This window comes from Streptomyces sp. 1114.5 (genome assembly GCF_003635085.1).
GTDB lineage: Bacteria > Actinomycetota > Actinomycetes > Streptomycetales > Streptomycetaceae > Kitasatospora.
The window spans coordinates 401,236-458,906 of sequence record NZ_RBXE01000001.1 but is presented as its reverse complement, the minus strand read 5'-3'; the positions used below and the strand labels follow the sequence as shown (position 1 = coordinate 458,906).

General features: G+C 74.3%; 47 protein-coding genes (2 of these 47 only partly in view). 28 read left to right on the top strand and 19 right to left on the bottom strand.

The window, feature by feature from the left end; genetic code table 11:
- On the bottom strand, positions 1-1,234 hold the 5' portion of the coding sequence (locus BX285_RS01910) for a magnesium transporter MgtE N-terminal domain-containing protein (protein ID WP_097236369.1). It extends 65 nt beyond the left edge of the window; 1,234 of the gene's 1,299 nt are visible here — the first part of the coding sequence; it begins with the start codon at positions 1,232-1,234; the stop codon falls past the left edge of the window.
- Between the two features lie 126 nt (positions 1,235-1,360).
- A complete protein-coding gene (locus BX285_RS01905) occupies positions 1,361-1,900 on the bottom strand; it encodes a hypothetical protein (RefSeq protein WP_121174295.1) in 540 nt (179 codons plus the stop codon).
- 132 nt (positions 1,901-2,032) lie between these two features.
- Here BX285_RS01905 and BX285_RS01900 point away from each other — a divergent pair, with 132 nt between their 5' ends.
- Positions 2,033-2,971, top strand: a complete 939-nt coding sequence (locus BX285_RS01900) for a DMT family transporter (RefSeq protein ID WP_373560483.1) — start codon at positions 2,033-2,035, stop codon at positions 2,969-2,971.
- A 13-nt stretch (positions 2,972-2,984) separates the two neighbouring features.
- On the opposite strand, the gene corA is transcribed toward BX285_RS01900, so the two are convergent.
- On the bottom strand, positions 2,985-4,106 hold the full coding sequence (gene corA / locus BX285_RS01895) for a magnesium/cobalt transporter CorA (RefSeq protein WP_097236366.1): 1,122 nt from the start codon (positions 4,104-4,106) through the stop codon (positions 2,985-2,987).
- Between the two features lie 434 nt (positions 4,107-4,540).
- On the opposite strand from corA, the gene BX285_RS01890 reads away from it, so the two are divergent.
- Positions 4,541-5,182, top strand: coding sequence for a suppressor of fused domain protein (locus BX285_RS01890; RefSeq protein ID WP_121174294.1), 642 nt, complete (start codon positions 4,541-4,543; stop codon positions 5,180-5,182).
- 7 nt (positions 5,183-5,189) lie between these two features.
- Here the strand turns inward: BX285_RS01890 and BX285_RS01885 are convergent, their stop codons facing one another.
- From BX285_RS01885 to BX285_RS01870, 5 genes are all read right to left on the bottom strand, one after another.
- The gene (locus BX285_RS01885) at positions 5,190-6,050 is read right to left on the bottom strand and encodes a PHP domain-containing protein (RefSeq protein WP_097236364.1); all 861 of its coding nucleotides are present in this window, start codon (positions 6,048-6,050) and stop codon (positions 5,190-5,192) included.
- Positions 6,051-6,151: 101 nt separating this feature from the next.
- The gene (locus tag BX285_RS01880; protein WP_097236363.1) at positions 6,152-6,790 is read right to left on the bottom strand and encodes a DUF6758 family protein; all 639 of its coding nucleotides are present in this window, start codon (positions 6,788-6,790) and stop codon (positions 6,152-6,154) included.
- 326 nt (positions 6,791-7,116) lie between these two features.
- On the bottom strand, positions 7,117-7,275 hold the full coding sequence (locus BX285_RS37050; RefSeq protein WP_179852622.1) for a hypothetical protein: 159 nt from the start codon (positions 7,273-7,275) through the stop codon (positions 7,117-7,119).
- A 378-nt stretch (positions 7,276-7,653) separates the two neighbouring features.
- A complete protein-coding gene (locus tag BX285_RS01875) occupies positions 7,654-8,529 on the bottom strand; it encodes an alpha/beta fold hydrolase (RefSeq protein ID WP_121174293.1) in 876 nt (291 codons plus the stop codon).
- Positions 8,530-8,679: 150 nt separating this feature from the next.
- A complete protein-coding gene (locus tag BX285_RS01870) occupies positions 8,680-10,926 on the bottom strand; it encodes a DEAD/DEAH box helicase (RefSeq protein ID WP_398899396.1) in 2,247 nt (748 codons plus the stop codon).
- A 477-nt stretch (positions 10,927-11,403) separates the two neighbouring features.
- On the opposite strand from BX285_RS01870, the gene BX285_RS01865 reads away from it, so the two are divergent.
- A complete protein-coding gene (locus tag BX285_RS01865) occupies positions 11,404-12,129 on the top strand; it encodes a ferritin-like fold-containing protein (protein ID WP_097236360.1) in 726 nt (241 codons plus the stop codon).
- A gap of 4 nt (positions 12,130-12,133) precedes the next feature.
- On the opposite strand, the gene BX285_RS01860 is transcribed toward BX285_RS01865, so the two are convergent.
- The 3 genes from BX285_RS01860 to BX285_RS01850 form a co-directional block, all read right to left on the bottom strand.
- Complete coding sequence (locus BX285_RS01860; protein ID WP_097236359.1) at positions 12,134-12,460, bottom strand: hypothetical protein; 327 nt, start codon at positions 12,458-12,460, stop codon at positions 12,134-12,136.
- 128 nt (positions 12,461-12,588) lie between these two features.
- Positions 12,589-12,816, bottom strand: coding sequence for a DUF3107 domain-containing protein (locus BX285_RS01855; RefSeq protein ID WP_097236358.1), 228 nt, complete (start codon positions 12,814-12,816; stop codon positions 12,589-12,591).
- A gap of 131 nt (positions 12,817-12,947) precedes the next feature.
- Positions 12,948-13,607 (bottom strand): TetR/AcrR family transcriptional regulator, encoded by a 660-nt coding sequence (locus BX285_RS01850; protein ID WP_097236357.1) that lies wholly within the window; start codon positions 13,605-13,607, stop codon positions 12,948-12,950.
- Positions 13,608-13,827: 220 nt separating this feature from the next.
- Here BX285_RS01850 and BX285_RS01845 point away from each other — a divergent pair, with 220 nt between their 5' ends.
- The 5 genes from BX285_RS01845 (at position 13,828) to moeZ (ending at position 20,357) form a co-directional block, all read left to right on the top strand.
- The gene (locus BX285_RS01845) at positions 13,828-14,730 is read left to right on the top strand and encodes an alpha/beta fold hydrolase (RefSeq protein WP_121174291.1); all 903 of its coding nucleotides are present in this window, start codon (positions 13,828-13,830) and stop codon (positions 14,728-14,730) included.
- Between the two features lie 440 nt (positions 14,731-15,170).
- Entirely contained in the window at positions 15,171-16,766 is a 1,596-nt protein-coding gene (locus BX285_RS01840; protein WP_183106979.1) for a glycosyltransferase, read from the top strand.
- Positions 16,766-17,797, top strand: a complete 1,032-nt coding sequence (locus BX285_RS01835; RefSeq protein ID WP_121174289.1) for a hypothetical protein — start codon at positions 16,766-16,768, stop codon at positions 17,795-17,797. Before BX285_RS01840 ends, BX285_RS01835 begins: the two co-directional genes overlap by 1 nt.
- Positions 17,798-17,909: 112 nt before the next feature.
- Entirely contained in the window at positions 17,910-18,947 is a 1,038-nt protein-coding gene (locus BX285_RS01830) for an NAD(P)-dependent oxidoreductase (protein WP_121174288.1), read from the top strand.
- Positions 18,948-19,178: 231 nt separating this feature from the next.
- Positions 19,179-20,357, top strand: a complete 1,179-nt coding sequence (gene moeZ / locus BX285_RS01825; protein WP_097236352.1) for an adenylyltransferase/sulfurtransferase MoeZ — start codon at positions 19,179-19,181, stop codon at positions 20,355-20,357.
- 73 nt (positions 20,358-20,430) lie between these two features.
- Here moeZ and BX285_RS01820 read toward each other — a convergent pair whose 3' ends face one another.
- A complete protein-coding gene (locus BX285_RS01820) occupies positions 20,431-23,181 on the bottom strand; it encodes a lysylphosphatidylglycerol synthase transmembrane domain-containing protein (protein WP_097236351.1) in 2,751 nt (916 codons plus the stop codon).
- Between the two features lie 134 nt (positions 23,182-23,315).
- Here BX285_RS01820 and BX285_RS01815 point away from each other — a divergent pair, with 134 nt between their 5' ends.
- The 4 genes from BX285_RS01815 (at position 23,316) to BX285_RS01800 (ending at position 31,923) form a co-directional block, all read left to right on the top strand.
- Positions 23,316-23,684 carry an MGMT family protein gene (locus BX285_RS01815; protein ID WP_121174287.1) on the top strand — a complete coding sequence of 123 codons (369 nt, stop codon included), beginning with the start codon at positions 23,316-23,318 and terminating at the stop codon, positions 23,682-23,684.
- A gap of 164 nt (positions 23,685-23,848) precedes the next feature.
- The gene (locus tag BX285_RS01810) at positions 23,849-27,211 is read left to right on the top strand and encodes an ATP-dependent DNA helicase (RefSeq protein ID WP_121174286.1); all 3,363 of its coding nucleotides are present in this window, start codon (positions 23,849-23,851) and stop codon (positions 27,209-27,211) included.
- Positions 27,212-27,319: 108 nt separating this feature from the next.
- Positions 27,320-30,544: an ATP-dependent DNA helicase gene (locus tag BX285_RS01805; protein ID WP_121174285.1), complete on the top strand. Its 3,225-nt coding sequence runs from the start codon at positions 27,320-27,322 to the stop codon at positions 30,542-30,544.
- 194 nt (positions 30,545-30,738) lie between these two features.
- Positions 30,739-31,923, top strand: a complete 1,185-nt coding sequence (locus tag BX285_RS01800) for a PP2C family protein-serine/threonine phosphatase (protein ID WP_121174284.1) — start codon at positions 30,739-30,741, stop codon at positions 31,921-31,923.
- 4 nt (positions 31,924-31,927) lie between these two features.
- Here BX285_RS01800 and BX285_RS01795 read toward each other — a convergent pair whose 3' ends face one another.
- Positions 31,928-32,899 (bottom strand): endonuclease/exonuclease/phosphatase family protein, encoded by a 972-nt coding sequence (locus BX285_RS01795; RefSeq protein WP_121174283.1) that lies wholly within the window; start codon positions 32,897-32,899, stop codon positions 31,928-31,930.
- A 152-nt stretch (positions 32,900-33,051) separates the two neighbouring features.
- Between BX285_RS01795 and BX285_RS01790 the strand changes: the two genes are divergently transcribed.
- From BX285_RS01790 to BX285_RS01765, 6 genes are all read left to right on the top strand, one after another.
- Entirely contained in the window at positions 33,052-33,693 is a 642-nt protein-coding gene (locus tag BX285_RS01790; protein ID WP_121174282.1) for a PadR family transcriptional regulator, read from the top strand.
- 128 nt (positions 33,694-33,821) lie between these two features.
- Positions 33,822-34,589, top strand: a complete 768-nt coding sequence (locus BX285_RS01785; RefSeq protein WP_398900892.1) for an ABC transporter ATP-binding protein — start codon at positions 33,822-33,824, stop codon at positions 34,587-34,589.
- A complete protein-coding gene (locus tag BX285_RS01780) occupies positions 34,586-37,453 on the top strand; it encodes an ABC transporter permease (protein WP_121174280.1) in 2,868 nt (955 codons plus the stop codon). The genes BX285_RS01785 and BX285_RS01780 overlap by 4 nt, the downstream gene beginning before the upstream one ends.
- A gap of 134 nt (positions 37,454-37,587) precedes the next feature.
- The gene (locus tag BX285_RS01775) at positions 37,588-38,991 is read left to right on the top strand and encodes a dipeptidase (protein ID WP_097236342.1); all 1,404 of its coding nucleotides are present in this window, start codon (positions 37,588-37,590) and stop codon (positions 38,989-38,991) included.
- Between the two features lie 60 nt (positions 38,992-39,051).
- Positions 39,052-40,002, top strand: a complete 951-nt coding sequence (nudC, locus tag BX285_RS01770) for an NAD(+) diphosphatase (protein ID WP_097236341.1) — start codon at positions 39,052-39,054, stop codon at positions 40,000-40,002.
- A 222-nt stretch (positions 40,003-40,224) separates the two neighbouring features.
- Positions 40,225-41,064 carry a GntR family transcriptional regulator gene (locus BX285_RS01765; RefSeq protein WP_097236340.1) on the top strand — a complete coding sequence of 280 codons (840 nt, stop codon included), beginning with the start codon at positions 40,225-40,227 and terminating at the stop codon, positions 41,062-41,064.
- Between the two features lie 30 nt (positions 41,065-41,094).
- On the opposite strand, the gene BX285_RS01760 is transcribed toward BX285_RS01765, so the two are convergent.
- Complete coding sequence (locus BX285_RS01760) at positions 41,095-41,352, bottom strand: mycoredoxin (protein ID WP_097236339.1); 258 nt, start codon at positions 41,350-41,352, stop codon at positions 41,095-41,097.
- 164 nt (positions 41,353-41,516) lie between these two features.
- On the opposite strand from BX285_RS01760, the gene BX285_RS01755 reads away from it, so the two are divergent.
- From BX285_RS01755 to BX285_RS01740, 4 genes are all read left to right on the top strand, one after another.
- Positions 41,517-43,784, top strand: a complete 2,268-nt coding sequence (locus BX285_RS01755; protein WP_121174279.1) for an ATP-dependent DNA helicase UvrD2 — start codon at positions 41,517-41,519, stop codon at positions 43,782-43,784.
- 288 nt (positions 43,785-44,072) lie between these two features.
- Positions 44,073-44,531: a hypothetical protein gene (locus tag BX285_RS01750; RefSeq protein ID WP_121174278.1), complete on the top strand. Its 459-nt coding sequence runs from the start codon at positions 44,073-44,075 to the stop codon at positions 44,529-44,531.
- 167 nt (positions 44,532-44,698) lie between these two features.
- The gene (locus tag BX285_RS01745) at positions 44,699-45,067 is read left to right on the top strand and encodes a WhiB family transcriptional regulator (RefSeq protein ID WP_373560481.1); all 369 of its coding nucleotides are present in this window, start codon (positions 44,699-44,701) and stop codon (positions 45,065-45,067) included.
- Positions 45,064-45,462 (top strand): hypothetical protein, encoded by a 399-nt coding sequence (locus BX285_RS01740; RefSeq protein WP_097236336.1) that lies wholly within the window; start codon positions 45,064-45,066, stop codon positions 45,460-45,462. The genes BX285_RS01745 and BX285_RS01740 overlap by 4 nt, the downstream gene beginning before the upstream one ends.
- Positions 45,463-45,567: 105 nt before the next feature.
- Here BX285_RS01740 and BX285_RS01735 read toward each other — a convergent pair whose 3' ends face one another.
- Positions 45,568-46,950 carry an AarF/ABC1/UbiB kinase family protein gene (locus BX285_RS01735; protein ID WP_121174277.1) on the bottom strand — a complete coding sequence of 461 codons (1,383 nt, stop codon included), beginning with the start codon at positions 46,948-46,950 and terminating at the stop codon, positions 45,568-45,570.
- A 223-nt stretch (positions 46,951-47,173) separates the two neighbouring features.
- Positions 47,174-47,893 carry a TetR/AcrR family transcriptional regulator gene (locus BX285_RS01730; RefSeq protein ID WP_097236334.1) on the bottom strand — a complete coding sequence of 240 codons (720 nt, stop codon included), beginning with the start codon at positions 47,891-47,893 and terminating at the stop codon, positions 47,174-47,176.
- Positions 47,894-48,047: 154 nt separating this feature from the next.
- Here BX285_RS01730 and BX285_RS01725 point away from each other — a divergent pair, with 154 nt between their 5' ends.
- On the top strand, positions 48,048-49,601 hold the full coding sequence (locus tag BX285_RS01725; RefSeq protein ID WP_121174276.1) for an MFS transporter: 1,554 nt from the start codon (positions 48,048-48,050) through the stop codon (positions 49,599-49,601).
- Between the two features lie 587 nt (positions 49,602-50,188).
- Here the strand turns inward: BX285_RS01725 and BX285_RS01720 are convergent.
- Positions 50,189-51,277 (bottom strand): ThiF family adenylyltransferase, encoded by a 1,089-nt coding sequence (locus BX285_RS01720; protein ID WP_183106976.1) that lies wholly within the window; start codon positions 51,275-51,277, stop codon positions 50,189-50,191.
- A gap of 324 nt (positions 51,278-51,601) precedes the next feature.
- Here BX285_RS01720 and BX285_RS01715 point away from each other — a divergent pair, with 324 nt between their 5' ends.
- A complete protein-coding gene (locus tag BX285_RS01715; protein WP_121174274.1) occupies positions 51,602-52,261 on the top strand; it encodes a M48 family metallopeptidase in 660 nt (219 codons plus the stop codon).
- 74 nt (positions 52,262-52,335) lie between these two features.
- Here BX285_RS01715 and BX285_RS01710 read toward each other — a convergent pair whose 3' ends face one another.
- Together BX285_RS01710 and BX285_RS01705 are read right to left on the bottom strand one after the other, a co-directional pair.
- Positions 52,336-52,923, bottom strand: coding sequence for an NUDIX hydrolase (locus tag BX285_RS01710; RefSeq protein WP_097236330.1), 588 nt, complete (start codon positions 52,921-52,923; stop codon positions 52,336-52,338).
- The gene (locus BX285_RS01705; RefSeq protein ID WP_121177169.1) at positions 52,920-54,446 is read right to left on the bottom strand and encodes a zinc-dependent metalloprotease; all 1,527 of its coding nucleotides are present in this window, start codon (positions 54,444-54,446) and stop codon (positions 52,920-52,922) included. Before BX285_RS01705 ends, BX285_RS01710 begins: the two co-directional genes overlap by 4 nt.
- A 198-nt stretch (positions 54,447-54,644) precedes the next feature.
- Between BX285_RS01705 and BX285_RS01700 the strand changes: the two genes are divergently transcribed.
- The 4 genes from BX285_RS01700 to BX285_RS01685 form a co-directional block, all read left to right on the top strand.
- The gene (locus BX285_RS01700) at positions 54,645-55,793 is read left to right on the top strand and encodes an NAD-dependent epimerase/dehydratase family protein (protein ID WP_398899374.1); all 1,149 of its coding nucleotides are present in this window, start codon (positions 54,645-54,647) and stop codon (positions 55,791-55,793) included.
- A gap of 135 nt (positions 55,794-55,928) precedes the next feature.
- On the top strand, positions 55,929-56,369 hold the full coding sequence (locus BX285_RS01695) for a molybdenum cofactor biosynthesis protein MoaE (protein ID WP_234434744.1): 441 nt from the start codon (positions 55,929-55,931) through the stop codon (positions 56,367-56,369).
- A gap of 238 nt (positions 56,370-56,607) precedes the next feature.
- On the top strand, positions 56,608-56,781 hold the full coding sequence (locus BX285_RS01690; protein WP_306458854.1) for a hypothetical protein: 174 nt from the start codon (positions 56,608-56,610) through the stop codon (positions 56,779-56,781).
- 42 nt (positions 56,782-56,823) lie between these two features.
- Positions 56,824-57,671: the 5' portion of a PDZ domain-containing protein gene (locus tag BX285_RS01685; RefSeq protein WP_097236328.1), read on the top strand. It continues 265 nt past the right edge of the window; the window shows 848 of its 1,113 coding nt (coding positions 1-848); the start codon lies at positions 56,824-56,826; the stop codon falls past the right edge of the window.

Sequence of the window (57,671 nt, the reverse complement as noted above, 5' to 3'; positions counted from 1 at the left end):
CGTCGCGCCAGTCCTCCGGCAGCAGGTGGTCGAGCACGTCGTCGACGGTCACCGCGCCGAGCAGGTGGTCCATCTCGTCCACGACCGGCGCGGCGACCAGGTTGTAGGTCGCCAGGTAGCTGGTGATCAGCGACAGCGGGGTGTCCGGCGGCAGCGGGTCCAGGTCGTCGTCCACCAGCGAGCCGACCAGCACGTACGGGGGTTCGCGCAGCAGCCGCTGGAAGTGCACGGTGCCCAGGTAGCGGCCGGTGGGGGTCTCGTTCGGCGGGCGGCAGACGAAGACCTGGGCGGCGAGGGCGGGCTTGTGGTCGCGGACCCGGATCCGGGCCAGCGCCTCGGCGACCGTCGCGTCCGGCTCCAGGACGACGGGCTCGGTGGTCATCAGACCGCCGGCGGTGTCCTCCTCGTACGTGAGCAGGCGGCGCACCGGCGCGGCCTCGTCCGGCTCCATCAGCTGGAGCAGCCGCTCCGCCTCGTCGCCGGGCAGTTCGGAGAGCAGGTCGGCGGCGTCGTCCGGGTCCATCGCCTCCAGGACGTCGGCGGCGCGCTCCTCCTGGAGCTTGCCGATGATCTCGACCTGGTCGTCCTCGGGCAGCTCCTCCAGGACGTCGGCCAGCCGCTCGTCGTCCAGGGCGGCGGCGACCTCGGCGCGGCGCTTGGCGGACAGGTGGTGCATCACGCTGGCGAGGTCGGCGGGGCGCAGCTGCTCGAAGGTGGCGAGCAGGTTGGCGGCGCCCTGGTCCTGCTCGGGCAGCGCGAAGCCGGTGACGTCCTGCCAGTCCAGGGTCAGCCGCTCGCCCTTGCCCTTGCGCAGCCGGCCGGCCCGGCCGAGCTGGACGAAGACCTTGCTGATCTCCCACTCGCGCAGCCGGGTCTGCACCATGCCGACGTCCAGCACGGTGACGTCCTCAGCGGTCTTGGACCAGGTGACGGTGCGGTCCAGCAGCTCGGCGAGCACCAGGGTCTCGGACGGGCGCTGCTCGAAGCGGCGCAGGTTGATCACGCCGGTGGTGAGCACCTGGCCGGACTCCAGGCTGGTGACGCGGGTCATCGGCAGGAAGATCCGGCGCCGGCCGACCACCTCGACCACCAGGCCGAGCACGCGCGGCGGACGGCCGCCGAGCCGCAGCGAGACGACGACGTCCCGGACCCGACCGACCTGGTCGCCGTTCGGGTCGAAGACCGCGAGGGCGGAGAGGTGGGAGATGAAGACCCGGGTGCCTGGCCCTGCCATGGACTCCCTCGACTCGTTCGACGCCGTGCGTGGTGCACCGGGCACTCGCGGCCAAGGCTACCCGCGAGCGCGGGGCCCGGCCCGACGAGGCACGGTAGCGGTCACAGGAGTCCTCGGCGTGAACCTTTAACGGCGCTTGAACAGCAGTTTGGGCAGGCCGGCCGGGATCGGGCGGCGGGTGGTGGCCGGGGTGGGCATCGATTCGGCCGCGTGCGAGCCGTCCGGCATCGCGCCCGGGTGCTCGGTGAGCGCGCCGGTGGGCTCCAGCCGCAGCACCCGGCACTCGCGGGCCCAGCGCTCGGTGATCGCGTCGGTGTCGGGTGCGTTCAGCCGCTTGCCCTTGAGCTCCTCGACGGCGCCCCGCCAGGCCTCGCTCTCCGGCGCCAGCTCGACCACCCGGGCGTTCCAGCCGGTGAGCCGGCCGCCCTTGTCCTTGCTGCGGACGGTCACCACGGCCCCGGCGCCGGGGGCCAGGCCGTGCAGCGGCTGCTCGCCGCCCTCGCCGACCACCACGACCGCGCCGTCGTGCCAGGCGTGCCACAGCGCCCGGGCCTGGTCCTGCCCGTCGGCGCGCACCCAGAGCAGGCCGGACTTCTTCGCGGCCTCCTCCAGCAGGGCCTGGTCGAGGAAGGCGTCGGCGGTCGCGGCGGCGGGCGTACGGTCCATGGCGGACAGCGTACGGGTTTCCCCTCCCCTTCCGTCCGCCGAATGTCTCAGCCTCCGGGCGACAGTTCCATTACGGCGCCATGGGCCTTACCGTATGATCGCCCCGCCCATCGCGACCAGCAGAGGAGCGCCGTGCCCGCCGCCCGGCCCGCGACCGCCCCCGCCGTCACCGCCGACCCCGCCCGCACCGCCGACCCGAGGCGGACGCCGCTCCCCACCCTCGACCTGCTGCTGCTCGCCGTCTCGATCGGTGGCATCTCGCTCTCCGGCCCGCTGATCAGCGCCACCGCCGCGCCCGCACTGGCGATCGCCTTCTGGCGCAACGTCATGTCGGTCGGCGTCCTCGGCCCGTACGCGCTGCTGCGCCACCGGGCCGAGCTGCGCGGGATCGGCCGACGGGCGCTGCTGCTGGCGATCGCGGCCGGGGCGCTGCTCGCCGTCCACTTCGCGCTCTGGATGCCCAGCCTGCGGATGACCTCGGTGGCCTCCGCCACCGCCCTGGTCACCACCACCCCGCTGTGGACCATCCTGCTGATGCGGCTGATGGGCGTCCGGGCGCCGCGCCTGGTCTGGCTGGGCACGATCGTCGCCTTCGCCGGCGTGCTGGTACTGACCGGGGTCGACCTCTCGCTCTCCCCGCGGGCGCTGCTCGGCGACGCCCTCGCCCTCGCCGCCGGCCTGGCCGCGGCCGGCTACATGCTGCTGGGCGCCGAGGTCCGCAAGACCGTCAGCACCACCGCGTACACCCTGGTCTGCTACGCCACCACGGCCCTGGGCCTGCTGGTCATCTGCCTGGTCGCCGGGACTCCGCTGGCCGGGTGGCCGGCCGGGGCGTGGTGGCAGATCGCGCTCCTGATGGTCACCGCCCAGCTGCTCGGCCACTCGCTGAGCAGCCGCGTGGTGCGCAACCTCGGCCCGTCGATCACCTCCACCGCGATCCTGCTGGAGACCCCGGGCGCGGCGCTGATCGCGGCCCTCTGGCTGGGCCAGTGGCCGCCGGCGGCCGCCTACCCGGCGGTGGTGCTGATCCTGCTCGGGCTGGTCCTGGTCGCCCGCGGCGGGCGGCGCTGACCGGCGCGGGCGGTCAGAGCCAGCCGTTGCGGCGGAAGCCCCGGTACATCCCGACGCAGATCAGCGCGATCGCACCGAGCACCATCGGGTAGCCGTACTCGTGGTGCAGCTCGGGCATGTAGTCGAAGTTCATGCCGTACACGCCGGTGATCATGGTGGGCACGGCGAAGATCGCCGCCCAGGCGGTGATCTTGCGCATGTCCTCGTTCTGCGCCACCGAGACCTGCGCCAGGTTGGCCTGCAGCAGCGAGTTCAGCAGTTCGTCGAAGCCGTGCACCTGCTCGGCCACCCGGGCCAGGTGGTCGGCGACGTCCCGGAAGTACTTCTGGATGTCCTGGTCCACCAGGCGCTGCAGCGGCTCGGACAGCTGCTGCATCGGGCGCAGCAGCGGCACCACGGCGCGCTTGAACTCCAGGACCTCGCGCTTGAGTTGGTAGACCCGGCCGACGTCGGCGCTGCGGCCGCCCTTGGCCGAGAAGACGCCGTACTCGATCTCGTCCACGTCGTTCTGCAGCCGCTCGGCGACCAGCAGGTAGTTGTCCACGACGTGGTCGGCGATGGCGTGCAGCACGGCCGCGGGGCCCTTGGCGAGCAGCCCGGACTCGTCCGCGTCGGCCTCCAGGCGGTGGCGCAGCTCCTGCAGCGAGCCGTGGCCGCCGTGCCGCACGGTGATCACGAAGTCCCGCCCGGCGAACACCATCAGCTCACCGGTGTCCACCACCTCGCTGGTGGGCGTGAGCTGGTCGTGCTCCACGTAGCGGATGGTCTTGAAGACGGCGAACAGCACGTCGTCGTAGCGCTCGACCTTGGGCCGCTGGTGCGCGTGCACCGCGTCCTCCACCGCGAGCGGGTGCAGGCCGAAGCGCTGGGCGATCCCCTCGAACTCGGCCTCGGTCGGCTCGTGCAGCCCGATCCAGCTGAACGAACCGGCGCCGTCCGGCAGTTGCTGCTCGGCCTTGACCCGGCGGGCGGCCTCGCGCGGGCTGCAGGTCTCGCCCCGGCGCTTGCCGTGCCGGTAGACCGCGCAGTCCACGATGGCCGAGCCGGCGTCGTCGGTGGCGGCGTCGTACACCCCGGCCGCGCCGCGGCGGCGGTTGGTGCGGACGGCGGCGCGCAGGCTGTTGATCATCGACATGGCGGGCTCCCAGAGGCAGGAGCCGTCACACGGCGGCGTGAAGAGGAAACGTTCGGCCGCGGTACGACGGCGAAGAACACCGGTGAAGGGGGGATGAAGGTGCTCTCCCGGCCGGTCCGTCCGCCGTGGGGCCTGCGCTCGGGGCTACTACGGCTGAATCAGCCGGTCGGGCCTGCGGGGCGCGGGGTACGGAGGAGTCGGGGCCGGGCAGAGCTGCCGGTACTGCATGGTCGGCCGGTATCCACCGCAACCACCTCCTTCGCGCCGCCGCCCCGAGACGGAAGCATCCCGGTGGCCAGTCGCTCACCCTAACATCTGACCGCCCGTCGGCGACCGGGAGCCCCCAGGGGTTTCCGAAGGCTTTACGGACAGCGCGCCCGGAGCGGCTCGGCCCGACCGCAACCGGGCCGTACCCGCGGGTTACGCTCACCGGCATGGCCCACGACTTCCCGCTCTTCGGCGACCCCCACGGCGGCAGCTCCCCGGAGCTCTCCCGGGAGGCGGTGCTGGCCGCCGTCGAGGCCCGGCTGATCTCCACCTTCGGCGAGCCGAGCGGCCGGGCCGCGGTCACCTTCCTCGGCACCGACCGGATCGAGGTGCTGCGCTTCGGCCCCGACACCGAGGGCCTGGTGCGCTACGCCACGCTCGGCATGGCCGCCGCCCCGATGGCCGACCCCACCTCGCCGGTCGCCGACCAACTGCGCGGCCCGCGTGTCGAACTGGTGCTGACCGTCCGCGGCGGACGCGACAGCGTGCTGCGCAGCCTGGCCACCTTCGCCGCGACACCGCAGGTCGAGGGCCTGGTGGTGGCCCCCGGCGGCTCGCTGGACCTCGGCGCCCCGCTCTGGGAGGGCGCGCCGTTCACCTCGGTGCTGGCCGCCGAGCCGGGCGGCCTGGTCGAGGACCTGGAGCTGGCCGAGCCGGCCGAAGCGGTCCGCTTCCTGCCGCTGCTGCCGATGACGCCCAACGAGGCCGGCTGGAAGCGGGTGCACGGCGCCGCCGCGCTCCAGGAGCGCTGGCTGAACCAGGGCACCGATCTGCGCGACCCGGACCGGCGCGGCGTCCGGCTGGACTGACGCCCGCTCAGCGGGCGATCGGCTTGCCGCCGGTCGCCTGCGCCAGCAGCGCCTCGTACACCTCCGGGTCGGTGGTGTGCTCGCCGAGCCGCACGGTCTTGCGGGTGCCGTGGTAGTCGCTGGAGCCGGTGACCAGCAGGCCGAGCTCCCCGGCCAGGCCGCGCAGCCGGTCCCTGGTCTCCTCGTCGTGGTCGGTGTGGTCGACCTCCAGCCCGCCCAGCCCGGCCGCCGCGAGCTCGGCGATCACCTGCTCCGGCACGGTCCGCCCGCGCTTGACCGCGCCCGGGTGGGCGAAGACCGGCACCCCGCCGGCCGCCCGGACCAGCCGGACCGCCTCGAAGGGGTCGGTCTCGTGCTTGCGGACGTCCGCCCGGCCGCCGTTGGCCAGCCACTCGCGGGTGAAGGCGTCCGAGACGGTGGCCACCACGCCCGCCTCGACCAGCGCGCTGGCGATGTGCGGGCGCCCGACCGAACCGTTGCCGGCGATCCGCTGCACCTGCTCCCAGTCGATGTCCGCGCCGAGCTCCCGGCAGCGCTCGACGATCGCCCGCCCGCGGCGGAACCGGTCGGTGCGCACCAACTCCCGCTCGCGCGCGAACTCCGGCTCCTCGGGGTCGAACAGGTACGCCAGCAGGTGCATGCTGACGCCGTCCACGACGCAGGACAGCTCCGCGCCCGGGACGACGGTCAGCCGGGTGCCGGCGGGCAGCGCGTGCACCGCCTCGGCGGCCTCGGCGTGCCCGGCCACGGTGTCGTGGTCGGTGAGCGCCACCACGTCGAGGCCTGCGGCGACGGCCGCCGCGACCAGCTCGGCGGGGCTGTCGGTGCCGTCGGACGCGTTGCTGTGGGCGTGCAGGTCGATGCGCACGGATCGGGCTCCTGGAGGCTCGTGGGTGCCGCCAGGATAGGCCGTCCGGGCGAGCCCGCGGAGGCCGCGCAGGGCGCCGGGCGGCCGGGGAGCGCCGGGAGTCAGCCGAGCAGGCGGGGGGAGAGGGCCCCGCAGGGCAGCAGGTCCAGTTCGGCGCCGGCCTCGCGCAGGTCGGTGAGCACCAGCTCGTCGTACATCACCAGGGCGGACTGCTCGGGCCAGGCGATCGCCCAGAGCCACAGCCCGCGGGCCTCTCCGGCGAACACCGCGCGATCGGCGGGGGCGTCCGGCACGTGGAACATCGGGGTGGGCCGCCCGGCGGCCATCAGCTTGGCGTCGGCGGGCTTGTAGAGGCCGACGGAGTCGCCCGGGTCGGGCCCGGGGAGGCCGGCGTAGCGGGCACCGAGCCCGACGCCCAGCTCCTCGGCGACGAGCACCAGCTCGCCGAAGCCGCCGAGCGGCGCCGGGCCGGAGCAGGCGACGGCGGTGGCCCGGGCGCCGGAGACGTCGTCGCCGACGTGGGCGATGCCGGTGTAGAGCCAGCCGACCGGGAGCGGCCAGGGCATCCAGACGGGGACCTGCGAGCGGGCGACGGCGACACCCAGGGCCTCGACACTCGGGGGCAGGACGGGCTGCATCGGGTGCACTGCTCCGTGCCGGTCGCACTGCCAGGTGTCTGAGAACAGACCGGGGGCGCGGACCCGACCGGCGCACCTCGGGCAGCTGGGCTCGCCCCTCATAGCCGACAACGCTCCTCCCTCCGGACCGCCGCGTCAAGGACGATCACCCGTACGGAGGGCTCGGCGGCACCTGTCGGTGGCGGACGCCCGGCCGGTGTTGGGTGGGCGCGGCGCGGACGTTTCCCGTTGGGGGATGTCCCGTGGCGGGCGGCGGCAAACGTCCGGGGCCCGGGGCCGGACGCGGCCGCCCGGGGGCGGACGCACTGACGCCCCGTCATCGGCGATCGCGGTGACGGGGCGTCAGTCTGGTATCGGAACGTCCGGATCGGACGATCCCGGCTCGTCGGCGGCGGGTGAGGGCTCCCGGTCGGAGCGGCCGCGCGGGGTCAGACGGTCGGGCACGGGCGGATGAGCAGGCGTTCGCCGGTGCGGGCGGCGGCCTGGACGTGCTCGCGCACGGTGGCGGCGTCCGCGATCACGCGGTCGGTGGCGGAGCCGTTGACGTCGTCCAGTCGGACGATCTCGAAGCGCATGGTCTTCGTCATGGGCGTCTCCCTTCCTGTCCCCGCGGGGCGGGGCGATTGCGGCTGAGTCGGTATCAGCCCTTTCGGGTTCTTGCGGGTCCGGCGGATCGGCCGGGCCGGGCGGGGCGTACGTGCGGCGCTCTGCTGCGGCAAGGGCTCCCCCTGCTTGCCTGGTGCGTCCAGTGCCTCGTGAACCACGGTGTCGTGGCGGTGCTACCGGGCCGTTGCCCGTCCGTGAAGGTCAGGTTTCGGGTGGTGCGCGTCGGCGCAGCGGCCGGCGATGATTCCCGGACAGAATCAAAGATTACCGTAACTAACGAATTTTGTCCTGCGTTGAAGCCGGTCGAGGTTCGAGAAGTGGTGCAGACCACTCCCGGGAGGGCGTGCGGCGGGGGCCGATCAGGCCCAGAACGCGGCCAGCGCCTCGGCGGTCTCGGCCGGCTTCTCGGCGTTGGGGGAGTGGCCGGCGTCCGCGACCACCACCCGGCGGGCGCCCAGCCGCTCGGCCATCGCGGTCTGCTCCGGGACGGGCCAGGCGTAGTCCCGCACCCCGGACAGCACCAGCACCGGCAGCCCGGCAGTGGCGGCGGCCAGCTCGTCCACGCGGTCCGGCGCCGCGATCAGGTGGCCGCCGGTGACCGACAGCGCCCGCGGCACCCCGGCCACCCAGCGGCGGTGCAGGAACGCGGCGACGGCCGGGTCCAGGTGCGGCCGCGGCTGCCCGCTTTCCGCCTCCATCTGCCGCATGACCTGCCAGATCTCCTCCAGGCCCAGCACCTGCAGGGCGTCCAGCAGCAGCTTGGTGCGGGCCGCCTCGGCCGGGTCGATGGCTCCCGGCCCGGTGGACACCAGGGTCAGCGACCGCCACGGCAACGGGCCCTGCGCGGCGGCGGCGATCACCGCCTCGCGCACCACCTGGCCGCCGAAGGAGTGCCCCAGCAGGTGCAGCGGCCCGCCGTCCGCCGCCAGCACCTCGGTGAGCGCCCGGACGTCCGCACCCAGCGCCCCGACGGTGTAGGCCTCCGGATCGTCCGGCCCGCCGGTCTCGTACTGGCCGCGCTGGTCCACGGCCGTCACCCGGTACCCGGCCGTCGCCAGCGGCTCCAGCAGTCCGATGAAGTCCTCCTTGCTGCCCGTGAACCCCGGCACCAGCAGCGCCGACCCGCGCACCGGCCCGTCCGGCTCCGCCCGCAGCGCCGCGAACTCCCCGCGCCCGGTCACCACCCGCTCGGCCCGCGCACACCCGGGCAACCTCACAAACGGCGGCGTGCTCATGGGCTTTTCTCCCTGCTCTGCTGCGACCCGCGACTCGTCGGACGCCTCCGAGCCTAGGGCCTGTCGTCCCTGGTGGCGGTGGCGGGAACGCCCGAGGGGGCGGGCCGGGCCGGGTGGCCTGGCTCGCCCCCTCGGGGGAGACCGGAAGGGTCAGCTCTCCGGGGTGGCCTCCGGAGTGGCGGCGGCCTTGCGGGCCCGGGTGCGCTTGCGCGGGGCCGGCACCTCCGCGGCGGCCTCGGCAGCCGGGGCCTCCGGGGCGGTCTCCGCGGTGGCGGCGGCCTTGCGGGTGCGGGTCCGGGTGGCCGGCTTCTTCTCGGCCGGGGCGTCGGCGGCCGCGGCCTCGACCGTCTCGACGGCCTCGGCCTTCGGCTTGCGGGCCCGGGTGGCGCGCTTCTTGGCCGGCGCCTCGGTGGCGGCGGCCTCGACGGCCTCGACCGTCTCCACGGCCACGGCCTCGGCCTCGGCCTTCGGCTTGCGGGCCCGGGTGGCGCGCTTCTTGGCCGGCGCCTCGGTGGCGGCGACCTCGACGGCCGCGACAGCCTCGACGGCCTCGACCGTCTCCACGGCCTCCGCCTTCGGCTTGCGCGTCCGGGTGCGGGTCCGGGCGGCCGGCTTCTCCTCCGCCGGAGCCTGCGCGACGACGGCCTCGGCGACGACAGCCGCCGCGACGATCGCCTCGGCGGCCTCGACGACCGGAGCAGCCTCGACCGCGGCCGCGGTCTCGCCCGCAGCGCCGCCGCGCGAGCGGCGACGGCGACGGCGCGGCGCGGCCTCGCCCTCGGTGCCCTCGACGGCCGGAGCCGCCACGGCGGCCCCTGTCACGGCAGCGGCCTCGCCCTCGCCGACCGACGCGCCCCCACGGGTGCGGCGACGCTCACGGGTGCGGCGCGGCTTCTGCTCCTCGGTCTCGGCCGGGGCGGCGGCACCCGGGCGGCCGGAGCCGTCCTTCGGGCCGCGACCGCGACCGGCACGGCCACCGCGGCCGCCGGTCTCGCCGAGGTCCTCGACCTCCTCCGCGCCGAGGCCCGCCCGGGTCCGCTCCGAGCGCGGCAGGACACCCTTGGTGCCCGGCGCGATCTTCAGCAGCTCGTACAGGTGCGGCGAGGTGGAGTAGGTCTCCTCCGGGTCGTTGAACGACAGGTCCAGCGCCTTGTTGATCAGCTGCCAGCGCGGGATGTCGTCCCAGTCGACCAGGGTGACGGCGGTGCCGGAGGCGCCGGCCCGGCCGGTGCGGCCGATCCGGTGCAGGTAGGTCTTCTCGTCCTCGGGGCACTGGTAGTTGATGACGTGCGTGACGCCCTCGACGTCGATGCCGCGGGCGGCCACGTCGGTGCAGACCAGCACGTCGACCTTGCCGTTGCGGAAGGCCCGCAGGGCCTGCTCGCGGGCGCCCTGGCCGAGGTCGCCGTGGACGGCGCCGGCCGCGAAGCCGCGCTGGGTCAGCTGGTCGGAGACGTCGGCGGCGGTGCGCTTGGTGCGGCAGAAGATCATCGCCAGCCCACGGCCCTCGGCCTGCAGGATGCGCGAGACCATCTCGACCTTGTCGAGCGAGTGGGCGCGGAAGATGTGCTGCTCGGTGTTGGCGACGGTGGCGCCGGTGTCGTCCGGGGCGGTGGCCCGGATGTGGGTCGGCTGGCTCATGTACCGGCGGGCGAGGCTGATCACCTGGCCCGGCATGGTGGCCGAGAACAGCAGGGTCTGCCGCTTGACCGGCAGCATGGTGATGATCTTCTCGACGTCGGGCAGGAAGCCCAGGTCGAGCATCTCGTCGGCCTCGTCCAGGACCAGCGCGCGGACCTTGGACAGGTTCAGCTTCTTCTGCCCGGCCAGGTCGAGCAGTCGGCCCGGGGTGCCGACCACGATGTCGACGCCCTTGGTGAGCGCCTCGACCTGCGGCTCGTACGCCCGGCCGCCGTAGACGGCGAGGACGCGCACGTTGCGCACCTTGCCGGCGGTCTGCAGGTCGTTGGTGACCTGGGTGCAGAGCTCGCGGGTCGGGACGACGATCAGCGCCTGCGGGAAGTCGGAGAGCTGCTCCTCGGTGGCCCGGCCGGCGTCCACGTCGGCGCGCACGATGGCCCGCTCGATCAGCGGGAGGCCGAAGCCGAGGGTCTTGCCGGTGCCGGTCTTGGCCTGGCCGATGACGTCGTGGCCGGTCAGCGCGACCGGGAGGGTCATCTCCTGGATGGGGAAGGGATGGACGATGCCGACGGCCTCCAGGGCCTCGGCGGTCTCCGGGAGGATCCCGAGGTCCCGGAAGGTCGTCTTGATGGGTTCAGCGGTGGTGGACAGGGTGCTGCCTCTTCCGTGTGGAGGGGCCGAGAGCGAGCGGCGGGCGGGCAGCCGCGCGGCTGCGTACGGGCCTGGGCGGCCCTGATGACAGCTGCGCGGACGCACAACCGCGCCGGTCCCTGCGGCCGGCCGGTGCGCGCTGCCCTGATGCGGGGCGCGTCGCCGGCGGCGTCGGGGAGGATTCCCTTGAGGGACCTGCGCGGGACCTCCGCCATGGGGCGTGGTCTCGGCGGCCCTCGCTCGGCCACTGATGCGGTGCCAAGGCTTGAAGTCCAAGCCATGGTCGGAGCCGATCGGCTCTCCGACCGGGCATCCGCGTACGTGAGTCCCCGTGCCTCCGGTGCGGAGTCGTCCGGCTGGACGGTGCCGCTTGGGAGCGGGCTTGCGCGGGGTACCGAGACGGCGGTGACACCGTGCAAGCACGACGGGGCTCCGTACCACCATACAGTCAGGCGACGACTCGAACACGTGACGCGTCTGACATCGCCCCTGGCGACGGGTGCCCGAGCAGGCGATTCGGCAGGTCACCCGGGTGCGGCAGGTGGTGGGGGAGCGGGGTGTACGGGACTAAGCTGGCGGGCCATGGAGACCCATGGTGAGACGCAGGACGCGGCCGGCTCGATCGGCGACTGGGCCGCGTGCTCGGCCGACCCCGGTTACCGGGCGGCGGTGCTGGATCTGCTCGGTGCGCTCGCGTACGGCGAGCTGAGCGCCTTCGAGCGGCTCGCCGAGGACGCCAAGCTGGCGCCCGACCTCGCCGACAAGGCGGCCCTGGCCCGGATGGCCTCCGCCGAGTTCCAGCACTACCAGCGGCTGCACGACCGGCTCGCCGAGATCGGCGCCGACCCGCAGGAGGCGATGCGCCCCTTCGTCGAGCCGCTGGAGCTGTTCCACCGGATGACGGCGCCCTCGGACTGGCTGGAGGGCTTGGTCAAGGCCTACGTCGGCGACGCCATCGCGACCGACTTCTACCGCGAGGTGGCCGTCCGGCTGGACGACGACACCCGCGACCTGGTCCTCGGCGTCATGTCCGACACCGGCCACGCCCAGTTCGCCGTCGACAAGGTGCGCGAGGCGATCGAGGCCGACCCGCGGGCCGGCGGCCGGCTCGCGCTGTGGGGCCGGCGGCTGATGGGCGAGGCGCTCAGCCAGGCCCAGCGGGTCGTCGCCGAGCGGGACGCGCTGTCGAACATGCTGGTCGGCGGCGTGCAGGTGCAGGGCTTCGACCTGGTCGAGGTCGGCAAGATGTTCAACCGCATCACCGAGGCGCACACCAAGCGGATGGCCGCCCTGGGCCTGGCCAGCTGAGGCCCTACGCCGGCCGGTGCCGCCGCGGTGCGCGGTGGGCGCCGGCCCGGTGCGGGTGGTGCCGGTGCGCCGGGGCGCGGCCGGCCGCGAGGTCCGGCCGGGCCAGCAGCGAGGTGAGCACGCCCGAGGCCAGCGCCGCGGCCGCGACCGACACCGCCGGGTACCGCCCGTCCAGGCAGAAGTGCGCGATCACCCCGCCCGCCAGTGCCGCCCCGAGCGCGGTGCCCACGGTCAGCGCGCGGGCCGCCCGGAAGTACGAGGGCAGGGCCAGCAGTGCGGCCCCGGCCGTGACCAGGCCGACGAGGGCGAAGGCGATCGACTCGACCAGCAAGAGTGCCTCCCGGGGACGGGCTTGCGGCACCGGCGCCGCACCCCTCGCCGTACCCCGGCCGACCCGGCCGTACACGCAGCGGTGCCCCGCTCCCTGACGGGAACGGGGCACCGGAACGACCGGGCGCCTCAGAGGGTGCCGAAGCCGACCTTGCGAACGGCCGGCTCGCCGATCTCCACGTACGCCAGGCGCTCGGCCGGGACGATGACGCGGCGGCCGTGCTCGTCGGTCAGCGTGAAGAGCTTCTCCGAGCCCTCCACCGCCTTCGCGACCGCGCTCTGGACCTCATCGGCAGTCTGCGAGCTCTCGATCACGATCTCGCGCGGCGCGTTCTGCACGCCGATCTTGACCTCCACGGCTTCCGTCCCTCCGGGGTTGCAGCCTCCACGCACGGGCACCGAACCGCCTGGGACAAGCGTTCGCGGCGACCGCGCCGTACGGCTTCACCATAGAGCACCGGATCACCGGCCAGGCGAAGATCGGGGGATCACCCCTGGTGGGCGGCCTCACCGGGGTGCTCGCCCGGGTGCATCGGGAAGCCCTTCAGACCGCGCCAGGACAGGCTGGCGACCAGCCGCACCGCCTCGTCGCGCGGGATCTCCAGACCCTGCGAGAGCCAGTACCGGGCGGTGATCTGGGCCAGGCCGCAGACCCCGGCGGCGAGCAGCTTGGACTCCGCCTCGGGCAGGTCGGTGTCCTCCTGGATCACCTTGCTGACCAGCGTCGCGCTCGCCTCGGAGGCCCGCTCGACCCGCTCGCGCACGGCGGGCTCGTTGGTCAGGTCCGACTCGAAGACCAGCCGGAAGGCGCCCGACTCGCTGGAGACGTAGTTGAAGTACGCCTCCATGGTGTTGGCCACCCGCTGCTTGTTGTCGCTGGTCGTCGACAGCGCCTCGCGGGTCGACTCGACCAGGGCGTCGCAGTGCTTGTCCAGCAGCGCCAGGTAGAGCTCCAGCTTCCCGGGGAAGTGCTGGTAGAGCACCGGCTTGCTCACCCCGGCACGGTCGGCGATGTCGTCCATGGCGGCCGCGTGGTAGCCGTGCGCGACGAACACCTCCTGGGCGGCACCGAGCAGTTGTTCACGGCGGGCGCTTCGCGGCAGGCGGGCACCGCGCGGGCGCTCCTGCGCCTCCTGGATGGCCGTCACGGCGCTCCTCACTTCGGGTCTGTTCGGGGCTGGCAAGATGGCCGATTCTACTTTTCGGTAACCACGCCCGCGTTCGGCGAAGGCGAGTAAAGCTGGTCGGCCTGGTTGTCAGGAGCCCACAATACGGCGCTGACCTCGGCCTCGGCAGTGGTGTGACGAGGGACGGGACGAGCGGACCTCCCCGGGCCTCCCTGGGCCGGGCTCACTACCATCGTCCACCATGAGCAGCGCTGAGCAGCAGGTACGTACGGTCGAGGTCCCCGGGGCGGTCCTCGCGGTGCACCGGCCGGCCCCGGAGGGCCCCGCGGACGGCCGCGAGCCGGGCCTCTTCGTGCACGGCCTCGGCGGCTCGGCGGCCAACTGGACGGCCCTGATGGACCGGCTCTCCGGACTCGTCGACGGCGAGGCCGTGGACCTGCCCGGCTTCGGACGCTCGCACCCGCCCACCGACGGCAACCTCACCGTCTCCGGCCACGTCCGGGCCGTGATCGGCTACCTGGAGGCCTCCGGCCGCGGCCCGGTCCACCTGTTCGGCAACTCCCTCGGCGGCGCGGTCGCCGTCCGGCTGGCCGCGCTCCGCCCGGACCTGGTGCGCAGCCTCACCCTGGTCTCGCCCGCCCTGCCCGAGCTGCCCCCGCAGCGCTCCGCCTGGCCGACCGGACTGCTCGCGGTGCCCGGGGTGCCCGCGCTGCTGCGCCGGCTGTCCGCGAACGGGCGCGACGCCGAGGCGGCCACCGAGGACCTGCTGCGGCTGGTCTACGGCGACCCGGGCAGCCTGACCCCGACCGCCCGGGCCGAGGCCGTCGCCGAGTACCGGCGCCGGCTGGAGGTGCCGCACGCGATGCAGGCGCTGGTCGGATCGGCCCGCGGCATCGTCTCGGCGTACACCGAGCGCGGCGACCAGGCGCTGTGGCGGCAGGCCGAGGCGGTGACGGCGCCGGTGCTGCTGGTGTACGGGCTGCGCGACAAGCTGGTCGGCTACCGCTCGGCCCGCCGGGCCTGCGCCGCCTTCGCGGACGCCCGGCTGCTGGTGCTGCCGGAGTCGGGGCACGTGGCGATGATGGAGCACCCCGACGAGGTCGCCCGGGCCGTCCGGGAGCTGATCGCGCACACGGCGGGCTGATCACGCACCGGAGGAGCATCAGGAGGCGTACCCGGAGGCGTACCGGAGGCGCATACCGCGGGCGGCCCCGTATACCGCCCGGTAACGGCCCGGTTCGGGCCGAGGTCACGGGGTTTCACTCGTTCAGGTGGCAGCCAGGCATGTGACCGATGGATTGCCCGGGGCCGGTCCTACCTTTCTGCTGTCGGACCGAACAGGTGTGGGGGCGACGCGGCCGCCGGAGGAACCGGAGGACGGCCGCGGCCGGAGGTCCCGGCGGATCGGGCCCGACCGCCGGAGCGGGCGGGCGCCCGGGCGGTGGTCCGGTGGCGCGGCCCCGGCCGTCCGGCCGTCCCCGCCGTCGTGCGGGGGCTCCCCCGGCCGCTGCCCGGGCCGCCCGGCCCGTCCGTCGATCCGTCCCGTGATCCGCCCGCGAATCCGCTCTGCCCTGGAGGTCTCCCGTGCGCGTTGCCCTGCTCACCGAGGGTGCCCCTGCGCATCCCCAGCGTGGCACCGGAGGCTGGTGCGACCGGCTGGCCGCGGGCCTGCCGGAGCACGAGTTCGAGCGGTACCCGCTGACCGGCCCGCAGGGCCCCGGCGCCGCCGGACAGGCCCTGGCGCCGTGGGGGCGCCGGCCGGGCGGGCGGGCGCCGGGAGCGCTGCGCAGACGCCAGTACGCCGCGGCGTACGAACACCTGGTGCGGGCGCTGGTGCTGCCCGCGGAGCGGGCCGGCTTCGGGCCCGGGCTGTACCGGCTGGCGCTGCTCGCCCGGGAGGACGGCAGGCTGCCCGCCTTCCTGGCCTCCGGGCACGCCCGCCGGATCCTGGAGCGGGCCTGGCGGCTGCCCGGCGCGGACACCTCGGCCGGGCAGCCGCTGGTGCGCGACGTGCTGGTCGCGGCCGAGCTGCTGGAGCAGTGCCTGCGGCCGCTGGCCGCGCCCTGGTACGGCACCGGGCCCGGCGGGCTCGGCGCGGCCGACCTGTGCCACGTGGTCGGCGGCGGTCTCGCCGCGCTGCCCGCCCTGGTGGCCCGGCACCTGCACGGGGTGCCGTTCGTGGTCACCGAGCACCGCCTGCACCTGCGCGAGCAGTACCTCGGTGGCTGGGCCGGGAGTCACGCGCCGTACCGGTGGCCGGTACGGGCGCTGCTGCTGTCCTTCTTCCGGGCGCTCACCGAGGAGACCTACCGGCAGGCCGCCGTGCTGACCCCCGGCAGCGCCCACGACCAGCAGTGGCAGCTGCGCTGCGGGGCCGACCCGGCGCGCACCCGGGTGGTGTACGAGGGGACGCCCGCGGTGGACCGCCCGGCCGCCGGTCCGGAGCCGGCCACGCCGACCCTGGTGTGGGCGGGCGCCCTGGAGCCTGGCCGTGACCCGGAGTCGGCGCTGCACGCCTTCGCCCGGGTCCGCGCCGAGCTGCCCGGAGCCCGCCTGCTGGTGTACGGCGAGGAGACGGCGCCCGGCCACCGGTCGCACTGCGCGGCGGTGGCCGAGCGGCTGGGGGTGGCCCCGGCGGTGCACTTCGCCGGCCGGCCCGGCGAGCTCGCCGCGGTCTGGGAGGCGGGCACGGTGGCCGTCTTCTCGGCGCTCTCCCAGCGCGGCCCCCGACTGCTCGCGGACGCGATGCTCAGCGGCCGGGCGGTGGTGTCCACCGACGTCGGGGTGGCCCGCGAGGTGGTCGGGCCGACCGGGCTGCTGGTGCCCGCCCGCGACCCGCGCGCCCTGGCCGGCGCTTGCCTGGCGCTGCTGCGCGACGAGGAGCGGCGCGCCCGGCTCGGGCTGGCCGGACGGCTGCGGGCGCAGGAACGCTTCGCCATCGAACCGCTGGTCGCCGCCTTCCGGGAGATCTACCTGGAACTGGTCTCCCAGTACCCCGCCTTCCCGGGAGCCGGGGGCGGGCCGGTGCCGCGCCCGTTCGCCCGGCCCGCCGAGTACTGGCTCACCGACGGCCCGCGGGAGCGCCGGGGCGCCACCCCGCAGGACGCGGGCGGCGCCGCGGAGGACGCGGACGGCGGCGACGGCGCCCGGGAGCCGGCCGCGCTCGCCGAGGCCGTCTGATGTCCGGCGGACCGGCGCTCGGCAGCAGCGCGGACCCGGTGCGGGAGGTCATGGCGCAGCACCGGAAACTGTGCGAGCGCGCCGTCGACCCGCTGGAGATCGCCGCCGGGCTGGAGGAGGCCGGGCTCGGCCCGGACGCCGCCGCCCGCTGTCGGCACGCCGACCTGTTCTCGCTCGCCGAGGAGCTGTACGCCCGGGTGCCCCGTCGCCCGCCGAATCCCGGGCCGGTACGGCCGCAGCGACGCGGGGCCGATGCCCGGCAGGCCCTGGGCGCGGCCGCGCTGGCCGTGCTGCCCTGCGCGGGGGTGGTCGCGCTCGGCGCCCGCCGGCCGGTGGTGGCGGCCGCCGCCGTCCTGCTGGTGTTGCTGCCCGCGCTGACCGCGCCGCCCCCGGCCGAGCCCGGCGGGCGGGCCGGCCCGCGGTACGGGCCCGCCGCGCTCGGGTACGGGCTGGGGCTGGCCGGGCTGCTGCTGGTCCCCGCGGTGGTGCCGGCCGGGGACCGGGCGCCGGGGGCCGCGCTGGTGCCGGCGGCGGCGCTGTCGGTCGGCTCGGCCGAGCTGGTGGCCCGCTGGTACCGGCGGATCGGCTGCGGCCACCTCGACGCGGCGGGCACCCTGGCCGAGTTCCGGGCCCGGATGCGGCCGGTGCTGCCGGTGGCGCTCGCCCTGCACCTGGCGGTGCTCGCGGTGCTGAGCTACGCCGCGCTGGCCGTGACGGCGATGCTGGCCCCGGGCCCCGGGCCGGGCCACGGCGGCGGGCTGCTGCAGCTGGCGGCCGAGCGGGCCGGCCCCGGGCGGTGGGCGGCGCAGGGCGTGCTGGGCCTGCTGCTGGTGCTGCCCGCGGTGCTGGCGCACTGCGGCCGGAGGACGGCCGCCGCGCTGGGCGCGGTGGCCGGGGCCGCCGCGACGCTCGGGCTGCTCGCCCTGGGCCGCTCCCTGCCGTCGGCCCTGCTGCTCGGCGGCGGCGCCGTCGCGGTGCTGCTGGCGGCGTACGCCTGGGCGGTGCTCGGCCGGGCCGGCTCGCACCGCTGACCCCTCGTGACCGCTCGTGACCGCTCGTGATCCGCGTTCCCCGTTCCGTCCGTTCGTTGATTTTCAGTCCGCCAGGTCGTCCCCGACCTCGCTTCGTGGAAGGACGCCCCCGATGAGGGTGCTGCTGCTGGGCGCCGACGGCTTCATCGGCCGCCGGGTCACCGACCGTCTGCTGATGGACCAGGAGTTGCAGGTGACGGTGCTCGGCCGGCGCGACTCGGCCGACATCCGCTTCGACCTGACCACCGGGAGCCCGGGTGCGCTGGCCCGGTTCCTGGACGCGGTCGCGCCGCAGGTGGTGATCAACTGTGCGGGCGCCACCTACGGCAGCTCGCGCACCCTGATCCGGTCGAACACGCTGGCCGTCGCGACGGTCTGCGAGGCGATCCGGCGCAGCCGGGAGCCGGCCCGGCTGGTGCACGTCGGCTCGGCCGCCGAGTACGGGCCGGTGCCCGGCGGGGTGCCGGTGTCCGAGCAGGCCGAGCCGCGGCCGGTCGGCCCGTACGGGGTGTCCAAGCTGGCGGGGACGGAGCTGGTGCTGGCCTCCGGCCTGGACGCGGCGGTGCTGCGGGTGTTCGACGTGGTGGGGCCGGGGTCGCCGACCGCCTCGCTGTTCGGCCGGCTGGCCGAGGGGCTGCGGCGGGCGCTGGAGCGGGACGAGGGCCAGGTGCGGATGCCGGACCTGTCCGGATACCGGGATTTCGTGGACGTGCGGGACGTCGCACGGGCCATCCAGGCGGCCGCGGTGTCGGCCGCCACCGGGGTGATCAACATCGGCAGCGGGCACGCCGTCCGGGCCCGGGACGCGGCCCAGCTGCTGGTGCGGGCCTCGGGCTTCGAGGGGTCGATCGTCGAGGAGAACCGGCAGGTCCTGCTTCCGGCGCAGGTCGGCGGGGCGGGCGGCGACCACGGGCCGGGGCACCACCACCAGCCCGGCCCGTACCTGCCCGGTCACCGGGCGGAGGGCCACCGCGGGGACGGCCACCGCGCGGAGGGCCTGCGGCCGGAGGGCCGGGTGGTGTCGGGCGAGCCGGTGCCGTGGCGGCAGGCGGACGTGCGCACCGCCCGGGACCGTCTCGGATGGCGGACACAGGTGCCGCTGGAGGAGTCGCTGGGGGACGTCTGGCTGGAGACGGCCTGCCGGGTCTGAGCGCGCTCCGGGGGTGTCGCGGGCCCGTGGAGCAGCGGCCCGCGGCGCCTTTCGGGGCCCGCTGGGCGGTCCCACGATCCGGCGTCGCCCGTCTCGCCCATCGGACGGGCTGTCTCGGAATAGCGGTGGGACGTGACACTGTTGGCCTAGAGAGCCACCCGAGTGGCGGAGCAACAACCCCACAGCGAGGCTGGCCCTGGCCATCCGAACAAGACATCCATCGGAGTCCCCGTGTCGTTGCCACCCCTGGTCGAGCCGGCCGACGAGCTCACCGTCGACGAGGTCCGCCGGTACTCCCGCCACCTGATCATCCCCGACGTGGGCATGGCCGGGCAGAAGCGGCTGAAGAACGCCAAGGTGCTGTGCGTCGGCGCCGGCGGCCTCGGTTCGCCCGCGCTGATGTACCTGGCGGCGGCCGGGGTCGGCACGCTGGGCATCGTCGAGTTCGACGTGGTCGACGAGTCCAACCTGCAGCGCCAGATCATCCACGGCCAGGCCGACATCGGCCGGTCCAAGGCGGAGTCGGCGCGCGACTCGGTCAAGGAGATCAACCCCTACGTCGACGTGATCCTGCACGAGGAGCGCCTCGACAACTCCAACGTCATGGAGATCTTCTCCGGCTACGACCTGATCGTGGACGGCACCGACAACTTCGCCACCCGCTACCTGGTGAACGACGCCGCCGTGCTGCTCGGCAAGCCGTACGTGTGGGGCTCGATCTACCGCTTCGACGGCCAGGCCAGCGTCTTCTGGGCCGAGCACGGCCCCTGCTACCGCTGCCTGTACCCGGAGGCCCCGCCGCCGGGCATGGTCCCCTCCTGCGCCGAGGGCGGCGTGCTGGGCGTGCTGTGCGCGTCCATCGGCTCGATCCAGGTCAACGAGGCGATCAAGCTGCTGGCCGGCATCGGCGATCCGCTGGTCGGCCGGCTGATGATCTACGACGCCCTGGAGATGAACTACCGCCAGGTGAAGGTCCGCAAGGACCCGAACTGCGCGGTCTGCGGCGAGAACCCGACGGTCACCGAGCTGATCGACTACGAGGCCTTCTGCGGCGTCGTGTCGGAGGAGGCGCAGGCCGCCGCCGCCGGTTCGACCATCACCTCGGCGCAGCTCAAGCAGTGGCAGGACGACAAGGAGGACATCTACCTCATCGACGTCCGCGAGCCCGGCGAGTACGAGATCGTCAACATCCCCGACGCGGTGCTGATCCCGAAGAACGAGTTCCTGATGGGCGACGCGCTGGAGAAGCTGCCGCAGGACCGGAAGATCGTGCTGCACTGCAAGTCGGGCGTGCGCTCGGCCGAGGTGCTGGCCGTGGTCAAGGCCGCGGGCTTCGCCAACGCCGTCCATCTGGGTGGCGGCGTGCTCGGCTGGGTCAACCAGATCGAGCCGCACAAGCCGGTCTACTGACCGACGCGTCCACGTCGAAGGGCCCGCCTGTCCGGCGGGCCCTTCGTCATGCGGTCGGCGCGCGTCCGTCCGGTCAGAGCGCGTGCCTGCGCTGCAGCACGTTGTAGGCGATCCAGCCCGGCAGGACGGGCAGCCAGAAGGTGAGCGCCCGGTAGAGGAACACCGCCGGGGTGGCCACCGCCGGGGACACGTCCGCGACGGTCAGGGCGCCGATCAGGGCGACCTCGACCGGGCCGATGCCGCCCGGGGTGGGGATCGCCGAGCCGGCCGCGTTGGCGGTCAGGAAGACCACCGCGACCGCCGAGAAGCTGACGTCGCCGCCGAAGGCCTGCACCGAGAAGTCCAGGCACGCGGTGAAGGACAGGGTCAGCAGCAGGATGCCGCCGAAGCCGGTGACCAGCTTGCTGGGCGTCTGCATCAGGTCGAGCATCCGCGGCACCACGCCGAAGAACAGCGAGCGCAGCCGGCCCAGCACGAACCGGCGCAGCGGTGCGACGGCCGCCACCACCAGGGCGAGCACGGCCGCCGTCAGCACCCCGATGATCACCGCGCGGGAGGCGGAGAGGTCGCCGTTGGTCTGGCTGCCGGTGATCAGGCCGAAGCTGAACAGCAGCAGCAGGTGCCCGGCCAGGCCGGCCAGCTGCGAGGCGCCCACCGAGGCCACCGCCTGCCCGGAGCGGATGCCGGCCTTCTGCAGGTAGCGGGTGTTGAGTGCGATGCCGCCGATCGCGGCGGGGGCGACCAGCTTGACGAAGGACCCGGCCAGCTGGGCGGCGACGGTGCGCCGGAACGGCAGCCGCTCGGGCACGAAGCCGGTCAGGCTCATCGCGGCGGCGACGTAGCTGAACGCGGCCGCCAGCAGGGCGGCCGCCGCCCAGGCCCAGTTCATCTGGGAGAGCTTGAGCTGGGCCGGCTTGATGGTGGTCAGGGCCAGGTAGGCGGCGAAGGTGAGCGCGATCACCATGATCAGCGTCTTCGGCTTCAGCCGTTCCAGCTTGGCGGGCTCCATCGGCGCCTCGGGGGCGATCTGCAGGATCTGGCCGCGGATGCGGCTCAGCAGGTCCTCGCCGGCCGCCGCGATGTCCTCCTCGGCCTGCTGCTGGGTGCGCTCGCCGGCCGCGACCTGCGCCAGCGCCCTGGCCCGGGCGGCGGCCTTGCGCTCCTTGGCGAGCTTGGCGAGGTCGATCCTGGTGGAGCGGCTCATCCCGACCGGCTGGAGCAGCGGCAAGGCCTGCGCCACCCGGTCGGCGCCGAGCACCGCGTTGGCGGCGGCGACGGCCCGCTCCGGGCCGATCCGCAGCGCGAAGGTGGTGAGCAGCTGGGCGACGTCGATGCGCAGGGTGAGGTCGGTGGCGGCGATGTCGCCGCCGGAGAGGTTGACCAGGCAGCCGCTCTTCGCGTCCACCACCAGCAGCGACTCGCCGGTCAGCCGCCGGTGGGCGATCCGGCGCTCGTGCAGGGCGGCCACCGACTGCCAGAGCGAGGCCATCACCTGGTCGGTGACCTCCTCGTCGGCGAGCTCGTCCAGGGTGCGGCCCTCGACGTTCTCGTACACCAGGATCGCGGCGTCCGGGCCGAGCTCGGAGGTGGCGACCAGCTGCGGCGCGTGGGCGCCCGAGGCGGCCGCCGCGTACGCGATCAGGGCCTCCTGCTCCAGCGCCTGGCGCAGCGACTGCGGGCTGCGGCGCACCGCGACCGAGCGCAGCCGCAGCCGCCGCCAGGCCCGGTAGAAGAAGCCGGAGGCCTGCTGCTCGCGGTCGATGATGTGGACGTCCAGCGGCGGGCCGGCCTGCTGGGTGACGTAGTAGCGGCGGGTGCCGCCGGGGGCGTCGGGGGCGCGGTGGGCGCCGTCCGGGGTGAAGCCGACCTTGCGCAGGCCGATCATCAGGTGCTTGCCGGTGGGCCGGATGTTCGGGGAGCCGATCGCGTACAGCGTGCCGTAGGCGACGGACCAGCCGATCAGCACGGTGAGCATCAGCGACAGCGGGGTGGTGTAGCCGCCGAGCAGCTCGGTGACCCCGCTGAAGACCACCACCACCCACAGGGCGACCCGCCAGCGCGGTCTGCTCGACATGCCGACGGCGGTCATGTAGGCGATCACCGGCGCGAGGTAGCCGTGCACCGGGTCGGTGAGGGTGCCGTTGCTGTCCAGCGGCAGTCTGGTCAGCGCGTCCCGGATGTGTTCGGAGGCGCCTTCGGCCACCCACCAGTCGATGCCGAGCGAGACGCCGTACGCGAGCACCGAGGCGAGCACGCCGTCGGCGACCCGCAGGCCGTCGCGTTTGATCAGCCGCTCGACGGCGAAGGCCAGCGGCACGGCGAGCACCGCGACGCTGGAGACCAGGCCGGTGATGGTGGAGAGCACCGCGGAGAAGTGCGGCGCGTTGGTGGCGATGTCCTGCTCGATGCCGGTGGTGGTCGAGGTGGCGATGCCGGCCAGGACGAAGACGGCGACGATCCCGAAGACGCCGGCCAGGAAGCGGATCAGGTCGGACGGGCGGTGCGCGCGGGCGGCGAGCAGCGGCTCGTCGACGTCCAGGTGCGGGGCGTCGTCCAGCGGGTCCAGGTGGTCGGGCGGTGGCTCCGGGGCGCCGGCCGGTGCCGGGACGGCGGCCTTCGGCGGCTCGGCCGGGGGCTCGGGCCGGGTGGGCCGTTCGGGCTGCGCGGGCGCGGGGGTCTTGATCGTCCGGTCCTTGATCAGGGAGACTTCCGGCGCCGGCGCCGGTTCGGGCCGGCCTTCGGCTCCGCCGTCCGGCGCCGGGGGCACGGCGGCAGCGGACTCGTCGGAGTCCTTGTCCACGCCCACGTCAGCCGTCCCGGTCATCTGGTCTTGTCCTCGTATCACCACTCACCGCCCCGAAGATGGTGGCATGCCCCGACCCCCCGTGCTGGACAGGGGGCGGATCGGGCGCGGCGGTTCGTTCGCCCGGAGCCGCGGGTGCGCCCCTGTAGGGAAGAATGCCGCAGGTGACGGACGTAACAGACGACGGCCTCCCGGACGCCCTACCGCCCTTCGCCGAACTGGTGCTCGACCTGACCGAGCGGATTCCACCCGGCCGGGTGATGACCTACGGCGACGTCGCCGAGTACCTCGGCCAGGGCGGGCCCCGGCAGGTCGGCCGGGTGATGGCACTGTACGGCGGCTCGGTGCCCTGGTGGCGGGTCATCCGCGCGGACGGCCGCTTCCTGCCGGGCCACGAACAGCGCGCCCTCGCCCACTACGGCGAGGAGGGCACCCCGCTGCGCGAACTCGCCGACCCGCCCCGGGTCGACCTCAGGCGGGCCCGCTGGGACGGGGAGCCGGTCCCTGAGGCCGCCGATTCCTGAGGTCGCTGATTCCTGAGGTCGCTGATTCCTGAGGGAGCCGATTCCCGAGAAAGGTCCGCACGGACGGGATTGACAGGGGAGGATCGTAGGCTCGATGGGGGCGGGCCCCGGCGGGCCCGCCCCCGCCGTGCCCCCCGTTCCACCGTTCGACCCCAGGACCGTCCGTGAGTTCCCCCTACCGGCTCGTGCGCAACCCGCTCGTCCAGCCCGATCCACCGGTGCTGGACGCCTATCAGCGCGCCGTGGTCGAGCACACCGGAGGCCCGCTGCTGGTCCTCGCCGGGCCGGGCACCGGAAAGACCACCACCCTGGTCGAGGCCGTCGCCCGGCGCATCGCCGACGGCACCGACCCCGAGCGGATCCTCGTCCTCACCTTCAGCCGCAAGGCCGCGACGGAACTGCGCGACCGGATGGCCGGCCGGCTCCGCAGCACCGCCGCCGCCCCGCAGGCCACCACCTTCCACTCCTTCTGCTACGCCCTGCTTCGCGCCCACCAGGACCCGCAGGACTACGCCGAGCCGCTGCGACTGCTCTCCGGCCCCGAGCAGGACGTCATGGTCCGCGAACTGCTCGCCGGCGGCGCCGAGGACGCCCGCCTCGGCAGCTCCCGGATCCCCTGGCCGCTGGACCTGCGGGCCTGCCTCACCACCCGCGGCTTCGCCGACGAGGTCCGCGCCGTCCTCGCCCGCAGCCGCGAGCTCGGCCTCGGCGAGGCCGAACTGGAACGCTTCGCCCAGGGCGTCCAGCGCCCCGACTGGGCCGCCGCCGCGCACTTCCTGGCCGACTACCTCGACGTGCTCGACCTGCGTGGCGTCCTCGACTACGCCGAACTCGTCCACCGCGCCGTCCTGCTCGCCGAGCGCCCCGACGTCGAGGAGGAACTGCGCGGGCGCTACGACGTCGTCTTCGTCGACGAGTACCAGGACACCGACCCCTCCCAGGTCCGGCTGCTGCGCCGGCTCGCCGGCGGCGGACGCGACCTCGTCGCGGTCGGCGACCCCGACCAGTCGATCTACGCCTTCCGCGGCGCCGACATCAACGGCATCCTCGACTTCCCGCAGACCTTCCGCCGGGCCGACGGCAGCCCCGCCGAGGTCAAGGTGCTGCGCGTCTCCCGCCGCTCCGGCGCCCTCCTGCTCGCCGCCTCCCGGGAGATCGCCCGGCGGATGCCGATGGGCCGCCTGCCCGCCGACAAACTCGCCCAGCACCGCGCCCTGCTGCCCTCCCGCGAGGGCGGCCGGGTCGAGGTGTACACCTACCCGACGCCCGGCGCCGAACTCGACTCGATCGCCGACCTGCTGCGCCGCGCCCACCTGGAGGACGGCGTGCCCTGGGGCGAGATGGCCGTCCTCGTCCGGGCCGGCGCCCGCTCCATCCCCGGCGTCCGGCGGGCGCTCGGCGCCGCCGGCGTCCCCCTGGAGATCGACGGCGACGACCTGCCGCTGCGCGAGGAGCCGGCCGTCGCCCACCTGCTGCTCGCCCTGCGGGTCTGCGCCGAGCAGGCCGCCCGGCAGAACGCCCTCGACCGGCAGGGCGACCCCGGCGACGAGGACACCGCCTCGATGGCCGGCGCCGACACCCCGGACCCGCTCACCACCGAACGGGCGCACGCCCTGCTCACCGGCCCGCTCGGCGGCCTCGACGGCTCCGACCTGCGACGCCTGGGCCGCGCCCTGCGCGAGGAGGAACGCGCCGCCCTGCGCGCCGACGGCCGTCCCGCCGCCGCCCCGCGCCCGGCCGGCGAGCTGATCCGCGAAGCCCTCGCCGAACCCGAACGCCTCGTCGCCCTCGACCCCGCACACGCCCGCCGCGCCCGCGACCTCGGCACCCTGCTGCGCAAGGTCCGCGAGATGCTGGCCGGCGGCTGCACCGCCGAGGACGCGCTCTGGGAACTGTGGGACGGCAGCCGCCGCTGGCGCGAGCGCCTGGAGCGGGCCGCCCTGCGCGGCGGCGCCGCCGGCCGCAACGCCGACCGCGACCTGGACGCGCTGTGCGCCCTGTTCGAGACCGCCGCCCGCGCCGAGGAGCAGGTCACCGGCCACCGCAGCGCCCTCGACCTGCTCGCAGAACTCGAAGCCCAGGACATCGCCGCCGACACCCTCACCGTCCGGGCCGTACGCCCCGAAGCCGTCCGGCTGATGACCGCCCACCGCTCCAAGGGCCTGGAATGGCGCCTGGTCGTCGTCGCCGGCGTCCAGGACGGCCTCTGGCCCGACCTGCGCCGCCGCGGCTCCCTGCTGGAAGCCGACCGGATAGGCCGCGACGGCCTCGCCGAACCGCTCTCCCCGGCCGCCCTGCTCGGCGAGGAACGCCGCCTCTTCTACGTCGCCGCGACCCGTGCCAGGGAACGGCTGGTCGTCACCGCCGTCAAGGCCCCCGCCGACGACGGCGACGAACCCTCCCGCTTCCTGCGCGAGCTCTACCGCGAGGACGTCGACCCGCGCACCGGCAAGGTGGTGCGCCGCACCCCGCCGGTCACCGTCGAGGACGTCACCCACCGCCCGCGCCGCCCGCTGTCCGTCGCCGCGCTCGTCGCCGAACTGCGGGCCGTCACCGTCGACCCCGCCCGCTCGCCCGAACTGCGCCGCGCCGCGGCCGAACGGCTCGCCACCCTCGCCGCCGCCACCGACGAGGAAGGGCTGCCGCTGGTGCCCGCCGCCCACCCCGCCCGCTGGTGGGGCCTGGACGACCCGACCGCCGCCCCCGAACCGCTGCGCGACGCCGAGCTGCCGGTGCGGCTGTCCGGCAGCGGCCTGGAACAGCTGGAGAACTGCTCGCTGCAGTGGTTCCTGGACAAGGAGGTCAAGGCGCGCGGCGCCGGCTCCGCCGCCCAGGGCTTCGGCAACGTGGTGCACGCCCTCGCCGACGAGGTCGGCTCCGGCCGCACCCCCGCCGACCTCGCCGTCCTCATGGAACGCCTGGACACCGTCTGGGACGCGCTCGCCTTCGACGCGCCCTGGAAGTCCCACCAGGAGAAGACCGAGGCCCGCGCCGCCCTGGAACGCTTCCTCAACTGGCACGTCCTCGAACGCGGCCGGGACGTCGTCGCCACCGAGCACGGCTTCGACGTCACCCTCGACGTCGGCGGCGTCTCGGTGCGCATCCGCGGCTCGATGGACCGGGTCGAGAAGGACGCCGCCGGGCGCGCCTACGTGGTCGACTTCAAGACCGGCAAGCAGATCCCCACCGACAAGTCGCTGCCCGAGCACAAACAGCTCGCCGTCTACCAGCTCGCCGTCCGGGCCGGCGCCCTCAACCAGCTGCCCGGCTTCACCGAGCACCCCCCGGACACCGGCGGCGCCGAACTCGTCCACCTGCGCGAGCCCTCCGCCAAGGCCGCCCAGGACGCCCCCAAGATCCAGCGGCAGGAGCCGCCGGAGGGCGAGCCCTGGATCGAGAACCTGCTCGCCGAGGCCGCCGGGAAGGTCCTCGCCGAACGCTTCGTCCCGCAGACCGGCGGCGGCTGCGACCGCTGCACCTTCCGCCGCAGCTGTTCGGCGCAGCGGGACGGGGCGCAGCTGCTTTGATGGCGCGCCCCTTCGGCTCGGGGCGCAGCCGGCGGAGTAGCTGCCGAGTAGCCAGGGTCACCCCGGCCGGGCGTCCGGAGTGTCGGCTGCGACCGTTACGGTTGCGGGGTGACCGCCGTGCTCAGCCATCCCGACCAGCTCAAGGAGCTGCTGGGGATCCCGTTCAACCGGGAGCAGATGGCGGCCATCGGAGCCCCGCTGGAACCGGCCGTGATCGTGGCCGGCGCCGGCTCCGGCAAGACCACCGTGATGGCCGCCCGGGTGGTCTGGCTGGTCGGCTCCGGCGCGGTACGGCCCGAGGAGGTGCTGGGCCTCACCTTCACCAACAAGGCCGCCGCCGAGCTCTCCGAACGCGTCCGCACCGCCCTGCTCCGGGCCGGCGTCGCCGACCGGGACGCCGTCGAACCGCTCGGCGACCCGGAGATCTCCACCTACCACGCCTTCGCCGGCCGCCTCCTCAAGGAACACGGCCTGCGGATCGGCATCGAACCGGACGTCCGGCTGCTCGCCGACGCCACCCGCTTCCAGCTCGCCGCCAAGGTGCTGCGCACCGCCCGCGGACCGTTTCCCGCGCTCACCGGCACCTTCGCCAACCTGGTCGCCGACCTCACCGCCCTGGACGGCGAACTCGCCGAGCACCTGGTCGAGCCGCAGGCCCTGCGCGACTTCGACGAGCAGCTGCTGGACACCCTCGCCACCGTCAAGCTGACCAACGACGACCTGCGGGCCGTCCCGGCCACCGCCCGCGCCCGGCAGGAGCTGCTGCGCCTGGTCGAGGACTACCGCCGCCGCAAGCAGTCCGCCGGGCTGATGGACTTCGGCGACCAGATAGCCGCCGCCGCCCGCCTCGCCCAGCAGCGCCCCGAGGTCGGCGAACTGCTGCGCTGCCAGTTCCGGGTCGTCCTGCTGGACGAGTACCAGGACACTTCCGTCGCCCAGCGGCTGATGCTGGCCGGCCTGTTCGGCGCCGGTCCGGACGGCGGGGGCCCGGACGGCCGGGGGAGCGGCCACCCGGTGACCGCCGTCGGCGACCCCTGCCAGGCGATCTACGGCTGGCGCGGCGCCTCCGTCGCCAACCTCGACGAGTTCCCCCGGCACTTCCCCAAGGCCGACGGCCGCCCCGCCGACCGCTACGCGCTCAGCGAGAACCGCCGCAGCGGCGGGCGCCTGCTCGCCTTCGCCAACACCCTCGCCGCGCCGCTGCGCGCGATGCACGAGGGCGTCGAGGCGCTGCGCCCGGCCCCCGGCGCCGAGCAGGACGGCTTCGTGCGCACCGCCCTGCTGCCCACCCACGCCGAGGAGGTCGACTGGCTCGCCGACTCGATCGCCCACCTGGTGCGCACCGGCACCGCGCCCGGCCGGATCGCCGTGCTGTGCCGCGGCGGCGCCGCCTTCCCGGACATCCATGCGGCGCTGGTCGCCCGCGAGGTGCCGGTCGAGGTGGTGGGCCTGGGCGGGCTGCTGCAGTTGCCCGAGGTGGCCGACCTGGTGGCGGTCTGCGAGGTGCTGCAGGACCCGACGGCCAACGCCGCGCTGGTGCGCCTGCTGATCGGCCCGCGCTGGCGGATCGGCCCGCGCGACCTCGCCCTGCTCGGCCGGCGGGCCGCCGAACTCGTCCGCACCGAGCGGCCCGAGGGCGTCGAGGCGCTGGCCGCGGCCGTCGCCGAGGCCGACCCGACCGAGGTGGTCTCGCTGGCCGACGCGGTGGAGACCTTCCTGGACAGCGACCAGCCGGACGAGCTGCCGTTCTCCGCCGAGGCCCGGGTGCGCTTCGCCCGCCTGGCCCAGGAGCTGCGCGAGCTGCGCCGCTCGCTCGCCGACCCGCTGATGGACGTGCTGCACCGGGTGCTGACCGCCACCGGCCTGGAGGTCGAACTCGCCGCCTCCCCGCAGGCGCTGGCCGCCCGCCGCCGGGAGACCCTGCACGCCTTCCTGGACGTCGCCGCCTCCTTCGCCGACCTCGACGGCGATCCGGGCCTCGCCGCCTTCCTCGGCTTCCTGCGCGCCGCCCAGGAGTACGAGCGCGGCCTGGACAGCAGCCTGCCCGGAGGCGAGGACACCGTGAAGGTCCTCACCGCTCACAAGTCCAAGGGCCTGGAGTGGGACGTGGTGGCCGTCCCCGGCCTGGTGCGGGGCGCGTTCCCCTCCGCCACCCCGCGCGAACGCTGGACCAGCGCCAAGCGCGTGCTTCCGCACGCCCTGCGCGGCGACGCGGCGACCCTGCCCGACGTGCGCGGCGGGTGGAACAGCAAGACGATGACGGCCTTCAAGAAGGAGCTGGCCGAGCACTCCGGCACCGAGGAACTGCGCCTGGGCTACGTGGCGTTCACCCGCCCGCGTTCGCTGCTGCTGGCCTCCGGGCACTGGTGGGGGCCGAGCCAGAAGACCGTCCGCGGGCCGTCCGCCTTCCTGGAGGCGCTGCGCGAGCACTGCGAGGAGCCCGGGGCCGGCGAGGTCGAGCACTGGGCCGCGCAGCCCGAGAAGGGCGCCGAGAACCCGGCACTGGCCGCGCCCGTCGAGCACCCCTGGCCGCTGCCGCTGGATCCGGCCGCGCAGCACGCCCGCCGCCGGGTCGCCGAGGTGGTGAACGCGAGGATCGCGGGTGCTGCTGCTCCCGACCCCGAGGAGATGGCCCCCGAGGACCAGCGGCAGGTGGCCTCCTGGGACCGTGACCTGACCGCGCTGCTGGGCGAGTTGGAGCGGTCCCGGCGCACCGTGCGGGAGGTGCCGCTGCCCGCGGCGCTGTCCGCGACCCAGCTGCTGCGGCTGGCCGCCGACCCGGACGGCTTCGCGCACGACCTGGCCCGTCCGATGCCGCGGCCCCCGCAGCCCGCCGCCCGGCGCGGCACCCGCTTCCACGCCTGGGTGCAGTCCCGGATCGAGCCGCTGCTGCTGGTCGAGCCCGGTGCGCTGCCCGGTGCCGACGACGACGGCATCGAGGACGAGCAGGACCTGGAGCGGCTCAAGGAGGCGTTCCTGCGCACCCCGTACGCGCAGCGCAAGCCCTACCGGGTCGAGGCGCCGTTCCAGCTGGTGCTGGCGGGGCGGGTGGTGCGCGGGCGGATCGACGCGGTCTACCGGGACGGTGACCGGTTGTCGGGATCCGGTGGTGCGTCACGCTACGAAGTGGTGGACTGGAAGACCCACCGCGAGGAGACCGCGGATCCGCTGCAGCTCGCGGTCTACCGACTGGCCTGGGCCGAGCAGATGGAGGTCGACCCCGAGCTGGTCACGGCTTCGTTCCTGTACGTCCGCAGCGGGCGGATCGAGCGTCCGGCAGGACTTCCCGACCGAAAAGAGTTGGAACGGCTCCTGATCGGGAACAGTGACTAATGAGTCACGCAGTGCATCCAAGTCGTCACGCCAGTGCCCGAAACCTGTGTGTCACGCACGTTTCGCGCCTATTGTGGGGTCGGTAACCGGTCAACTCCCGTACTCCGGCCGCCAGCGAGGCCCGCATTCCCTAACCCTCAGTCATCACCGCAGGTGCCCCCGGGCATCGGCGTCTTCTGCTGGAGAGTCCGAAGTTGAGCGCGACCGGATGGATCAGAGAGCGGTTCACCGGGCCGGCCCCGGCGCCCGCTTCCGGCGCGACCGGCACCTGGCCGAGGACGGCGCTCGCGCTGCCCTTCCTCGGCATGGCGCTGATCGTCGTCCTCGACTACCTCAGCGGCACCGAGGTGACGGTCGAACCCGCCCTCACCGCCGTACCCGCGCTGGCCGCCGTGGTCAGCCGCCGCACCTGGTACCCGTTCGTCATCGGCCTGTGCACCGAGGCGGCGGCCTTCCTGATGGCCTTCCGCAGCGACGCGCTCCACGAGTCCGTGCACGCCGCCAGCGTCATCGCGATCCTGCTGGTCGCCACCATCGGCTGGGTCAGCGCCACCCTGAGGCTGCGCCAGGAACGGGCGCTGGCCGACGCCCAGCTGGTCGCCTCGATCGCCCGCCGGGTGCTGCTGCGCCCCGTCCCCGAACGGGTCGGCACCGTCCGGGCCGCCGTCCACTACGAGGCCGCCGCCGCGCACGCCCGGATCGGCGGCGACCTCTACGAGGTGGTCAACACCCGGCACGGCGTGCGGGCCGTGGTCGGGGACGTGCGCGGCAAGGGCCTCGGCGCGGTCGAGACGGCCGCCGCCGTGCTCGGCGCATTCCGCGAGGCCGCCCACCAGGAGCCCGCACTGGACCGGGTGGCCGGCTGGCTGGCCGTCAGCCTGGACCGCGCCCTGCACGAGAACGACCACCCCGGCGTGGAGGAGGAGTTCGTCACCCTGGTGCTGATCGGCGTCCGGCCCGACGGTTCCGCCGAGATCGTCAACTGCGGCCACCCCGCCCCGCTGCTGCTGCGCGGAAGCCAGGTCGCGGCGCTCGAACTCGCCGAGACCGTACCGCCGTTGGGCGTCCTCGACCCGGCCGACGTCCGCCCGCCGGTGCACCGGGTGCCGCTGCTCGGCGGCGACCGCGTGCTGCTCTTCACCGACGGAGTGATCGAGGCCCGCGACCGCGCCGGCACCTTCTACCCGCTCGCCGAACGCTTCCCGCGCTGTGCCGACGGCCACCCCGCCGACGTCCTGCAGCGTCTGCACGAGGACGTGGTGCGCCACGTCGGACGCCAGCTCGGCGACGACGCGGCGATGCTGCTCCTGCAGTACGACCCCCCACCCGCCAGCATCCTCCAACTCCCGCAGCAGGCCGGGGTCCTGACCCGCCACTGACCTTCTAGAGCGAGACCTCGACCAGCAGCGGCCGGTGGTCCGAGACCTCCGTGCGCGGCGCCGCCGCCGGGCCGACCGCCGTGCGCGGCACACCGATCGCCAGCACGTGGTCGAACTGCACCGCCGGCCGGTGCGAGGGGTAGGTCGGCGTGCGCGCCAGGTCGTACCAGCCCTGCAGCCGCGCCCGGGGCTCGCGCACCCGCCGCCGGCGCGGCTCGGTCAGCTGCGGCCGTGCCCGCCGGGCCGCCCGCAGCTCCCGCACCCGGGCCCGCGGCGCGGTGCGCTCCAGCACCGTCGCCCCGCCGAGCACCGTGCGCGGCACCGCGCCGACCAGGTTGAAGTCGCCCAGCACCAGGTACGGCTGCGGCAGGTCGGCGATCCACCGCCGGATGCCCGCGAGCTGCGCCATGTTCCAGCCCGGCACGAAGGACAGGTGCGCCGCCACCACGGTGAACGGCCCGCGATCGCCCTCCAGCACCGCCGCCAGCGCCGCCCGTGGCTCGTCCGGCACCGGGGTCAGTCCGCGTCGACCGGCCACCCGCAGGGGCAGGCCGAACGGTGCCGGGGCGAACCGTCGGGCCCGCCAGTGCCGTACCGGAAGCCTGGTCAGCAGGGCCGTCCCGTACGAGGGCGGGGCGTCGTCGTCCACCTCGCCGGGCCCGTACACCCGCAGGCCGTTCGGCCCGTCCGGCTCCTGCAGCCAGCCGGCCACCGGGGCCGGGCGCCCGTGCAGGGCGGCGGCGAAGCGCCAGTCCTTGGCGCCCATCGCCGCGGCGGCCACCGCGGCCTGGTCGGTGCCGCCGGAGCGGGCCTGGCCCCGGTCGACCTCCTGGAGCGCCAGCACGTCCGCGTCCAGCTCGGCCACCGCCCGGGCCAGCGGGGCGCCGGGGTCGGGCGGGTAGGGCCGTGGCGCGCCGTCCGGGGCGAGCGGCTGACCGTGCAGGAGGTTGAAGGTGGCGATGCGCAACTGGCTCACACCGCACGACGGTACCCGGTCGCCGGGGGGGAGGGGGCGCGGCTGAGGGGGTGCCGGCTTGACGGGGGCGACTGGAAAGGGCGCGGCTTGCGGCGTGCGGCTGGAGAGGCGCGGCTTGAGGCGGTGGGGCATACCGGGTATACATACTCGGTATGTCCATCCGTCACGGTCTGCTCGCCCTGCTCGACCAGGGCCCGCGCTACGGCTACCAGCTGCGCACCGAGTTCGAGGCGCGCACCGGCGCCACCTGGCCCCTCAACGTCGGGCAGGTCTACACCACGCTGTCCCGGCTGGAGCGCGACGGCCTGGTCGAGCCCGCGGGGGAGGACGAGGACGGCCACCAGTTCTACGCCGTCACCGACGCCGGCCGCACCGAGCTGCGGGCCTGGTTCGACACCCCGGTGCCCCGGACCAACCCGCCGCGCGACGAACTGGCCATCAAGCTCGCCATGGCCGTCACCGTCCCCGGCGTGGACGTCTCCGCGGTCGTCCAGGGCCAGCGCCGACACAGCATCAAGGCGCTGCAGGACTACACCCGGCTCAAGGGCCGCGCCCTGGCGGGGGAGTCACGCCCCGGCGTGGTGCCCTCCGCGAGCAACGACCTCGCCTGGCTGCTCGTCCTCGACCAGCTGATCTTCCAGACCGAAGCCGAGATCCGCTGGCTCGACCACTGCGAGACCCGGCTCGCCCAGCAGGCCGAAGCCCTGCAGGCCGAGGCCCGGGCCGCCGAGGCCGGCGGCGGCAGGGGCACCGCGCCCGCGCCCGCCAAGCGCGGCCGCCGACTGCGTGCCTGAACGCCCGAGCGCCTGAACGCCCGAGCGCCCGAGCGCCCGCGGACTTGAACGCCTGCGCTTCGGGTGCCCCGGCACCGAACCACCGGCTCGGACCCCGACCCCGAGCCCACACCCAGTACAAGGGGGGAATCGTGTCCCACACCCAAGAAGGCCGGCCCGCGCCGGTGCTGCACCTGGAGAACGTCACCCGGGTCCACGGCCACGGCGCCGCCGAGGTCCAGGCCCTGCGCGGTGTCGACCTCAAGGTCCACCCCGGCGAGTTCGTCGCCGTCATGGGCCCCTCCGGCTCCGGCAAGTCGACCCTGCTCACCCTCGCCGGCGGCCTCGACACCCCGACCGACGGCCGGGTCCTGATCGAAGGCACCTCCCTCGGCGAGCTCAACCGCAAGAAGCTCGCCCAGGTGCGCCGCCGCTCCGTCGGCTACGTCTTCCAGGACTACAACCTGATCCCGGCCCTCACCGCCGCCGAGAACATCTCGCTGCCCCGAGAACTCGACGGCCTCTCCGCCCGGGCCGCCCGCCGCGAGGCACTGGCCGCACTGGAGGAACTCGGCATCCCCGAACTCGCCGACCGCTTCCCCGACGACATGTCCGGCGGCCAGCAGCAGCGCGTCGCCATCGCCCGCGCCCTGATCGGCGACCGCCGCCTCGTCCTCGCCGACGAACCCACCGGCGCCCTCGACTCCACCACCGGCGAAGCCGTCCTCGCCGTCCTGCGCGCCCGCTGCGACGCCGGCGCCGCCGCCATGATGGTCACCCACGAGGCGCGGCACGCCGCCTGGGCCGACCGCGTCGTCTTCCTGCGCGACGGCCGCATGGTCGACGAGTCCGTCAGCCAGGACGCCGCCAGCCTGCTCGTCAGCGTCGCCACCAACAGCAGGAAGGTGGACGAGTGAAGCTCAGCGCCTGGCGGGTCGCCCTGCGCATCGCCCGCCGTGACGCCCTGCGGGCCAAGGGCCGCAGCGCCCTCGTCATCGCGATGGTCGCGCTGCCCGTACTCGGTGTCACCGGGGCGGACGTGGTCTTCCGCAGTGCCGACCTCTCGCCCGCCGAGAAGGCCGTGCGGATCATGGGCCAGGCGGCCGCCGAACTGGAGATGGTCGAGCGCGGCTCCGCCGTCCTGCAGGCGCCCGACCCGTCCGACGGGCTCAGCGTCGAGAACCCCACGGACGACCTCAAGCCCGGCGACGTCCCCCGGCACACCCCCGAGCAGCAGCGCGCCCTGGACACCGCGCCCGGCGACCTGGTCAAGCAGCTGCTCCCGGCCGGTGCCGTCCTGGTGCCCGAACGCGAGGGCCCGAACACCGCGGCGAGCAGCGTCATGGGCCTGCTGTCCACCCGCGTCAACGAGATGGACCTGAACGACCCGGTCTGGCAGGGCCGCGTCGACCTGGTCAAGGGCCGGGCCCCCGCGAACGGTCACGAGGTCGCCGTCACCCCGGCCTTCCTCAAGCGGTCCGGCCTCAAGATCGGCGAACGGACCGCCGTCCGCGGCCTGGAGGCCGACCCGTTCACCATCACCGGCGTCTACGAGTACCCCGGCGAGCTCACCGCCAGCGAACTCTTCGCGCCGCCCGGCACCCTGATCGACCGGCTCGCCACGCCCCCCGGCGCCTCCCGCGGCCCGGCCACCGGCACCGACGAGCCCGTCCGTTGGCTGGTCAAGCTCCCGGCCGGCGCCGACCTCGACTGGCGCAAGGTCGTCGAACTCAACCGGTACGGCTTCAGCGCCACCTCGCGCGCCGTCCTGATCGACCCCCCGGCCCGCGCCGACGTCCCCTTCTACGTCAAGGCGGACGAGCGGTCGCAGAACCAGACCTCCTACTTCGACCGGACCAGCGTGGTCATCCTGGCCACCGTGGTCGGCATGGCACTGCTGGAGATCGTCCTCCTCGCGGGCCCCGCCTTCGCCGTCGGAGCCCGGCGCTCCCGGCGGCAGCTCGGTCTGCTCGCCGCCGCCGGCGGTGACCGTGCCAACGTCCGCGCCGTCGTGCTCGGCGGGGGCATCGTCCTCGGCGTGACCGGTGCCGTCGTCGGCCTCGGCCTCGGCGTCAGCCTGGTCGCGCTGCTGCGGACCCAGGCCGAGGAGTACTCCGGCCGGCGCTTCGGCCACTTCGCCCTCCAGCCGCTCGATCTGATCGGCGTGCTCGTGGTGGGCCTGGTCACCGGTCTGCTCGCCGCGGTCGTCCCCGCCGTCCAGGCCTCCCGCCAGGACGTCGTCGCCGCGCTCACCGGCCGGGACTCGCTCAAGCCGCCGAACCGCAAGCTCGCCGTGCTCGGCCTGCTGATGCTGGGCGGAGGCGCCGCCCTGGCCCTGCTCGGCGCCACCAGCGGCGTCGGCAGCCGCAGCCTCGCCGTGCTCGGCGGCTCGGTCGTCGCCGAACTCGGGATGGTCGCCCTCACGCCCTACCTGGTCGGCCTGTTCGGCCGGCTCGGCCGCTGGCTCTCGCTCGGCCCCCGGCTCGCCCTGCGCGACTCGGTGCGCCATCGGGGCCGCACCGCGCCCGCCGTCGCCGCCGTCATGGCCGCGGTGGCCGGCGCCGTCGCGGTCGGCGTCTACACCACCAGCGTTGCGGAGCAGAACCGGCGCGAGTACGTCGCGCACGGTCCCTCCGGTTCCGTCCTGCTCGGCCGGGGCTGGCTGTCCGGTACCGACGCCAAGCTGCTGCCGCAGATGCGGGAGGCCGTCGAGCGCAGCATCCCCGACCTCGGCCCGCGCGCCGACGTGCAGAACGTGTACTACAAGGGGGACTGTTCCGAGAACTCGTCCTGCGGCTACATCAGCGTGGACCTGCCCAAGGAGATCCGCTGCCCCGTCCTCGACCCGGGCCGCGAGTTCGCGCCCGGTGAGGCCGAGCGGATCCTGTCCACCGACACGCGCTGCCAGACCGACAACCGCCGGGGCAACCCGTACGGCGCGCTGACGGCCGGTGACGCCACCCTGCTGCACAACCTGTACGGCGTCACCGACCCGGCCGCCGGGCAGGCCCTCGCCGCCGGCAAGGCCGTGGTCTTCGACCCCCGGTACCTCAAGGACGGCAAGGTCGCGGTGCAGTTCAGAGAGCCGGCCGACCTCAGCACCGGCCCCGCCGACCGGAAGCAGGTCAGCCACGAGATCGCCGTCGACGCGGTGCTCGCGGACACCTCGGTTCCCTCGCCCGGGCAGGCCGTGATCAGCCCGGCCACCGCGGCCGGACTGGGGTTCACCACCACGTCGGTCGGCTCGGTCTGGCTGCCCGGCGCGGCGCCCTCGGACGGCTCCCAGCAGAAGGCCGACGGCGCGCTCGCCAGGATCACCGACCGCAGCCTCCTCACCGTCGAGCGCGGCTACCGGTCCCAGGCCGATCTCGTCACCCTCGGCCTGACCGTGTTCGCCGGCCTGGTCGCCCTCGGCGCGGCCGGCATCGCCACCGGCCTGGCCGCCGCCGACTCCCAGCGCGACCTGACCACCCTCGCGGCGGTCGGCGCCGAGCCCCGCATCCGGCGCTCGCTGTCCGGCTTCCAGTGCGGCGTGATCGCCGCGATGGGCGCCGTGCTCGGCGTGGTCTGCGGCATCGTGCCGGGCGTGGCACTGCGCAAGGTCGAGAGCGCGGGGGGAAGTTACCCCGGCATCAGTCCGGAGGAGCTCGCCAACCAGGCGATCGTGGTCCTCCCGTGGCCCACCATCGCCGGCGCCGTCGTGGTGCTCCCGGTGCTCGCGGCCGCCCTCGCGGCGGTGCTGACCCGCTCGCGGATCACGCTGCTGCGCCGCTCCGGCTGACACCCGGACGTCGGCCTCCGTCACCCCCGTCTGCGCCCGTGCGCGACGGGGGTGACGGAGGTTACAGCCCCGGGAGGGCCCGGCAGCCGGACGGCCGGGGCGGGCACCCACACGGGCGAACTACAGTCGTCGGTATGACGAGAACCCCGGACAGCGCCGTCCGCTCCTACATCGACTCGCACCAGGCCGCCTTCCTCGCCGACCTCTCGGAGTGGCTGGCCATCCCCTCGGTCTCCGCCGACCCGGAGCGCGCCGGCGAGGTGCGGCGCTCCGCCGAGTGGCTGGCGGCCAAGTTGCGCGAGACCGGCTTCCCGGTGGCCGAGGTGTGGGAGACGGACGGCCTGCCGGCGGTGTTCGCCGAGTGGCCCTCCGGGGACGCGTCCGCGCCGACCGTCCTGGTGTACGGGCACCACGACGTGCAGCCCGCCGCCAAGGAGGACGGCTGGGAGACCGAGCCGTTCACCCCGACCGTGGTCGGCGGCCGGCTGTACGCGCGCGGCGCCGCCGACGACAAGGGGCAGGTGTTCTTCCACACCCTGGGTGTGCGCGCCCACCTGGCCGCCACCGGCCGCACCGCCCCGGCCGTCAACCTCAAGCTGCTGATCGAGGGCGAGGAGGAGTCCGGCTCGCCGAACTTCGCCGCCCTGGTCCGGCGGGAGGCCGAGCGGCTGGCCGCCGACGTCGTGGTCATCTCGGACACCGGCATGTGGTCCGCCGAGACGCCGACCGTCTGCACCGGCATGCGCGGGCTCGCCGACGCCCAGATCGACCTGTACGGGCCGGACACCGACATCCACTCCGGCTCCTTCGGCGGCGCCGTCCCCAACCCGGCCCAGGTCGCGGCCGAGCTGGCCGCCGCCCTGCACGACGCGGACCGCAGGGTCGCCGTCCCGGGCTTCTACGACGGCGTGGTCGAGCTGACCGAGCGCGAGCGCGAGCTCTTCGCCGAGCTGCCCTTCGACGAGGAGCAGTGGCTGCGGGTCGCCAAGTCGTACGGCACCCGCGGCGAGGCCGGGTACACCACCCTGGAGCGGATCTGGGCCCGGCCGACCGCCGAGGTCAACGGCATCTGGGGCGGCTACACCGGCCCGGGCGGCAAGACCATCGTGCCGACCTCGGCGCACCTCAAGCTGTCCTTCCGGCTGGTCGCCGGGCAGGAGGTGGAGAAGGTCCGTGAGGCGGTGCGGGCCTGGGTGGCCGAGCGGGTGCCCGAGGGCATCCGCTACGAGCTGGTCTTCCCGGGCGCGACCCGGCCCTGCCTGACCCCGCTGGACCACCCGGCGCTGCAGTCCACCGTCCGCGCGATGGGGCGGGCCTTCGGGCAGAAGATCCTGTTCACCCGGGAGGGCGGCTCCGGCCCGGCCGCGGACCTGCAGGACGTGCTGGGCGCGCCGGTGCTGTTCCTCGGCATCTCGGTGCCCTCGGACGGCTGGCACTCGGTCAACGAGAAGGTCGAACTGGACCTGCTGGCCAAGGGCGTGGAGACCGCCGCGTACCTGTGGGGCGACCTGGCCGAGAACTTCCGGCCCGGTGCGTGAACTGCTCCCTGCACACCTTGGCCTGTCAGATCACTCATCCGGATGATTCACCACGTGGGGATGGAACCTGTGAGCACCGTGCCTGAGACCGAGCGCCCGCTGTACCTGGCACTGGCCCGGTCCGGGGTGGACCGGGCGGCCGAGCACCGCTTCGACGAGCCCTGGCTGGCGGCGGCCTGGAGCCACCCGGCCACCCGGGTGCTGCCGATCGCCGGCGGCGAGGCCTTCGTGGTCGACACCCCGCAGGGCACCGAACTCGTGCTGCTGCCCTCGTTCGAGGCACCGCAGACCGGCGACCGGTACTTCCTCGGCACCGACCAGGACGGCGTCTCGTACTTCGCGCTGGCCGGCGAGAGCCTGCCCGGGCGCCTGGACGGCGATGCCCGCCCGGCCGGGCTGCGGGAGGTCGGCGCGATGCTGTCGGACCGGGACGCCGGACTGCTGGTGCACGCCGTCGCGCTGGAGCACTGGCACCGGCTGCACAGCTTCTGCTCGCGCTGCGGGCACCCGACCGAGAAGGCCGGCGCCGGCCACGTGCGGCGCTGCACCTCCTGCGCGGCCGAGCACTACCCGCGCACCGACCCGGCGGTGATCATGGTGATCACCGACGAGCAGGACCGCTGCCTGCTCGGCCGTCAGGCGCTGTGGCCGGAGGGCCGCTGGTCGACGCTGGCCGGCTTCGTCGAGCCGGGGGAGTCGATCGAGCAGGCGGTGGCCCGCGAGGTGCACGAGGAGGCGGGCGTGCAGGTCGGCGAGGTGCAGTACGTGGCCAGCCAGCCCTGGCCGTTCCCGTCCAGCCTGATGCTCGGCTTCACGGGCCGGGCACTGCCCGGCGGCACCGAGATCACCGTGGACGGCGAGGAGCTGGCCGAGGCGCGCTGGTTCTCCCGCGAGGAGCTGCGGGCCGGGATGGAGGCCGGCGAGATCCTGCCGCCGTCCGGGATCTCGATCGCCCGGCACCTGGTGGAGCTCTGGTACGGCGAGCCGCTGCCCGCGGCGGCGCGCTGGTAATCCGGTACGAACATTCCGCGGAATAGGGGGCGTGCAGCTGACGCTGCGCGCCCCCTATTTTCCTTCCGATCCCTTTCCGAATTCCGCACCACCGGATGTTCGTATCCGGACGGGCCAGTTCTGCTACCGTAAAGCACCTCCAGGCCCCCGTCGTCAACCCGCGCGGACGACATTGCCGGAAACGGCAGAAACCGCGTCACCGCGCTCGCTACATTCACTCGGGTGACAATCCCCCGGGGCACCGCCCAATCCCCCAAATACCAGCGCCTCGCCGCCGACCTGCGCCGTCGGATCGCCGAGGGCGAGTTCACCGCCGACGCCGCCCTGCCGGTCGAGAGCGAACTGGAACGCCAGTACGGCGTCGCCCGCAACACCGTCCGCCTCGCCGTCGACGTCCTGGTCAACGAGGGCCGCCTGGTCCGCCTCCAGGGCAAGGGCACCTACCTGCGCGAACACCCCGTCCTGGACCACCGCGCCTACGGACCGACCTCGGCCCCCGCGCCGCGCGACTGCCTCGCCGCGCCCTCCGAGGTCTACCTCGGCGAGGCCGCCGAAGCCGGGCGCGAACTCGGCACCGACTTCGAGATGATGATCGTCAGGGCCCGGGTGGACATCGCCGAACGGCTCGGACTGCGCCCCGGCGAGGCCATCGTGGTCCGCCGCCAGCTGCGGCTGCTCGACCGCGAGCCGTACTCCATCGAGGAGAGCCACTACCGGGCCGGCCTCGCCGCCGGCACCCCGCTGATGGAACCCGACCCCGTCGAAGGCGGCGACGAGGCCGTGCTCGCCGCCCTCGGACGCACCGAGATCGGCGCCGTCGACCACCTCGTCGCCCGGATGCCCGGGCCCGAGGAGGCCCAGTGGTTCCAGGGCGGCCCCGGCGTGCCGCTCATGGTGCAGACCCGCGTCACCTACGACCGGCGCGGGCCCGTCCGGGTCATCGAGACCCGCTACTCGGCCGACCGCAGCCGGCTCGTCTACGGCGTCGGCGACCTCGGCGCGCGCACCACCCTGCCCGCGCCCGCCGCACCCGTCGACCCCGCCCGGGCCGACGCGACGTGACCCGCGCCGGCCCCGGACGGCCCGGCCGGATCAGGCCGCCAGGGCCTTCTTGACCTGCAGCAGGCTCGGGTTGGTCATCACGACCTGCTCGCCGCCGCCCACCGGCGTCACCAGCACCGTCGGCACCGTCTGGTTGCCGTTGTTCACCGACTCGACGAAGGACGCCGACGCCGGGTCCTCCTCGATGTTGATCTCGGTGTAGCCGATGCCTTCGCGCTCCAGCTGGCTCTTGAGTCGGTTGCAGTACCCACACCAGGTCGTGCTGTACATCGTCACGGTGCCGGACATCGAGGGGGCTCCTTCGGAAGAGGGATGCGTACGGTCTCCGGACGCAACGTCCGCCGGGCGGCGGGCATTCCGGCAGCCCGTCGACCGTCCTGCGGAGCGATCATCCTGCGATCACACCGGGCCTGTGGACAACCCCGCCCCCGTTGTCCCACCGGGCTGAGAGGATGGAACGCATGCAGGAAGACCTCTTGAGCGGCAGCCCCCACGACGCCCCCCACGGCTCCCCCTGGGCCGACCCCGGCGCCGCCACGGGGCCCGACGCCGTGCTCGCCGGGCTCGACCCCGAACAGCGCGCCGTCGCCACCGCCCTGCACGGCCCCGTCTGCGTCCTCGCCGGCGCCGGCACCGGCAAGACCCGCGCCATCACCCACCGCATCGCCTACGGCGTGCGCAGCGGCGTCTACCACCCCCAGCAGGTCCTCGCCGTCACCTTCACCGCCCGCGCCGCCGGCGAGATGCGCGGCCGCCTGCGCCAGCTCGGCGCCGACGGCGTCCAGGCCCGCACCTTCCACGCCGCCGCCCTGCGCCAGCTCCAGTACTTCTGGCCCCGCGCCGTCGGCGGCCCCGTCCCCCAGCTCCTCGAACGCAAGGTCCAGCTCGTCGCCGAAGCCGCCGGCCGCTGCGGACTGCGCGTCCAGCGCACCGAACTGCGCGACCTCACCGCCGAGATCGAATGGGCCAAGGTCACCCAGACCGCCCCCGAGGACTACCCCGCCGCCGTCGCCAAGTCCGGCCGCGAAGCCCCCCGCGACCCGGCCGAGACCGCCCAGGTCTACCGCGTCTACGAGGAGACCAAGACCCGCCGCGGCAACATCGACTTCGAGGACGTCCTGCTGCTCACCGCCGCCATCCTGGAGGACCGCCCCGACATCGCCGACCAGGTCCGCTCCCAGTACCGGCACTTCACCGTCGACGAGTACCAGGACGTCTCCCCGCTCCAGCAGCGCCTGCTCGACCAGTGGACCGGCCCCGACGGCGGCGCCAGCCTCTGCGTCGTCGGCGACGCCAGCCAGACCATCTACTCCTTCACCGGCGCCACCCCCGACTACCTGCTGAACTTCCGCGGCCGCCACCCCGGCGCCACCGTCGTCAAACTCGTCCGCGACTACCGCTCCACCCCCCAGGTCGTCCACCTCGCCAACGGACTGCTCGCCCAGGCCCGCGGCGAGGCCGCCCGCCACCGGCTCGAACTCGTCTCCCAGCGCGAAGCAGGCCCCGACCCCCTCTACACCGAGTACGAGGACGAACCGACCGAGGCCGAGACCACCGGCCGCCGGATCAAGGACCTGCTCGCCGCCGGCGTCCGCGCCAGCGAGATCGCCGTCCTCTTCCGCACCAACGGCCAGTCCGAGGTCTACGAACAGGCCCTCGCCGACCTCGGCGTCCCCTACCAGCTCAAGGGCGCCGAACGGTTCTTCGAACGCCCCGAGGTCCGCGACGCCGGAGTCCTGCTGCGCGGCGCCGCCCGCGCCGCCTCCGACCCCCTCACCGACGGCGCCCCCGACCTCGCCGGCCAGGTCCGCGCCGTCCTCGCCACCCGCGGCTTCACCGCCGAACCCCCCGCCGGCTCCGGCGCCGTCCGCGACCGCTGGGAATCCCTCGCCGCCCTCGTCCGGCTCGCCGAGGAGTTCGAGCGCACCCGCACCGCCGCCGGCCAGGGCACCGACCTCGCCGCCTACGTCGCCGAACTCGACGCCCGCGCCGCCGCCCAGCACGCCCCCGCCGTCGAAGGCGTCACCCTCGCCTCCCTGCACGCCGCCAAGGGCCTCGAATGGGACGCCGTCTTCCTCGTCGGCCTCACCGAGGGCACCCTGCCGATCATCTACGCCAAGACCGACGAACAGATCGAGGAGGAACGCCGCCTCCTCTACGTCGGCGTCACCCGCGCCCGCAAGCACCTGACCCTCTCCTGGGCCCTCTCCCGCTCGCCCGGCGGCCGCGCGAGCCGCAAACCCAGCCGCTTCCTCGACGGGCTGCGCCCCGGCTCCTCCGCACCCGGCGCACGGACCGGCGCGCGCGGCGGTCGGGGGAGCGTCGAGCCCGGCGAGCGCTCCGCCGCCCGCCGGGTCCGCGGACCGGTCAAGTGCCGGGTCTGCGACAAGGCGCTCACCGAGGCCGTCGAACGCAAGCTGCGCCGCTGCGAGAGCTGCCCCTCCACGATGGACGAGGCACTCTACGAGCGGCTGCGCGAGTGGCGGGCCCGGCAGGCCAAGAAGCAGGGCGCCCCGGCCTACGTGGTGTTCACCGACGCGACGCTGATGGCGATCGCCGAGGACGTGCCCGCCAGCCGCCAGGAGCTGGCCTCCATCTCGGGGGTCGGCGCGATGAAGCTGGACAAGTACGGGGCCGCCGTGCTCTCGTTGTGTGCGGGGGAGGAGCCCGAGGAGGATCCGGACGGCGTCGAGGACGACGGTCCGGTCGATCCGGCGTGAGTCGGCGCGGGCGCGGTCCAGGGGACTGCTCGGGGGACTTCGAAGCCGGCTGCGGGACACACCGCGCAACTCGCCGCGAAAAATAGTTTGCGCGGCGTACCGGGAGCGCAATAGCCTGCCGGGGCGGTCAAGGGGACGCGGTCGCACGGGGTCACACCTGTGCCGATTCCCCCCTGGGCTGACAGCTTCATCTGCTTCATCGATTCACCTGCTTCACCGAGACAGACATCCGAACATTCGGCGCCGGGGGAACCTGGCTCCGCGAGACGCCGAGAGGAGGCGAAGACAGTGGGAAACATCATGATCACCAAAATGACTGGCCAGACCGTTGTCGCTGCCTCCCTGCGTGCCGCCCGTCTGCGGGCGCTCGCCGAGCTCGGTGGAACCGGTCTGGGTCTCGACACCACCGGTGTCTCCGTCGCCCCCGTTGTCAGTGGTCCTGGACACACTGAGCTGTGCCTCACGGCCGGCAGGAGCATCGAAGGCACCGCTGTCGAGACCGGTCTGTCCCGTGACTGGGCGCCGGTCGGCATGTCGCGCTCCCCGCGTGATGAGCGACCGACCCAGGCACCGAAGGCAGCCGTAGCCGCCGCTGTTCATGGCGGCTATGCGCAGGTCATCGGTGCCGGAAACGCCCAGAAGCAGAACGAGCAGCTGATCAACCAGGCCAAGGCCGCCTTCATCGGCGCCGAGGCCATCCGGATGCAGGCCTTCCGCGGCCCTGAACCCTGGAGAGAACGAACCTGAGGAAGCCTCAGGTCGGCACCTCCAGGGCCGCGGAACCCGTCACACCGGGATCCGCGGCCCTTCTGTTTTGTCCGGTACGCAAGACCACCCAGGCCCTCCGGGGCCTCCGGCCCAGCACCACCAGTCACCTGGGCCGGAACCACTGAGAAGACGAGGAAGACGCCACAGTGTCCACGGTCATCACACCGCCCACCCCGTCCGTACCGCCGACAAGCCAGATCACCAAGGCCGACCAGGCCGACCCCCCGGAGGTTCTTTCCATGCAGATCACCTCGATCGAGCAGGCCGAAGCGCTCGGTCTCCCCATCCCCTGCCGCGCCTTCGACCCCGAGGTCTTCTTCGCCGAGACGCCCGCCGACGTCGAGTACGCGAAGTCCCTCTGTGGCACCTGCCCGGTGAAGGACGCCTGCCTCGCCGGCGCGCTGGAGCGGCGCGAGCCGTGGGGCGTCTGGGGCGGCGAGCTGTTCGTCCAGGGCGTCGTCGTGGCCCGCAAGCGGCCGCGTGGCCGTCCGCGCAAGACCGAGGTCATGGCGTGAACCCCGCCGACCACGTCGGGTCCGTCCGCAGGGGAGAGCAGCCCCCGCTGGACAGCGCCCTCCGCCGATCCGTGCGGATCGCCGCCGCCAAGGCCGACGCCGCAGCCCACCGCCCATTCCCGAGCACGCACCACGAGCAGGACCACGACATGACCCCCGCCGCTTTCGATCCCACCGCCCGCGCCGAGCAGGCCACCGAACGTCAGACCCAGAACAGGATCCTCGAAATGCAACTCCTCCACGAATCCCTGGCCCGGGCCCATATGCAAGACAGGCTCCAGGAGGCCGAGAACCAACGGCTCGTCAGCCGGGTCGTCCGGGCCCGCAAGCTCAAGCAGCGGGCCGAGCGGGCCTCGCTGCGCGCCCGAAAGGCGATCGCCGTGGCGCTGATGTAAGACCCGTCCACCGCAGGACCTCCGTCGTGCCGCAGGCCGCTCCCCCTCGTCGGGGAGCGGCCTGCGGCCGTTCTGCGGTGCGGTTGTTCTGGGCTGTGGCCGGGGTCAGCCCTTGCGCGGCCGGCGCTTCGCCGCGGCCTTGGCGGGGGCGGCCCGGTGCCCGTCGGAGAACTCGGGCAGCCACTCCAGCATCTCGGCGCGGAACGGCGCCTTCGCGCCCAACTGGCAGAGCACCCCGATGGTGCTCAGCGTCACCCGGTGGATCAGCAGGTACGCGGGCGGCAGGTTGAGCTGCTTGCCCAGGTTGTACGCCGGAGAGCGCGGGTCGGCGATCCGGGCCGCCTGGGCGCGCATCCACGCCCGCGTGAAGTGGAAGACGTCCACCGCGGCCGGCTCGATGATCGGCAGCAGGTAGTCCAGCACCGCATCCGGATCGAGCTGGATCGAGGGCTTCACGAAGCCCTCCTCGCGCAGCATCTTCAGCACGCCCGCCGCGTCCCCGTCCAGCGCCATCCGCAACGAGGCCCCGATCGGCGCGGGCAGCCCGCCCGGAAGACGGTCCACCGTGCCGAAGTCCAGCACACCGAGCCGCCAGCCCTCCGCCGGACCGTCGTCCTTCAACAGCCGGAAGTTGCCCGGGTGCGGATCCGCGTGCAGCAGCCCCGTCCGCGACGGGCCGGCGAACAGGAACCGGGCCAGCAACTGCCCGGCGCGGTCACGCTCCTCCTGGGAGCCGCGCGCGATCACCTCGGCCAGCGGGGTGCCGTCCATCCACTCGGTGACCAGCACCTGGTCGGCCTGCGCCACCACGCCCGGCACCGCGATGTCCGGATCCCCCGCGAACTCCTCGGCGTGCCGGCGCTGCGCCTGCGCCTCCAGCTCGTAGTCCAGCTCCTCCGAGACGCGCTCGCGCAGCTCGGCGATCAGCGGCTTGATGTCCAGCCCGGGGATCAGCGGCCCGAGCAGCCAGGCCACCCGGCTCAGCTGCGAGAGGTCCGCGAGCAGGGCGTCGCCCGCACCCGGGTACTGCACCTTGACCGCGACCGCGCGGCCGTCGTGCCAGACCGCCTTGTGCACCTGGCCGATCGAGGCCGCCGCCGCGGGCCGGTCGTCGAACTCCAGGAACAGCTCGCGCCAGCCGTCCCCGAGCCGCTGGGCGAGGGCGGTGTGCACCTTGGCCGCGGGCATCGGGGGCGCGGCGTCCTGCAGCTTGGTGAGCGCCGCCCGGTACGGGCCGGCGACCTCCTCGGGCAGTGCGGCCTCGAAGACGGACAGCACCTGCCCGAACTTCATCGCCCCGCCCTTGAGCTCGCCGAGCACCTTGAACAGCTGGTCGGCGGTGGCCTGTTGCAGCTCGGCGGTGACCACCTCGGCGGACCGGCCGCCGATCCGCCTGCCCAGACCGAGCGTGGCGCGACCGGCTATCCCCAGCGGCAGGGCGGCGAGCCGTGCCGTGCGGGTCACTGCCTTGCGCGGAAGATCGCTCACCCGGGCCTCCAATCCCTGGCCCCCCGACACCGGACGGCCGACCATCACTACGCCATTGTGCCCGCTCCCCGGCCCGGGCCCGCCGGAATTCTGCGAGGTGGGGCGGGGAGTGCCCTCCCTTTGCGGGGAGTTGGGCGGCTTGGTCCGGTCGGTGGCGGGGCCTGGGGGCCGGGGGCGGTGGGTCGTAACCGGTGAGTCGTAACCGGTGGGCGGCGGCCAGAGGTCAGCGGGACATGCGCAGGGCGAGGCCGTCCAGGACGACCGCCAGCCCGTAGGCGAACTTGGCGTCGCGCTCGGCGGCCGGGTCGAGCAGGGCGGTGGCCGCGTGCCCGTTGGTGAGGTGCTGGTAGCCGGCCGTGGCCTCCTGGGCGGCCGGCAGCAGCCGGGCGACGAACTCGGCCTCGTCCTCGCCGGAGCGGGCCACGGCACTGAGCCAGGCCGCCTCGGTGGTGCTCATCCCGACGACGTAGGCGATCAGGGCGTCGATCGCCCGGGCCGGATCGGGGAAGTCGGCCGCGACGAAGAGCGCGGACAGCCGCTCCGAGAAGGACATCAGATTGGGGCCGAGGTAGGCGAGGCCGGCCTGGCCCAGCACGGAGGAGAGCCAGGGGTGGCGCAGGGCCGTCGCCCGGAACGCCTCGGCGGCCTCGACGGCGGCGGCACGCCAGTCGGGGCTGTCGGCGGGCGGAAGGGCGATCTCGCCGAACACCTCGTCCACCGCGAGCTCCATCAGCTCGTCCTTCGTCGCGACGTGGCGGTAGAGGGAGGTCGCGCCCGCGTTCAGCCGGGCGGCGAGCTTGCGCATGCTCAGCGCCTCGACGCCGTCGGCGTCCAGCAGGGCGACCGCCTCGCGGACGATCGTCGCCCGGCTGAGGGCGGGCTGCTCCGGCTCGCTCGGCCGGCGGGCCCATACGGACGGGATCGGGTTCGTTCGGGCGGCCATGGCGACTCCTCCTCCTGTAGTGCGTACACCGTTCGCATTGAGCGTACAGCAGTCGGGAGTTGCGCACACCGTTCCGCTGTGCGTACAGTGTTCGCATCGAAGGAACGCAGTGCGCACTCGGGGAACGGTGTGCGCAGATGGGGAGGGATGGCTGATGTCGGCCGACCACGTGACCGGCGCCGAAGGGCGCAACCCGCACCGCTGGTGGATCCTGCTCGTGCTCTGCCTGAGCTCGCTCGTGCTGGTCGTCGACAGCATGGCCCTGACGGTCGCGGTGCCCTCGATGACCGCCGACCTCGGCGCCAGTGCTCAGGACACCCAGTGGATCCTCGACTCCTACGTGCTGGTCTTCGCCGGGCTGCTGCTCACGTCCGGCAGCCTCGGTGACCGGTTCGGCCGCCGAAAGATTATGATCATCGGCTTGCTGCTCTTCGGTGCGGCCTCCCTGGCGGCGACCGTCTGCACCAACCCCGGCGAGGTGATCGCGGCGCGCATCGCGATGGGCGTCGGCGGCGCGCTGATCATGCCCTCGACCCTGTCGATCCTCATCACCGTCTTCGACGAGGAGGAGCGCAACAAGGCGATGGCCGCCTGGGGCTCGGTGTCGATGCTGGGACTGGTCGGAAGCCCGGTGCTCGGCGGTGTGCTGATCAACCACTTCTCGTGGCACTCGATCTTCTTCATCAACGTTCCGGTCGTCGCGCTGGCGATCCTGGCGGGCCTGCTGCTGATGCCGGAGTCCAAGGGCCCGTGGCAGAAGCCCGACCCGCTCGGCGCGGTGCTGTCCGCGGTCGGCATGACCGCCCTGATCTGGTGGATCATCGAGATCCCGCAGCACGGCGCCTTCGGCACCCGCTCGCTGGTCACCCTGATCATCGCGGTGGTCTCGCTGGTCGGCTTCGTGGTGTGGGAGAACCTCAGCTCCGCGCCGATGGTGCCGCTGGTGCTCTTCCGCAACCGCAACTTCAGCGGGGGCTCGCTGTCGCTGACCCTGGTGCAGATCGGCAACGGCGGCCTGCTGCTGGTGCTCACCCAGTACCTCCAGTTCGTGCTCGGGTACTCGCCGGTCAAGGCGGGCCTCGCGTTCCTGCCGCTGGCCCTCGCCGCGCTGATCGGCAACGGGGCCGGGGCCAAGTTCGCGGCGAAGGCCGGCAACCGCCCGCTGATCCTCGCCGGGATGCTCGTCATGGCCGCGTCGTTCGCCCTGCTGACCACCGTCTCGGCCGACACCGGCTTCGCCGTCCCGGCGACTGCGCTCGGCCTGCTCGGCCTCGGCGCGGGCCTGGCCATGCCCGCCGCGGTGGGTGCGCTGATGGCCACCATTCCGCCGGAGCAGGCGGGCGTCGGCTCGGCGCTGAACGACACCATCCAGCAGGCCGGCACCGCGCTCGGCATCGCGATCCTGGGCTCGCTGCTGTCGAGCGGCTTCGCGAGCGAGATGCCGGCCGCGATGCCGGAGCAGGCGAAAGGTTCCATCGCCGGGGCGCTGGCGGTCGCCGGTGGTGACACCGGGCTCGTCCGGACCGCTCGGGAGGCGTTCACCTCGGCGATGTCGACGACCTTCACGGTCAGCGCGATCGGTGTCCTGTCGGCGGCCCTGCTGGCCGTGCTGCTGATGCGGGACCGGAAGGCCGGGACGGCTGCCGATCCGCAGTCCGCTGAAGGGGCTGCTGCGGAGGCCGCCGAGGGGGCCGGGCTCGCGGCCTGAAGCCGGTGGCGGTGGCTCTCTGAGATCTGAAGTGCTGCACAGGAAGTCGGATGGGCCGACTTCCTGTGTGGCATTTCCGGGTTGTTGGGATCTGGGCGGGGAGGGGTGTGGGGGTTTCGGCCCGGCCCTCCGCTTCGGCGGAGGGCCGGGCCGCGGGGTGATCGGATTCGCTGTTCCTCTCCTTGGGGCCCCCTCCCCCCCCACCCCCCACCCCCCCACCCTCCGCCCACCCACCGCCTCGCCGCCCACCCACCCGCCTCACCGCCCGCCTCCCGCACCGCGCCTCGCAGCCCGGAGCAGGGGCTGCCTGCTTCGGCCGGCCCGCGCCCTGCCCCGGGCAGGGCGCGGGCTTCGGGCTCGCCTCGCTTCGGGCTCGCCTCGCTTCGGGCTCGCCTCGCTTCGGGCTCGCCTCGCTTCGGGCTCGCCTCGCTTCGGGCTCGCCTCGCCACGGGGGCTCCTGGCCATGGGCTCACATGGCCGGGTGCTCGCCCGTGTCGCTTCGGTGTCGGGCCGGGCGGCTGCCGAGCCTCGCAGCCGCCCGCCCGCTTCCGTTCACGCCTCGGTCTTCGGTCTCTCCGCACTCCTCCTCAGCCCGGCGGCAGCGGCTGCCACAGGCATCCGCAGTCCGGGTGCCCGCGCAGTCGCAGTCGCCGGGGCATCCCGTCGCGTGCCGACACCTCGCACCACCCGTCCACGCTCGGCGGCCGGCCGCCGTCCAGGTACACCTGCACCTGCAGCGCGGCCAGCCCCGCGATCGCCGTCGCCAGGGCCGTGTCGCAGGCCGGGGTGCGCGCCTGCCCGCTGCCTCCGTGCGCCAGCTGGGCCAGCACCCGCGGCCAGGCCGCGTCCTCGTCCTCCCGTCGCAGCACCAGGCAGTGCCCGCACGCCGACATCCCGGGGATCACCAGCGGCCCGATGACGCCGAACTCCTCGACCACGCCCACGTACAGGTGCGGCACGCCGGCCCGGAGCAGTAACCGGGCCTCGTACGTCCCGCCGGCGAAGGCCGCGCTGCCGTCCCGCGGTGCGAGGACCACGAAGTCGGGCGGTGGCCCGTCGGGCTTTCGCCGGGGACCGGGCAGCAGCGGCCGGGCCGAGGCCCGTTGTACCGCCTCCCGCGCGGCCGTCGAGCGCAGCCGCCCGACGTCCCCCGGTGACAGCCCCGCCGGGGAGCAGTCGCCGGGGCGTACCCGCCCGCCGTCGGCGACCGTGACCGTGCCCGCTCCGCCCGCGGCGAGCACCGCGGCCACGGCCGCGCCGACCCGGCCCGCGCCGCGGACCTCGATCCGTGCGTCGGCCCGGCGGGCCAGGACGGCGGGTGCGGCGCGCGGGGCGGAGTGGACGAGGGACAGTGAGGCGAGGTCGGGCCCGAGCAGTTCCCGGTGCTGCTGGGGGAAGCGGGCCAGCGCCCTGTCGGTCGCCTCCGCGTCGTCCAGCAGCCCGATCTCCTCCAGTTCGGTCAGCAGGGTGTCGGCCGGTTCGCGGCCGAGGCCGACGCGTTCGCCGGCCTCCAGGAGCGCCGGGCGGTCACGTGTCCCGTCGACGAGCCCGAGGAAGTCGCACAGGGCCTTGTCGGCGTGGTCGAGCACCCCCGCGTACCGGGTGACGGTCCCGAACTGCAGGGTTTCTTTGTCCCGCCAGCTGCGGGACAGGGCGGGCTTCAGGACGAGGCGCACGGTGGTCTCCCTTCCGATCGTTTCCGGACGGCTGACCGCAGCTTGCCCCATCGGGCCGACCTCGTGCTGAAAGTTATCCACAGGTCCGTACGCATGATCGCATCATCTGTTCGCAGGCCCTGTGGATAACTGCCCATCCTCTCCGGCGTCGGTTTCCGGACACCCTCCGTCGACTTTTCGTTCGCGATCACTCCATGAAAGATTCCGGCCACGGCAGCGGACTTCTGTCCGTGGTACCGGGTAACGTCGTGTGCCATGGCAGCCGAGCGGGACTCCCATCCACCGGCGTCGCGTCGGCGTGCCCGTGCAGCATCCGGGTCACAGATGGCGACGCCGAGCACGCGCGGGCGCCCGGACCAGAACCAGCAGCCGAGGCCGGCGCCGTCGCAGCACCCGCCCGCCGGGGTCGTCTCCCCGGAGCCGCACGACCGCAGCCGGGTCGAGGTGCGGCGCAGCGCCCGTCGCAGTCGCACCGTCTCCGCCTACCGCGAGGGCGACCGCACCGTCGTGCTGATCCCGGCCCGGATGTCGCACGCCGAGGAGCAGCGCTGGGTCGCGCAGATGCTGGAGAAGCTCGCCGCCCAGGAGTCCCGGCGGATCCCCGGGGACGAGGCCCTGATGGCGCGGGCCCGCGAGCTGTCGGCGGCCTACCTGGACGACCGCGCCCACCCCAGTCAGGTCCGCTGGGTCACCAACCAAAACTCGCGCTGGGGTTCCTGCACCCCGAGCGAGGGCACGATCCGCCTCTCGCACCGGCTCCAGGGCATGCCGGAGTACGTGCTGGACTACGTGCTGCTGCACGAGCTGGCGCACCTGCTGGTGCCGGACCACGGCCCGGCGTTCTGGGCGCTGTTGGAGGCGTACCCGCGGACGGAGCGGGCCCGCGGCTACCTGGAGGGCGTGGTCTCCGCCGGCCGCCTGCCGCACATCCCCGGTGCCCGGCACGCGGACCCGGGGCCGGATCCGGCGGCCTCCTGCGGCTGAGGGCCGGGACGAGTCGGTACGAAAGGAGGGGGCGCGGGCCGTATCGGCCCGCGCCCCCTCCTGGTTGCTTCACCTCAGCCGGTCAGCCGGCGGGCCCGGGTCACCAGGTCGCGCACCGAGTGGTCGGTGAGCTCCGGCAGCCGGTCGTAGTCGAACCAGCGCAGGTCCAGCGACTCCTCGCTGATCAGCGCCTGGGCGCCGGCCGGGGCCAGCGCGATGTACTGGACGTCCAGGTGGGTGTTCTCCGGCCGGTCCTTGCCGGCGCAGCGGACCAGGTGGCGGTCCAGCTTGACCGGTACGGGGGCACCGTCCGACTCCAGCAGGACGAGGTCGGGGATGCCGGACTCCTCGACGGCCTCGCGCAGCGCGGCCGCGGCGAGGTCGCGGTCGCCGGGCTCGCAGTGCCCGCCCATCTGCAACCACATGCCGACCTTGGGGTGCAGGGTGAGCAGCACCCGCCCGGCCGCCGGGTCGACGACGGCCGCGCTCGCGGTGATGTGCGCGGGCAGGCAGGACCGGTACAGGCCCTGCGGTTGCGCGGCCAGGTGCTCCAGGTAGTCGAGCCGCAGCCGTTCCTGGTCCTCGTCGGCGGGCTGCCAGGCGGACAGGGTGCGGACGGCGTCCGCGTGCAGGGTGGACGCGGACGTCCCGGTGTCCGTCATGCGGTGGGCTCGCCCTTCCCGTCGGTGTCGGTGTCGGTGTCGTCGGCCTTCGGCTGCTCGGTGCCCTTGGTGAGGTCGGGCTTGCCGGCCGCGGCCTCGCCGAGCAGCTTGTCGATGGCGTCGAAGTCGAGGCCGCCCTCCAGCTCGTCCCCGGAGCCGCGGTGCACGAAGGCGTCCGGGTCGTCCAGGTCGGCGGCGGTGGGCAGCATGTCCGGGTGCTCCCAGAGGGCGTCGCGGCCCTCGACGCCGCGGGCGTCGGCGAGCAGCGCCCACAGCCGGGAGGCGTCGCGCAGGCGGCGCGGGCGCAGTTCCAGGCCGACCAGGGTGGCGAAGGTCTGCTCGGCGGGCCCGCCGGCCGCGCGGCGGCGGCGGACGGTCTCGCGCAGCGCGCCGGCCTGCGGCAGGTGCGGTTCGGCGGCGGCGTGCACGACGGCGTCGACCCAGCCCTCGACCAGGGCGAGCGCCGTCTCCAGGCGGGCGAGCGCGGCCTTCTGCTCCGGGGTGTCCTCGGGCTGGAGCAGGCCGCCGGCCAGAGCCTCCTGGAGCGCTTCGGGGTTGGTCGGGTCGAGCTGGCCGACGAGCTCCTCCATGCGGGAGGTGTCGACCTTGATGCCGCGGGCGTAGGCCTCGACGGCGCCCAGCAGGTGGGCGCGCAGCCACGGCACGTGGGCGAAGAGGCGCTGGTGGGCGGCCTCGCGCAGGGCGAGGTAGAGGCGGACCTCGTCGGCGGGCACGCTCAGGCCCTCGCCGAACTCGGCGACGTTCTGCGGCAGCAGCGCGGCCTTGCCGGCCGGGGCGAGCGGCAGGCCGACGTCGGCGGAGCCGACCACCTCGCCGGCGAGCGCGCCGAGCGCCTGGCCGATCTGGGTGCCGAACATGGCGCCGCCCATGGAGCGCATCATGCCCATCAGCGGGCCGGCCATGGCCTGCATCTCCTCGGGCAGGACGCCGCCCATGGCGTTGCCGACGCGCTCGGCGACCGGGTCGACCAGGTCCTTCCAGACCGGGAGGGTGGCCTCGATCCACTCGGCGCGGCTCCAGGCGACGGCGGTGCCGGCGCCGGAGGGGAACTCGGTGGCGCCGTCGAGCCAGAGGTCGGCCAGGCGGACGGCCTCGGCGACGGCGGAGCGCTCCGCGGCGCTGACCGAGCGGTCCTTGCTCTTGCCCTCGGCGGGCTCGGCGACCACGGTCTGGCGGGCGATGTTGGTGGCGAGGTCCCAGTTCACCGGGCCGCCCTCGAACGAGAGCATCTGTCCGAGCTGCTGGAACGCGGCGCCGAGGTCACCGGGGTTCATGCCGCCGAACATCGCGGCGAAGGGGTTGTCGCCGCCGGCGCCGCCGGGGGCGCCCGGCATGCCGAAGATCGCGCCGAAGGGGTTGCCGGCGCCGAAGCCGAAGGGCTGCGGGTCGTTTCCGGAGCCGGACTGCTCCTGGTCCTTCTTCTTCTGGGCGTCGTCGGGCTTGGCCTTGCCGTCCTCGGGCTCCTCGGGCGGAACGCCGAATCCGAAGGGAAGGTCGCTCACGGGGTCCTCGATCCGGTCGGCCGTCATACGGGTGTGGCGGAAAAGTCTGCGCCCGGGGCGGCGGCGGAGTGGGGTACTCGGGGGCGGCTCCCGCGCGGCAGGCCCGCGCCGGGTGCACCGCCGGGCCTTCGCCTCGGGCAGGATGGTCGTACGTGACACACGTCCGTACGCACATAAGCTAACCGTGGAGGATGGCCGGTGAGTTCCCCGCCTTCGGACGTTCGCTCTGGGCTGACCGGAGGAGAGGATGCGTCGGACACCACGGCGTCGCCGCCTCCAGCCTACGGCGGACGGCCGCTGACCGTGGCGGTGACCGGTGCCGCAGGCGTGCTGGGAGAGCGGGTCGCGGCGCGGCTGGTGGCCTCCCCGCACGTGCGCAGGGTCCTGGCGGTGGACGACCGGCGCGGCGACGTGCCGGGCGTGCAGTGGCGGGTGCTGGACGTGCGGGACCCGGCGGTGGCCGAGCGGCTGGCCGGGGTCGACGTGGTGGTGCACCTGGCGATGGACTTCGGCATGGAGTCCGACCCGCGGGCCCGCAGCGCCTACAACGTGCGCGGTGCGCAGACGGTGCTGACCGCGGCCGCGGCCGCCGGGGTGCACCGGGTGGTGCTCTGCACCTCGGCGATGGTCTACGGCGCGCTGGCCGACAACGAGGTGCCGCTGGCGGAGGACTCCGAGCTGCGGGCGACCGAGGAGGCCTCGCTGGTCGGGGACCTGCTGGAGATCGAGCGGCTGGCCCGCCGCGCGCCGCGCGCCCACCCGGGGCTGCAGGTGACGGTGCTGCGCCCGGCGGTGGTGGTGGGCCCGGGTGTGGACACCGTGCTGACCCGGCACTTCGAGGCGCCCCGGCTGCTGGTGGTGGCCGGTTCGCGCCCGTGCTGGCAGTTCTGCCACGTGGACGACCTGGCGGCGGCGCTGGAGTACGCGGCGCTGGGCCTGGTCGAGGGCGAGGTGACGGTCGGCTGCGACGGCTGGCTGGAGCAGGAGGACGTGGAGCGGCTGTCGGGGATCCGGCGGATGGAGCTGCCGGCCGCGCTGGCGCTGGGGACGGCGGCCCGGCTGCACCGGCTGGGGCTGACGCCGGCCCCGGCGGGGGACCTGGCCTACACGATGTACCCGTGGGTGGTGTCCGGGAGCCGGCTGCACGAGGCGGGGTGGCGGCCGGCGCACACCAACGAGCAGGTGCTGGCCGAGCTGCTGGCGCAGGTGTCGGGCAAGCACGCGGTGGCGGGGCGCCGGCTGGGCGGCAAGGAGGCCGCGACCAGCCTGGGGGCGGCGGGGGCGACGGTGGCGCTGGTCGGTACGGCGGCGCTGGTGCGCCGGGCCCGCAAGCGGCGCCGGTTCTGACCCGGCGCTCTGACGGGGCGCCGGTCAGCCGCTGGTCGCCCACAGATCGGTGCCACTTCTCACGATGCGAAATTTCGAGATCGTGATGCGGAAGACCCTTGCCTCCTCCGGGCCCGGATGAGGAATCATGGGGTCATGTCCGAGAACCACGACCCCATCCGGCTGCTCGCCGTCCGCGACACCCCGCTCTCACTGGACGAGGTGTACGAGGCGGTCGGCGACGACGCGGCCGGCGGCACCACCGTCTTCGTCGGGACGGTCCGTGACCACGACGGCGGCAAGTCGGTCGCCGCGCTGGAGTACAGCTGCCACCCGAGCGCCGAGCAGGAGATGCGCCGGATCGCCGAGAAGGTCGTCGCCGACTTCCCGGTCCGGGCGCTCGCGGCGGTCCACCGGATCGGCCGGCTGGAGATCACCGACAAGGCCGTCATCGTCGCCGTCTCCTGCGCCCACCGCGGGGAGGCCTTCGCGGCCGCCCGCCGGCTGATCGACGACCTCAAGCACGAGGTGCCGATCTGGAAGCACCAGGTCTTCGCCGACGGCGAGGAGGAGTGGGTCGGCGCCGGCGGCTGCTGAGCCGAGCCGTAGGAACACCGGAAGGTCGGAACCGCGGGCACGGCCCGCGCGTCTGTCGGGTCAGGCGCGCCGGGGCCTCACTCGAACGGGTCCGGAGCGGCGCCCCGAATACTCCCTGGAAGTGAGCCGATCGGCCGTCCCGTAACCCGGATGGCGCCGGCTGCGTTGTCCGCCGGAGTGGTTAGTCTGCTCATAGACACGACGAGCTGGGAGTACTGATATGGGTGCGCTCGCCTGGTTGATCATTCCGGTTGTCGCCGTCCTGCTCGCCGCACTCTGGGCGGTCTGGGCCCAGCGGGCCCCACGGGCCACGGGGGATCCGGCCTCGCTCGCCGAGCACCGGCGCTTCATGGCCGCGATGGAACGCACCACGGCCGGGACCTCGGCCCCCGGCGAGGGTGTCGGCCGGTAGCCCGGCGGGCATCGCGTCACCCGCGTCCCGTACTGTCGAGGCATGCCACGCCGCTCCGCGACGATGCTCGCTGCCACCCTGCTGCTCATAGCGCTGCTCTGCGTCTCGGTGCTGATGAAGGTGCCGTACACGGAGATGAGCCCGGGGCCGACGTACAACACGCTCGGCAACCAGGGCGGCAAGCCGGTGATCAGCATCGCCGGGCACGACTCGTACCCGACCAGCGGGCACCTCAACATGACGACCGTCCAGGTCACCGGGGCCAAGTACGAGCCCAGCCTGGTCAACGCGGTGGTCGGCTGGCTGCGCGGCGACGTGCTGGTGGTGCCGCACGACAACGTGTACCCGAAGGGGCAGTCGGACGCCGACGCCAAGAAGCAGAACGCCGAGGAGTTCGCCTCCTCCGAGGACAGCGCCCGCACCGCGGCGCTCAAGCAGCTGAACATCCCGGTCGGCAACGAGTTGATCGTCAAGTCGGTCACCGCGGGCGCCCCGGCGGAGGGCAGGCTGCACGCGGGCGACCAGATCGTCGCCGTCGACGGCGCGCCGGTCTCCTCGGTCGACCAGGTCGTCGCCGCCGTCACCAAGCACAAGCCGGGCGAGTCGGTGGTCTTCACCGTCGTGCCGCGGGTCAAGGACGCGGCCGGCAACGCCGCCGCGGCGCCGGGGGCCAAGACGGACGTCAGCGTCCCGACCGTACGGGCCAAGGACCTCGACCCGAAGGCCCCGGCCGAGCGGGCCGAGCTCGCGGTGATCGGCATCGGCACCGGGATCCGGCACACCTACCCGTTCCAGATCGACATCGGGCTGCAGGACGTCGGCGGCCCGAGCGCCGGCCTGATGTTCTCGCTCGGCATCATCGACAAGCTGACCCCGGGCGGCGACCTCAC

What these genes read in the sequence shown, in the direction of transcription:
- BX285_RS01905 (WP_121174295.1), bottom strand. Translation starts at nt 1,900, where the DNA reads ATGGACCGTACGCCCGCCGCCGCGACCGCCGACGCCTTCCTCGACCAG.
- BX285_RS01730 (WP_097236334.1), bottom strand. Translation starts at nt 47,893, where the DNA reads ATGGCCGCCCGAACGAACCCGATCCCGTCCGTATGGGCCCGCCGGCCG.
- BX285_RS01710 (WP_097236330.1), bottom strand. Translation starts at nt 52,923, where the DNA reads ATGACGGACACCGGGACGTCCGCGTCCACCCTGCACGCGGACGCCGTC.
- BX285_RS01725 (WP_121174276.1), top strand. Translation starts at nt 48,048, where the DNA reads ATGTCGGCCGACCACGTGACCGGCGCCGAAGGGCGCAACCCGCACCGC.
- BX285_RS01835 (WP_121174289.1), top strand. Translation starts at nt 16,766, where the DNA reads ATGTCCGGCGGACCGGCGCTCGGCAGCAGCGCGGACCCGGTGCGGGAG.
- BX285_RS01845 (WP_121174291.1), top strand. Translation starts at nt 13,828, where the DNA reads ATGAGCAGCGCTGAGCAGCAGGTACGTACGGTCGAGGTCCCCGGGGCG.
- BX285_RS01815 (WP_121174287.1), top strand. Translation starts at nt 23,316, where the DNA reads ATGCCGCAGGTGACGGACGTAACAGACGACGGCCTCCCGGACGCCCTA.
- BX285_RS01865 (WP_097236360.1), top strand. Translation starts at nt 11,404, where the DNA reads ATGGAGACCCATGGTGAGACGCAGGACGCGGCCGGCTCGATCGGCGAC.
- BX285_RS01890 (WP_121174294.1), top strand. Translation starts at nt 4,541, where the DNA reads ATGGCCCACGACTTCCCGCTCTTCGGCGACCCCCACGGCGGCAGCTCC.
- BX285_RS01830 (WP_121174288.1), top strand. Translation starts at nt 17,910, where the DNA reads ATGAGGGTGCTGCTGCTGGGCGCCGACGGCTTCATCGGCCGCCGGGTC.
- BX285_RS01715 (WP_121174274.1), top strand. Translation starts at nt 51,602, where the DNA reads ATGGCGACGCCGAGCACGCGCGGGCGCCCGGACCAGAACCAGCAGCCG.
- BX285_RS01695 (WP_234434744.1), top strand. Translation starts at nt 55,929, where the DNA reads ATGTCCGAGAACCACGACCCCATCCGGCTGCTCGCCGTCCGCGACACC.
- BX285_RS01760 (WP_097236339.1), bottom strand. Translation starts at nt 41,352, where the DNA reads ATGTCCGGCACCGTGACGATGTACAGCACGACCTGGTGTGGGTACTGC.
- nudC (WP_097236341.1), top strand. Translation starts at nt 39,052, where the DNA reads ATGGAACCTGTGAGCACCGTGCCTGAGACCGAGCGCCCGCTGTACCTG.
- BX285_RS01880 (WP_097236363.1), bottom strand. Translation starts at nt 6,790, where the DNA reads ATGAGGGGCGAGCCCAGCTGCCCGAGGTGCGCCGGTCGGGTCCGCGCC.
- corA (WP_097236366.1), bottom strand. Translation starts at nt 4,106, where the DNA reads ATGTCGATGATCAACAGCCTGCGCGCCGCCGTCCGCACCAACCGCCGC.
- BX285_RS01875 (WP_121174293.1), bottom strand. Translation starts at nt 8,529, where the DNA reads ATGAGCACGCCGCCGTTTGTGAGGTTGCCCGGGTGTGCGCGGGCCGAG.
- BX285_RS01820 (WP_097236351.1), bottom strand. Translation starts at nt 23,181, where the DNA reads ATGACCGGGACGGCTGACGTGGGCGTGGACAAGGACTCCGACGAGTCC.
- BX285_RS37050 (WP_179852622.1), bottom strand. Translation starts at nt 7,275, where the DNA reads ATGACGAAGACCATGCGCTTCGAGATCGTCCGACTGGACGACGTCAAC.
- BX285_RS01755 (WP_121174279.1), top strand. Translation starts at nt 41,517, where the DNA reads ATGGAACGCATGCAGGAAGACCTCTTGAGCGGCAGCCCCCACGACGCC.
- BX285_RS01775 (WP_097236342.1), top strand. Translation starts at nt 37,588, where the DNA reads ATGACGAGAACCCCGGACAGCGCCGTCCGCTCCTACATCGACTCGCAC.
- BX285_RS01790 (WP_121174282.1), top strand. Translation starts at nt 33,052, where the DNA reads ATGTCCATCCGTCACGGTCTGCTCGCCCTGCTCGACCAGGGCCCGCGC.